The following is a 43,074-nucleotide window of genomic DNA, read 5'->3' as shown; positions in this document are numbered from 1 at the left end:
CGCAAACCCGGCCTTGTCGGCCAGCGCGGTCTTGCCGCCCAGCGAGACCAGTTTCAGGAACCCTTTCTGCGGCCGGTAGGGCCGCAGATCGCCCCCGGTCAGGACGGCGCGCAGGTTGCGGTCCAGCACCTTCGCGGCGCGCACCGCATAGACCCCGGCCTTGGGGCGCGGCGCATGGGTCATGTGGGCGCAATCGCCGACCGCGAAGAGATCGCTCCGCCCCTCGACCCGCAGGTCGGGGCCGACGCGGATGAACCCGTTCTCCAGCGGCAGGGAACTGCGCGTGATCCAGTCATGCGGCGCGGCCCCGGCGGCCCCGAGGGTGAAGCGGGCGGGCAGGGGGGCTCCCTCGTCCAGGTCGACATGGGTCGCGGTGACGCCGGTGATCCTGGCCCCGGTCCGCAGGGTCACGCCGGCGTCCGAGAGGGCGGCGCGCACCTTGCGCTCGGCCGCGTCCGACATGCCCGACAGGCCCGGCCCGGCCTCGAGCACGGCGACTTCGGGCCGCAGCCCGCGCGCCTTGAGCGCATGGTCCATGGCCAGTGCCAGCTCGACCCCAGCCACGCCGCCGCCGATCACCGCGACCTGCGGCGGCACGCGGCCAGATGCGGCGGTTTCGAGGAAATCGCGCCAGCGGGCCGCGTAGCCATCCAGCGGCTTGGCGCCGATGCCCTGTTCGGCAAAGCCGGGGATCGAGGGCAGGGCATAGTGGATGCCGATGTCGACAGAGGCGATGTCGTAGCCGATCCGCCGGTCGCCCACGGTCACGACCCGCGCCCCGGGGTCGATGCCATCCGCCGCGCCAAGGATCAGCCGCGCGCCGGCAAAGCGGGCCAGCTGCACCAGGTCGATTTCGAGCGCGTCCAGCGGGTAATGCCCCGCCACGTGCCCCGGCAGCATGCCGGAATAGGGCGCGGTGGGGCCGGGGTTGATGACGGTCAGCCGCACGCCGGGCAGGGGCCGCATCCCCCACATCCGCAGCACCAGCGCATGGGCATGGCCGCCCCCGATCAGGACGAGGTCGCGTGTCAACGGGATCTGGGTCTGCATGGCGGGCTCCGGTTTGCTGGCCCGGAGTAGCGCCTGGCGACGGGGCCGTCCATGTGACGCCTTTGCCGGGCCGGTCACGGGCGGCGGGGTGCGGATGCCTCCGGCGGGAGTTTTCGGGCACAATGAAGGGCGGATCCGTTCACCAAACATTGACCTGGTCTGGCCATCATCCGGATGCGCCGGAAGCTGGAGAGCGACCCGGCGTGCACAGTGAAGCCCCGCGACCGATATACCTGGTAGCCAATCCGGTGAGGCGGCGCGGGGCGGATCCTGCGTTCGTGTCCGCTCTTCATTGTGCCGGTAAACTCTGCGGGGGCCGCCAATGTCGCGCCATTGGTCCGAGAGACAATGGCGTGGGGGTGCAAAACCCCCACACCGCCCTCAGAGCCCTGGCGCGCCGATCAGAACGGCAGGCCGACGTAGTTCTCGGCCATGCTCTTCTGCGCCGCCTCGGACGAGAAGAGGTAGTCCAGCTCGATCTGCTGCAGGCGTTGGTCGTAGGTGCTGGTGTCCGGAAAGCTGTGCAGCAGCGAGGTCAACCACCACGAGAACCGCTGTGTCTTCCAGGCGCGGGCCAGGGCCTTTTCCGAGTAGGTGTCGATCCCGGTGTCATCGCCGCTGAGGTAATGATCCACCAGCGCGTGGTAGAGATAGTAGATGTCCGATGCGGCGGTGTTGAGCCCCTTGGCGCCGGTGGGCGGGACGATATGGGCGGCGTCGCCGGACAGGAAGAGGTTGCCGTAGCGCATCGGCTCGGCCACGAAGCCGCGCAGCGGCGCGATGCTTTTCTCGATCGTCGGGCCGGTTTCAAGCCTGGCTGCGACCTCTTCGGGCAGGCGGGCCTTGAGTTCGGCCCAGAAGGCGTCGTCGGACCACTCTTCGACCTTGTCGGTCAGCGGCACCTGCACGTAGTAGCGCGACAACACCCGGCTGCGCAGGGAACACAGCGCAAAGCCGCGCGCGCCCCGGGCATAGATCAGCTCTTCGCTGACCGGCCTGGTCTCGGACAGCACGCCGAGCCAGCCGAAGGGATAGACCTTTTCGTATTCGCGCAGCACGTCCTCGGGGATCGACTTGCGCGACACGCCGTGGAAGCCGTCGGCGCCGATCACGTAGTCGCACACGATGCGATGCGACTCGCCCTTCAGGTCATATGTGACGTGGGGCTTGTCGGTCTTGAGGTCGTGCAGCACGACGTTCTGAACCTCGTGGATGACCTTGCCGCCCATCTTGTCACGGCCTTCGTAAAGGTCGCGCGTCAGCTCGGTCTGGCCGTAGACCATCACCGACTTGCCGGTCAGGCGCTTGATGTCGATGCGGTGCATGTGGCTGTCGCTCGAGATGTAGACCCCGTCGTGCAGTTCGCCCTCGCGGTCCATGCGGTCGCCGACCTGGGCCTCGCGCATCAGCTCGGCAAAGCCGGCCTCGAGCACGCCGGCGCGGATGCGGCTGAGCACGTAGTCGCGGGTCTGGCGTTCCAGAACGATGGTGTCGATGCCCTTGAGGTGCAGAAGCTGGCTGAGCATCAGGCCCGAGGGGCCGCCGCCGATGATGCAGACTTGCGTTTCCATGGAAGTCTCCTCCGATTTCCCGTGGCGGCCATTCAAGCCGTTCCGCGCGGCGATTTGAATGGACCGGGCAGGCGGCTGCTTGTACTTTTCGAACATGGACAGCCAGGCGATCCGCAGCTTCAACCTGTTCGGCGAGACCGGAGAGATGCCCGACGTCATCCACGTGGAGACGATCGAGAAACGGTCGCGCCTGCACGACTGGGAATTCGCGCCGCATCGCCACGGGCGGCTGCACCAGGTGATCGCGATCGAGCGAGGCGGCGGCGTGGCGCGGATCGAGGGCACGGCGCATGCGCTGGCCGAGGGCGTGCTGATCAACGTGCCCGTGGGCGTGGTGCATGGCTTTACCTTCCAGCCGGGCACGGTGGGCCGTGTCGTCACCCTGCTGGCCGAGCTGCGGGACGAGCTGCTGGCCGCCGACCAGGCGCTGCCCGGGCTGCTGACCCGACCGGCCGTGGTGCCTGCGCCCGCCGCCTCCTGGCCCGTGCTGGCCGGGATCGAGACCGAGTTCGAGGGGCGCAGCTATGCCCGCGCGCAGGTGCTGCGCTCGCTGACCGGGGTGCTTCTGGGCCTGGTCGCCCGCGCCGTCGCCGGGGCCGAGGGCGCGGCGGGCGCGGCCCCGCCGCCGCAGGTGCGCCGGTTTCTCGACCTGGTCGAGAAGGGCTTTGCCAGCGGCGCCAAAGTCGCCGATTACGCGGCCCGATTGGGAGTCAGCGCCACCCATCTCAGCCGTCTCTGCCGCGAGGCGACGGGCCAGCCTGCCAGCCGCCTGATCGCGGAACGCCTGCTGCGCGAGGCGCGCCGCAACCTTGCATTTACCACGCTGCCCGTCTCGACCATCGCCTACGAGCTCGGCTACGACGACCCGGCCTATTTCAGCCGAGTTTTCCAGCGCGAGACGGGCGAAAGCCCCAGCGCCTTCCGCGCGCGGGTGGGGCGGGGGTAGGGTGCCTGTGCCTTACCAGCAACGCGCGAATATCACGGGCCTTTTCGCGTTGCATTGCGCATCGCGCCCCCCGTAGCGTCCACGGGAACACCTATGACGGAGCTCCCCCGACATGCCGATTGATCCCGCCCCGGTCCTCAAGACCCTGACCCTGGATTCGCCCCAGCTGATCTCGACCAGCCTCGGCTATCGTCTGAACGAAGACTGGTTTGCCATCGAATTGACCGAAGGCACGACCTACTGGATCGACGCGACCAACGCGGAGCGTGACAACGATGCCTCTCTGAGCCTCTACGACAGCACGGGCGCGCTGTTCAGCGTGCCGGGAAATCCATACTACCAGTTCGACCCGGCCCAGGGTGCCTTCGTGCTGCATTTCGAGCAAGTGACCCCCTCGCGCCTGATGATCACGGCGCCGACGACCGGGACATATTACCTGAAAGCCGATGTCGGGCCGGCTGGCTTCATGGTGCAGGCCATTACCGTGCCCGAACTGGTGGACGGCGAAGGCGACGCGGCCGATCCCGTCACCCTGACCTCGGGCGTGGCCACGACCGGGGTGATCGATTTCGAGGGCGACGTGGACGTCTTCACCCTGGATGTTCCCGAAGAGCACACGGTCACGGTGGTCTTTTCACGGATCGACGCCGACGGTTTCCTGGCCCCCCGGGCCCTGGAAGAGGTCACGATGCAGCGAGCCGGGGCACCCGAGACGCGGGTCGACCTGCTCCGGAACGGCCAGGAGGCGACCTTTATCGTCGAGGCGGCCGGGACCTTTCTGTTCAACGTCGTGGGACAGGACCTGAAAGGCGACGTGGAATATGCCGTGAGCCTCGGCAGCTACGTCCTGACCGCAACCATCGCGCCGATCGTGCCCATCGTCCTGGACGGGACAGAGGGTGACGACACCCTGGAGGGCAGTTTCGGACGTGACACGCTGGACGGGCTGGCGGGGAATGACCTGCTGCACGGCTATCGGAACCACGACCTGCTGATCGGCGGGCTGGGCAATGACACTCTGCTGGCCGGTGATGGCGACGACACGCTCGACGGCGGTGACGGGGACGACAGCCTGAATGGCGAGGCCTGGGCCGATCGGCTGACGGGCGGGCAGGGCGAGGATACGCTGCTTGGCGCCTATGGGGACGATACGCTGGACGGCGGCGATGGCGACGACCGGCTGGAAGGCGGGGTGCACGCGGATTCGCTGACGGGCGGGCTGGGTACCGACCTGCTGTTCGGCGGTGACGGGCGGGACACGCTGGACGGAGGCGAGGACGACGACACCCTCGACGGCGGGGAGGGGTCGGATTCGATCATCGGTGGCGCCGGACATGAGTCGATCCAGGGCGGGCTTGGACACGACACGATCCAGGGCGGCGATGGCGATGACTGGATCCAGGGTGGGCCGCTGCGCTCGAGCTCCGAAGACAATGACCAGATTTCAGGCGCAGCGGGCGATGACACCATCCTCGGCGGAGCAGGGGACGACCTGATCTTTGGCGGAGACGGGGATGACTTTCTCTACGGGTTCTCGCAAACCTCCAACATCGGCGCCGACACTATCTATGGCGGAGCTGGCGCGGACCTGATCGTCGGCAACGACGTCTGGGGGGAAAGCGGCGACGACAGACTCTACGGTACGAATGCAGCAGACGTGTTGCGCGGGGGGCAGAACAACGATTTCCTCCGTTCGGCGGGCGGAGATGACACGCTTTATGCCGGCATCGGAGATGACACTGCCTACGGCGGCCAGGGCGGGGACCTTGTCTATCTTCAGGACGGAAACGATCTTTACTTGGCGTACGAGGGTTTCGCCGTAGAATTTCTTGCCGATACGGTGTTCGGTGGCGCGGGGGACGACACCATCACAGACGACTTCGGGGCCAATCACCTCTACGGCGGTGAGGGCAGCGATTCGATCACAGGAGGCCGTGGGCGCGATTCGATCAACGGCGGGTCGCATGCCGACTGGCTGGATGGGGCTTACGGTGATGACACCATGGAGGGCGGAGCCGGGGACGACTTTGCCTACATGGGCATGGACAACGACCTGTGGATCGACGAGGTCCAGACCGAAGGCCCGGCGTCGGACACCGTCTTCGGTGGCGCGGGGGACGACACGATCCATTCCGCCACCGGCAACGACAGCTTGACCGGGGGGAGCGGGGCCGACACCTTCGTGCTGGCCGCCACGCTGGACGTGGTGATCATCAGCGATTTCGACGCCGAAGCGGATACGCTGCAGATCGAGGCGGCGCATTGGGGCGGCGCGCTCGACCAGGCGCGGCTGGATGCGCTGGCCGATACCTCGGGCCCGCGCCTCGTGCTCGATTTCGCTGAGGGCGCAGCGGTCGAGCTCAAGGGCTGGACCAGTACCGCCGGCCTGCTCGACGCCATTGAGCTGATCTAGGCGGTTTCCCGTCCGGGCCCGCACATGCGCGGCCCGGACGGGCAATCACTCCACCCGCATCACCAGCTGCGGTTGCCCGTTCGAGGTCTTGCGCGGCGACACGCCCTGCGCATCGACCGTGCCGCGGATGCGGTGGCGCCAGTTGGAAAAGCTGTCGAAAGTCACCGTGTCCACGGGCGCGTCCAGCTTGATGTCGACCTGGCGGGCGCCCTCGGGGCCGGAGATGCCGACGATCTCTCCGGCAAAGGCCTGGCCCAGGTAGGTGCCGCGCACGCGGCTTCCCAGCGCCAGCTCGGGCGGGGCGTTGCGCTGGCCCAGCCGCGCGGCCAGCGTGTTCCAGTCGCGCGCGCCCTGCTGCCGGGCGACAAGCTCCAGCGCCTGGGAATGGCTGACCTGGGTGCCTTGCGCGGCCAACGCGCTGCGCAGGGCCTTGGCCTGCGCCTTGGCGGCATCAACGGTGAGGGTCATTGAGGGCCCTCCGGTCGGGGGGCGGTATCGGGTGACATGGCTCGGTCCTTTGGGACGCATTCCGGAACGGATGGGGGCCTGCGTTACCCACCTGCGAAATGCTGCAAAGGTGAGATGTCGTCCGATCCGGGCTTCACCGTGGCCGAGGCCTGCAGGCGGCAGGTGCCCGGCACCTTGTGGCGCCTGATAGGGCAGGGGCGCATGGTTCGCAATAGAGAAAGGGCTGGCCTGCATTCAGGAAACGATGCGAGGGTGCGCGGATCGACGCAAGGAGGCGCGTGAATGAGCACGGTTGCTTTTGGAACCTTGGAAGACCTGCAACCCCGCGATGCCTGGACGAACGAGGCGCGGGATTTCACCCCATGGCTGGCCGAGAACATCGACCAGCTGTCAAAGGTGATCGGCGTGCCGCTTGAGCTGACAGGGACAGAGGTCGCCGTGCAGACCTTTGCCGCCGACATTCTGGCGCGCAACATGCAGGATGGTTCGACCGTGCTGATCGAGAACCAGCTCGAGCAAACCGACCATTCCCACCTCGGGCAGATCCTGACCTACCTGGCTGGGCTCGATGCGCAGACAGTCATCTGGATCGCGCCAAGGTTTCGCGATGCGCACAGATCGGCGATCCGTTGGCTCAATGCGCATACGGCTGACAACTTTGCCTTCTTTGCCGTACGGCTCCGGGTCGTGCGGATCGGGGACAGCCCCTTTGCCCCGGTCTTCGAAATCGTCGAGGAACCGGACGATTGGGCGCGCGAGATCAAGCATGTGGTGGCGCCCGAGGGGAGCAGATACTACGACATCAAGCAAGAATTCTGGAATGCGTTCCTTGATCGGTACCCGGAATTGGAGCAGGCCGGGTTGCGCCGGTGGCGCTACCCGAACAATTATCTCACTGCGCATGATACCCCCGGGATCGAGGTGTCGGTCTACCTGGGCAAGGAGCGATCCGGTGTCTTCATCCGAAGCGCTTGGGGCGAGCAGGTCGGTCCGGTGGTCGCGGTCCTTGAGCCGCACAAGGCTGCCCTGGAGGCCCGGCTTGGCGCGGGGTTCGGGCCGTCTGGACGGGGCGGACATATCCTGGGGCGAGACATCGACATGGGGCACGAGGCCCGCGACACCTGGCCGGAGTGCATGGCCTGGATGCATGCGAGACTGATGGAGTACAGAGCGGCGCTGAGCGAGGTTCTGACATGAGAACGGCCCGAGGGTCCCCTCGGGCCGCGCCAGCGCTGATCCCAGCAGGGATCAGAACGACTTTTCGATCTTGTCCAGCGTCTTCATCGCGCTCAGCACGTCGTGGACCGATCCGTTGGGCTCGCGGCCCTCGCGGATGGCGGCGATGAACTCGCGGTCGATCAGCTCGATCCCGTTGCCCGACACAGCGACATCGCTGAGGTCGATCGGGGTCTCGCGGCCGTCCACCAGGTCATCGTAACGGGCGATGTAGGTGCCGTTGTCGCAGATGTAGCGGAAGAAGGTGCCGAACGGGCCGTCGTTGTTGAACGACAGCGACAGGGTGCAGATCGCGCCATTGGCGGCCTTCATCCCGATGGACATGTCCATGGCGATGCCCAGTTCCGGGTGGTGCGGCCCTTCGAGGCCAAAGGCCTGAACGACTTCGCCGCCGGTCTGGTACTGGAACAGGTCGACCGTGTGGCAGGCATGGTGCCACAGCAGGTGATCGGTCCAGCTGCGCGCTTCGCCCTTGGCGTTGGTGTTCGTGCGGCGGAAGAAATACGTCTGCACGTCCATCTGCTGCAGGGTCAGCTCACCGGACTTGATCCTGTTGTGGATCCACTGGTGGCTGGGGTTGAAGCGGCGCACCTGGCCGGCCATGGCCAGCACGCCGGTTTCGGTCTGCACCTTGCAGATCGCCTCGGAATCCTCCAGCGAGTCGGCCATCGGGATCTCGATCAGCACCGGCTTGCCGGCCCTCATGCAGGCGATGGCCTGCTCGGCGTGCAACTGGGTCGGCGTGGCCAGGATCACCGCGTCGACGTCATCGCGCGCGAGACATTCGTCGAGCGATGTCGCGGCATGGCCGATCCCGCGGTCTTGCGCAAGCTTGTCGATCTTTTCCCGGGTCGGGCCCATGACCGAGGTTACGGTGACCTCTTCGATGGCTGCCAGGGCATCGAGGTGCTTGATGCCAAAGGCGCCGTAGGCGCCGGCAACACAAATACGCATGTTGTCTTCCTTCTGTCCGGTTTACTCGGCCGCCATGGCGGCGCGGCTTTCCTGGTACGACTTGTTCTCGAGGATGATGTGACCCACGGCGGTGTTCGACGCGGGCACGTGGTAGTGGCGGTGCACTTCCTCGACATCGTCATCGAGCGCGCCGCGCATGACGTGCCACATCACCATCTCGACGCCTTCCGAGCCCGCCTCGCGCAGGTAGTCGACGTGGGGCATCTGGGCCAGCTTGACCGGGTCCTCGGTCAGCATGTCGAGGAACATGGTGTCGAACTCGGCATTGATGAGGCCCGCGCGCTTGTACTGCAGCTGGTGGCTCATGCCGCCGGTGCCGAAGACCATGACGTTCAGGTCTTCCTCGTAGCTTTCGATGGCGCGGCGCACGGCCTTGCCGAGGTTGAAGCAGCGGTTGCCGGTGGGGGCCGGGTACTGCACCACGTTCACGGCCAGCGGGATCACGAGGCAGGGCCATTCGCCATCCTGCGGCACCTCGCCGAACATCACCGACAGCGGGACGGTCAGGCCGTGGTCGACCTCCATCTCGTTCATGATGGTCAGGTCGAATTCGTCGAGGATCAGCGACTGCGCGATGTGGCTTGCCAGCTTCTGGTGATTCTTGACGATCGGCACCGGGCGGGGCCCGAAGCCTTCGTCGGCGGGGGTAAAGGTCGCGGCGGCCCCCAGCGCGAAGGTCGGGATGCAGGACGCATCAAACGCGGTGCAATGGTCGTTGTAGACCAGGAAGATCACGTCGGGCTTGTTCTCTTTCATCCATTCGCGGCTGAATTCGAACCCCTTGAAGACGGGCTTCCAATAGTCTTGTTCGGTGATCCCGGTGTCCATGGCGACACCGATGGCGGGGACGTGGGACACACCCACGCCGGCAGTGATACGTGCCATTAGTCTTTTCCTTCCCATTCGCTCTTGTAGCGGTTGCCCTCGATCGGGCGGCCCCCGTGCAGCATCATGTCGCGATACTTCTCGACCCCCATGCCGGTCATCAACCCGGCGAGGTTCTGGAAGTTGATCCCGTCGAAAGCGGCCAGCTTGGAGGTGTAGTAGATGTTCCCGCCCAGCTCGAGCAGGCGGTTCCACTCGCGCTTGAGCACCGCTTCGCGCTGCTCGGGGGTCATCGGGTAGGCGTCGAGATAGGCTTCCTCGTCCGCCTTGAAGGCGTCCCGGTTCTTCTGCAGGCGCAGAGAGATGCAGAACTGGTTCAGGTGATATCCTTCACGGCTGCGGTCTGCGTCAAAGACGAAGGTGCCGGGGATGTCCTCGTAGTCCTTTTTCATGGTGCGTTCCCTGGTTTCTAGTCGGTTGTCTGGTCGGCCAGTCCCAGCGCGGCGAGGATCGCGTCGGCGCGGGCGGCGGTGTCGTCGGGGCCGGGGGCAAGGTGCAGGTCGCCCATGGCCTGTTGCCAGTCGGCGATGGCGCGGGACATATGCGGCGGCAGGCCCAGCCCCTCCACGGTCTTGGCGACCTCGCGCATCTCGGCGGCGCGGCGGATGCCGTGGGTGGTGGTCCGTTCGATATTGTAGGCCGTTTTGGCCGGCCAGTCGATGCCCGGGTAGGTGACGCCGAGCGATTGCAGCACGTTGTCCTCGACCCCGGCGCGGCGGGCGGCGAGCATGCATTCAAGCGTCAGCGCCTCGATCCCCTTGATCATCACGCTGCGTACCATCTTGCGCATGGACGCGGTGCCGACGGGGCCCGCCGCCTCGGTCACGTTCATGCCAAGGGCGGTGAGCGTTTCGACCGCCTCGGCCGCGTGAGGGCCCGAGAGCTGGCAGGCGGTGCGGTGCAGGGCAGGGTGCACGGGCTGCATCACGGCCATGTCGACATAGCGCCCGCCCGCGCCCTCGATCACCTGCGCGTTCGCCTGCTTGGTCTGCGGCGCGCAGGAATTGGCATCGAGGAATAGCGCGCCAGCTAGGTCCGTGCGGGCCAGCGACAGCGCCGCCGGTGCGGCCTGGTCGGCGGTCACCAGCGAAAAGATGATCGGCGCGCCGGCAAGGGCAGGGGCCGTGGCCGCTTCGGAGACCTCGAGCGCGTCGTACTCGGCCCGCTTGGCGGCAGCCTGGTCGCCCAGGGTCTTGAGGTCGAAGGCGCGCGCATCCACGGGCTGGTCGCCGCGCAGGCCGGTCAGAAAGGCCTGCGCGGCCTCACCAAAGCCAAGCCAGGCGATATGCGCCATGTTGCCGTGCATTGTGGGTGGGTCCTCCGCGTTCGGGGCAAAACCTAGCACCGGGGGGCTGGCACGCCCAATTCATTTCCAAGGATACTTATTGAAAATTTCTATTGTCGGTCTTCGGCGGCAGCGCTTGCCCCGTCCGCCGTCCCGGTTTGCATGCGCAGAAACTCAATGAATCGCGCCTGGCTTTCCGTGGGTCGCCAGTCGCGGCGGAAGGTGAGCCCGATGGCGCGGGCGTTGTTCTCGAGCGGGATGGGAAGCGGGACGAGGTGGCCATCGGCCTCTTCGACGCTGATCTGGTGGCGCGAGATGATCGACACGCAATCGCCGTGCGCAAGCAGCCCGCGCAGGAACACGAGGGACGAGGCGACGACGCGCACCGGCGTTTCGGGCCGGTCCTGGATGCGCAGGGTCTCGTAGAGATACTGGCCCGCCGGCGTCTCCTTGGGCGGGGCAACCCAGGGGTAGGCGAGCGTGTCCTCGACCGTGACATGACAGCGCTGCGCCAGCGGGTGGCTGGGATGCGCGACGATGCACAGCGGGTCGTCGAACAGCTTTTCCTGCACCACGTCATCGGCCGGCACCGGGTTGCGCAGCGCGCCGATCATGCAGTCAAGATCGCCTTCGCGCAGCGAGCGGAGCAGTTCGGAATACCGCCCCTCGACCACGCGGATCTGCATGCCGGGCGCGTCCGTCACCATGCGGTGCACGGCATCCGGCACGATCCGCGTGCGGGCCAGGGGAAGCGAGCCGATGACGAAGCTGGCGCTTTCCTGCCCGCGCAACTGCGTCAGCTCGGCCAGGCCCTGCCGGATCTCGGCCTGGGCCAGCTTGACCCCCTGCACGAACACCTGCGCCGCGGCCGTCAGCCCGACCCCTGCGGCCGTGGCCGTAAAGAGCGGCACGCCCGCGATGGCCTCGAGGTTGCGGGCGGTGCGGTGCACGGTAGGCTGGCTGAGGTCGAGCGCCCGGGCGGCCACGGTAAAGCTGCCGGTCTCGGCGATGGCCACCAGCGCGCGCAGCTGTGCCGCCGTGACCTGCGTGTCGAAGGCACCGCGCGATCCGCCCCCCAGCCGCCGCGCCGCGCGGCTGGCGCTGGCGAGCCGGTCGAGCGCGGTGGCGACACGCGCGGCGAACACCTGCCCCTCGGCCGTGGCCGTCAATTCGCGCGTGCGGCGCAGCAGCAGCGGGGCGCCCAGCGTGTCCTCGAGCTTGGCGATGGCCTGCGTCGCGGCCGGCTGGCTGAGGTTGCAACGCGCCGCCGCCTCGCTGACCGACCCGGCGCGGGTCGCCTCGAGGAAAACGCGCATGTGGCGCAGGTTCGGGAAGTCGGCCGTCATTTCCTAACCGGTATAGAGAAAACTTATCCTAGGGAAGTCATTCGAAATAGGCAATCAGGGTCGGGCAGGTCTATGGTCCGCGCGACCGGGACCGATGCGTCCCGAGGGAACAGCGGGGCCCACGCGCCCCGGCAATGCGAGGAGACACCCCACATGTCCGGCAAGAAAACCGCCCTTGTCATTTCCGCCCACTCGGCCGACTTCGTCTGGCGCGGGGGCGGCGCGATCGCCCTGCACCAGGAGCTGGGCTACGAGGTGACGGTGGTCTGCCTCAGCTACGGCGAGCGCGGCGAAAGCGCCAAACTGTGGAAGCAGGAGGGCATGACCCTCGAGACCGTCAAGGCCGAGCGCCGGAAGGAGGCCGAGAACGCCGCCGCCGCGCTGGGTGTCAATGACATCCGCTTCTTCGACGTGGGCGACTACCCGCTCGACCTGGGTGCCGAGACGCGCGATCGCATGGTCGACGTGATCCGCGAAGTGCAGCCCAAGTGGATGATGTCGCATTCCAAGTGGGATCCGTACAACACGGACCACATGAACACGACGCAATTCGCTCTGGAATGCCGGATGGTCGCGCAGGCCTGGGGCCACAACCCCGGCCAGAAGGTTCTGGGCGCGCCGCAGCTCTACCTCTTCGAGCCGCACCAGAGCGAGCAGATGGAATGGAAGCCCTCGACCTTCCTCGACATCACGCCGGTCTGGGACAAGAAATGGGCCGCGATCCAGTGCATGCAGGGGCAGGAGCACCTGTGGACCTTCTACAAGAACGTGGCCGAGAACCGTGCCAACCACTTCCGCCGCAATTCGGGCGGGATGGCCGGGGGCCGCGCGGCGAAATATGCCGAAGGGTTCCAGACCATCTTCCCGCGCACGGTGGACGAGCTGGAATAAAGCGCCGGAAAACGGCGGGACGCGCGTATGGTGATCGAAGGCATCTGACAAACGGAGATCCAGATGAGCGCCGCACGTCCCACCCCCGACAGCTTCAGCACCACGCAAAAGGCCCTGCACTGGGCCGTCGTGGTGCTGATCGCGTTGCAGTACACCCTGCTGGAAGGCATGGGCCGCCCCTATGACCAACTGGTTGAGACCGGGATCGCACGCTATCCGCTGACCGTGATCCTGCATATCGGCGTCGGGGCGACGGTCCTGCTGCTGGCGATCTGGCGGCTGGTGCTGCGCGCGCGGCACGGCGTGCCGGCCGAGCCCGAGGCAGAGCCGGAGCTGTTCCGCAAGCTGGGCAGGCTGGCCCATGGCGCGATCTACGTGCTGCTTTTCGCCTTCCCGATCAGCGGGGCGGTGGCCTGGTTCGGCGGCGTCGGCGCTGCGGCCGAGGCGCATGAAATCATCAAGGCGCTGCTGATGGCGCTGGTCGTGCTCCATGTCGGGGCCGTGCTGGTGCATCAGTTCGTCTGGAAAACCAACATCGCGCGCCGCATGACCTGAGCGCGCGGGAAGGAGAGAGAATGGGCGGAGTCGTCGTACAGAACATCGAGCGGGCCGATAAGTCGGTGATCGAGGCGCTTGGCAAATGTGGCGTGGCCACGGTGCACGAGGCGCAGGGCCGCAAGGGGCTGCTGGCCAGCTACATGCGTCCGATCTATCGCGGCACCCGGCTGGCGGCCTCGGCCGTGACGATCTCTTCCCCTCCGGGTGACAACTGGATGGTCCATGTCTGCATCGAGCAGTGCCAGTCCGGCGACATCATGGTGCTGGCGCCGACCTCGCCCTGCGAGGACGGCTATTTTGGCGACCTGCTGGCGACCTCGGCCCAGGCGCGGGGCGTCAAGGGGCTGATCATCGACGCCGGCGTGCGCGACGTGATGGACCTCGAGGAAATGGCCTTCCCGGTCTGGTCCAAGGCGATCTTTGCCGCCGGCACGGTCAAAGAGACGGTGGGGTCGGTGAACATCCCCCTCGTCTGCGCGGGCGAGCTGGTGAACCCGGGCGACGTGATCGTGGCCGATGACGACGGTGTCTGCGTCGTGCGCCGCGAGGAGGCCGAAGACGTGCTGGTCAAGGCGCAAAAGCGCGAGGCCGCCGAGGTCGCCAAGCGCGAGCGGCTGGCCAAGGGCGAGCTGGGCTTGGACATTTACGACATGCGGGCCCGTCTGGCCGAGAAGGGTCTGAAGTATATCTGAGCGGGGCTTGAGCGGTTTCGGATCGCTTTTGGCGATCCGACCGAAGCGGGGGGCCAGCCCCCCGCGCCCCCCGGAGTTTAATGGCAAGATGAAGAGGGATCGGGTGTGCCGGTCCGAGAGGGAGCGCGGATGACCGAGGCGGTGCGGTGCATGTGGATGCGGGGGGGGACCTCCAAGGGTGGATACTTCCTGGCCGATGAGCTGGGGGCGGTTGCGGATCGCGATGCCTTTCTCTTGCGGATCATGGGGTCGCCCGATCTGCGGCAGATCGACGGGATGGGGGGGACGGACCCTCTGACCTCGAAGGTCGCGGTGGTGAAGCGGTCCGAGAGGGAGGGGGTCGATGTCGATTACCTCTTCCTGCAGGTTTTCGTGGACAAGCCGATCGTGACGGATGCGCAGAATTGCGGGAACATCCTGGCCGGGATCGGGCCCTTTGCCATCGAGCGGGGGCTGGTCGCGGCGCAGGACGGCGAGACGCCGGTGACGATCTACATGGAGAACACCGGGCAGGTCGCCGTTGCGCGGGTGAAGACACCCGGCGGCAAGGTCAGCTATGCGGGCGAGTCGAAGATCGACGGCGTGCCGGGGACGTCGGCGCCGGTGCCCATCGCCTTCAAGGACACGGCCGGGTCGAGCTGTGGCGCGCTGCTGCCGACCGGCAATGCGGTGGACGTGGTCGAAGGTGTCGAGGTCACGATGATCGACAACGGCATGCCCTGCGTGGTCATGCGGGCGTCGGACATGGGGATCACGGGCGAGGAGACGCCGGAAGAGCTGGAGGGCAACGCGGGCTTGCGCGAGAAGCTCGAGGCGATCCGGCTGTCCTGCGGGCCGATGATGAACCTTGGCGATGTCTCGGAAAAATCGGTGCCCAAGATGACCATGGTCAGCGCGCCCCGGGACGGTGGCGCGATTGGCACGCGCACCTTCATCCCGCATCGCTGCCACAAGACCATCGGCGTGCTGGGCGCGGTCAGCGTCGCCACCGCCTGCCTGCTCGAAGGCTCGCCTGCTTACGCGCTCGCCGAACGGGGCGAGGGGCGCGAGCGCAGCCTGTCGATCGAACATCCCACGGGCGAGATGACCGTGGTGGCCACGCTGGACGGCGATGGCCAGGTGGCCGAGGCCGCGATCCTGCGGACGGCCCGAAAACTCATGGACGGAGAGGTATTCGCATGACCGAAGTGCAGGTAATGGACGCCGATTGGCTGGAATTCCACCCCAGCCCGAAAAAGCCGGACTTTGTCCTGCCCAAGGGCGCGGTGGATGCCCATTGCCATGTCTTCGGGCCCAGCCCCGAGTTCCCCTTTGCGCCCGAGCGCAAGTACACGCCCTGCAACGCCGGCAAGGACAAGCTGTTCGAGCTGCGCGATTACCTGGGGTTCGCGCGCAACGTGATCGTGCAGGCGACCTGCCACGGCAAGGACAACCGCGCCATGGTGGATGCCTGCCGCGCGGCGGGCGACAAGGCGCGGGGCATTGCCAGCGTCGGGCCCGACATCACGATGGACGAGCTGCGCGAGATGGACGCGGCCGGTGTGCGCGGCGTCCGCTTCAACTTCGTCAAGCGCCTGGTGGATGCCACGCCCAAGGAGGTCTTCATCGGCATCGCCGAGAAGATCGCCAAGCTCGACTGGCACATCGTCGTTTATTTCGAGGCGTCGGACCTCGAGGACCTCGTGCCCTTCCTCGAGAGCCTGCCGACCGTTCTGGTGGTCGATCACATGGGCCGGCCGGACGTGTCCAAGGGGGTGGATCACCCGGACTTCCAGCGTTTCATCGACCTGATGGCGCGGAACGACAACATCTGGTCCAAGGTGACCTGCCCCGAGCGGCTGACCAAGGCCGGCCCGCCCTATGACGACGTCGTGCCCTTCTACCAGGCGATCGTTGACCGGTTCGAGGACCGCGTGCTCTGGGGCACCGACTGGCCGCATCCGAACATGAAATCGCATATGCCGGACGATGGCGCGCTGGTGGATTACATCCCGCGCATCGCCCGCACGGCCGAGCAGCAGCAGAAGCTGCTGGTCGACAACCCGATGCGGCTGTACTGGGCGCGCTGAACGCGGCCGATCAACGAATGACAAGGGCGGGCCCGGCGGGCTTGAACCGGCTGGGCCAGCTATGCATCCGTGGTCCGGGGCACTTCGGACATGTCGCGAGGCTGACAAGACCGGCCGCCGTCCGATCCCCCCGACATGCCGGTCGCGTCCCCCCGCCTTTCACGCAGTCCCGCTCCGGCACGCTCCTTGCGTCGATGCGCGCGGCCCCGGGCGCGAATTCCGGGCGTGGGGATCGCGAAAGGGATTGATCGGCGGGGCGTTTGGCTGTCGGGTAAACTAGGCTCCAACGACCGCAGGAGCTTCGTGAAAAGCGACGACCCCATGACCGAAGACACCGACATCGCCGCCCCCCGCCTGCGGGACGTGCCGAACTGGCTTTACCTTTTGCGCGAGTTCGAGGCGCTCTACCGTCATGGCTCGCCCGGAGGCAGCAAGCTGATCCGCGCCCATCGCAAGAAGGTGCGTGATGCGCTGTCGCGGCTGCTGGCCTGCGATCCGGCGATCGCGATGCGCGCCCCGGCGTCCAAGCCGGTCGTGGCGCATATGTCCCGCGCGCTTGACATGGGCGAGCGGGGCGCGATGCAGGGCATGGCCCGGGCGCTGCGCGAGGTGCGGGCCGACCTGACCTGGGAATACGGCTACGAGAAGGTGCCCAAGGCACTCGGCCAGAAATACGCCTATTGCGAGGTGGCCGGCCCGTTGGGGCCGGTGAAATCGGCCGACCTGATCCTTGGCTTCGTGCTGTTCGCGCCGAACACGACCTACCCGCAGCATTCCCACAAAGAGATCGAGGAAAGCTACATCTCGGTCGCCGGCGCCTGGTCCGAGAACGACGCGGCGGTCTATGCGCCCGGCTCGCTGATCCTGAACAAGCCGGGCGACGAGCACCGGATCACCACGGGCGAGTTCGACCCCTGCCTCTTGGCCTATGCCTGGGTCGGATCACATGAAAAGCTGGCCGCGCCGGGGATGAAGCTGACGGCGACCCGCAAGGCGAGGCGCGAACAGGGGATCTGACGCGGCGCATTGGTTTCATGCCGCAATTATTCGTTCTGCGTCCCCGCACCCGCGCACTTGATCCATGTCAAGATCGGCAGCCGGGGTGCCATGCGACAAGATCCTCCAGACTTCAGGAGGAAATCCCATGGCTGATGTACCCGGACATCACTACCACATCGACATTCCCGGCACGACGGTCTTTGACGGCAAGATGGCCATGAAGGGCTATGCGCTGAACAAGATGTGCTACGACTTCAACAAGGCCGAGAACCGAGACGGCTTCAAGGCCGACGAGGAAGCCTGGATGGCCAAGTATGGCCTGAACGAGGGCCAGAAGCAGGCGGTCCGTGACCGCGACATCCTCGGCATGATCCAGCAGGGCGGCAACATCTACTACCTGGCCAAGCTGGCCGGCATCTTCAGTCTCAGCGTGCAGGACGTGGGCGGGCTGCAGACCGGCCGCACCACCGAGGAATTCCAGGAATTCCTGCACAGCCAGGCGTAAGGAGGACATCTCATGGCAAAGATTCTCGGCGGCATCACCACGTCGCATATCCCCGCGGTCGGCAACGCGATCCAGAAGGAACTCTATGACGATCCGTACTGGAAGCCCTTTTTCGACGGCTATCCCAAGGTCCATGCCTGGATCAAAGAACATAAACCCGATTACGTGATCAACATCTACAACGACCACGGGCTGGGCTTCTTCCTTGACCGGATGCCAACCTTTGCCATCGGCGCGGCGCATGAATACCGCAACGAGGACGAGGGCTGGGGCCTGCCGTCGCTGCCGCCCTTCCCCGGCGCGCCCGAGCTGAGCTGGCACATCATCGAGAGCATGGTGGCCGATCACTTCGACATCACCTCGTGCCAGGAGCTGGCGGTGGACCATGGCTTTGTCGTGCCGATGCAGCTGTTTTGGCCGGGCGCGCCGAACAATCCCGACATGCCGCGCGCCGTGCCGATTTCCGCCAACACGGTGCAGCATCCGATCCCGACACTGGCGCGGGCGCTGGATTTCGGCAAGGCGCTTGGCAAGGCACTGCGGTCCTTCCCCGAGGACGCCAAGATCGTCATCCTCGGCACCGGCGGGCTGTCGCACCAGCTCGATGGCGAACGGGCGGGCTTCATCAACAAGGAGTTCGACCAGTACTGCCTCGAGAATATCGTGTCGAACCCCGAGGAGCTGACCAAGATCAGCCGGCTCGAGCTGGTTGAGAAGGCCGGCGCGCAGGGCACCGAGTTCCTGATGTGGATGATGATGCGCGGCGCGCTTGGCGACGACGTGACCGAGATCACGCGCAATTACCACATCCCGATCTCGAACACCGCCGCCGGCACGCTGTTGCTGGAATGCGCGGCCTGACCTGAGGCCGCAGGGTGGGATATCCGGGGCCTTTCGGCCCCGGGTTGACCGGGTTGATCCACTCCCCGTCAGGCGGTCGTCTTCGCCCAGCGACCGGATCGTGTCGCCACCCTATGCGCGCTGATCCTCGTCCAGCCACCTATGGTGGCCATCCCCCAAATCGGCCGCATCGACGTAGCGCCAGGCCTGTGCAGGGGGGCAACCGCGTGACGGCGATTGTCACGCGGTCCGGGGGCGCGACCCGTCAGCGGGTGGCGATGCCGCCGGCGTAGATCTCTTTCTTCTCGGTGCCGCCGTGGAAGGCGCCCAGCACGTCGCCGCTTGACACGTGGCCCTTGAGCTCTCCGTTGGTGTTGCCGGGCGCCGGGCCGTCCGAGCTGAAGGCGACCTCGCCCGTCAGTCGACCCGAGCGTGTGAAATCGCCCTCGATCCGCAGCTGCTGGTCGTTCGAGGTGCCCCGCAGCCGGCCATTTTCATAATCCGCGATCAGCGTGATCGCGCCGCTGTCGCGGAAGCGGTAGCCCTCGACCCGGTTGTAGTTGCCGTCGAGATCCGTGATCCCGATGACCTCGTAATCGGCGGCCAGGTTGACGGTGCCGGTATCGGGCGGCGGCGCGTAGCTGGCGCTGTTCAGGTTGATCTCGGAATAGGCTCTCAGGCCGACGTCCCGTTCGTTCCCTGCAGCGGCCCTGTAGTTGCCCAAGGGGTTGGAATCGCGCACTTCTTCGCCGTTGTAGATGTCCGAGACATCGGCGAACCCGCTGGCCGCGATCGAACCGAAACCGACACCGCGGTCTCCGTTTCCGCAGGCGGCAAGGGTCAACAGGGTCAAGGTGGCGAACAAGGGCCGCGAAATCAATGACATGGAACGTCTCCAGCTATGTGTCCCGTGCATCTGGACTGGCATTCTTGACAGGCGCAAGGCCCACCGGCACCTCCCCGCCGGGGGTGCTGCCGATGGGCCACGGTTTGCCTTGGGTCAACCGAGCTCGAGCAGGCCCAGCAGCCCGGAGGTGTCGGTCCAGCCCCGCAACGTGATCGAGCTGTCGGCGTCGAACTCCAGCACCAGCTCGGGGCCCGAGGTGTCCGCCACGGCGTCCAGCCGGGCCTGGTCGAGCGCCCCGCCCCAGAGCGCGGCATCGAGGATCAGCGTGTCCAGCGCCGTCAGGTCCCGGATCTGCACATGGCCGATGCCGGCCCGCATCACGAAGGTGTCGGGCGCGTGGCCGCCGTAGATCGTGTCGTTGCCGGCCTGCGATTCGATGGTGTCGGCATGGCCGCCGCCGCGCACATAGTCGTGGCCTGCGCTGTCCTCATCGTCGTACCAGGTGTCATAGCCACTGCCGAGCACGGCAAAGTCGCTGCCCGTGCCGCCCCGGACGACATCGTCGCCGTTGTTGCCCGAGATGCTGTCGTCATGGGCGCCGCCAAAGATCGTGTCGTTGCCCCGGCCGCCGTAGATGACGTCGTTGCCGTTGCCGCCTTCGAAATGGTCAAAGCCGCGCGATCCGTGGATGGTGTCGTTGCCATTCTCGCCGTAGACCGTGTCGCGACCCGCAAAGCCGGCCTCGGCGCTGTCGCGGAAGATGTCGGAGCCGACGCCCAGGTACGCGTAATCCGCACCAAGCCCCCCGGTGACGTGGTCGTTGCCGTCGCCCGCGATGATCCTGTCGCCCCCGTCGCCGCCGCGGATCGTGTCATCGCCGGCGTCGCCGTAGAGGGAATCCCCCCCGGCCCCGCCGTAGAGCGTGTCGGCCTCGAGACCGCCGGCGAGCACGTCGTCGCCCTCTCCGCCCAGGATGTAGTCCCGGCCGTCCTGGCCGTACAGCGTGTCCCGCCCGTATCCGCCGAACAGCGCGTCGCCGCCCACTCCGCCGGTCATGGAATCGTTGCCCGGCCCGCCGACGAGCCGGTCGTTGAACTGGAACCCGACCAGGGTATCGTTGCCGGGTCCGGCCTCGACCAGGTTCGGGCCCCAGGTGGCGTAGAGCAGGTCGTCGCCATCGGTGCCGTAGCGGCGCCAGATGGCGGTCTCGTCGGCCTCGAGCGCGTAGCTGGTGCCCGCCCCGGTCTTTTCGGTCACCGCCAGGATCAACCGGCCGTCGTCGAAATCGTCGCCTTCGCCGTCCCGGGTAATCAGATGGGACTCGAGGCTGCCCACGATGTCGTCCTGCCCGGCCCGGACCAGCTGTCCGCTGTCCGGATCGTAAAGACCCAGGATCTGCGCGTCAGCGCCGTCCGCCAGGGCTTTCATGCTGAATTCATAGAACAAGGCCGTCGCCAGGCTGATCGACCAGAATTGCACCTCGTCCACCGCGGTAAAGGTCCCGGTCACGGGTCCGCCGCCCAGTGGCAGCGGGGTGATGGTGACGCCATCCGTGTAATCGGCGTAACCGGTCAGAAAGTCTTGTACGATCATGTCGCGCTCCCAAAAATCAACAATGGGTTGATAGGGTGCGCAAATTTGCACTTGGTCAACGGTTTATCGCCGGTCCGGGACGCCTTTGCCGTGCGGCGACCCGGCCCGGCATTTGATCACGCCGCTGGCAGCAAGACCCCGTCGAAAAACGCGCTGAGGTCGGCGCGGGCCTCCAGCGGCAGCACCTCGGCGATGTACTGGTCGGGGCGGACGACGATCACGCAGCCCTGCGCCCGGTCGATCCCACGCATGTCGTAGATGTCGCCGAGGCCCTTGTGATCGGTGCAGAAGATCTTTTCGTGGTCCTGCAGGTCCAGCGGGCCCTTCCTGGGCTTCAGCAGCGCGGGCATGGCGCCGTAGTCGAGCTGGTCGAAGGTCGGCTGGAACACCGCGCGCAGGTCGATCACCGCGTCGATATCCTCGCCCGCCCGGGTGTGGTGCAGGATGGGCGAGGCCGGGTCACTGGCCAGCCAGTCGCAGAGCTGCGCAATGGCGCCATCCGGCTGGCCCGTGTCCCCGGCCCCGGCAAAGGCATAGAGCCGCCAGCGCGCGTCCGCCTCGGCCACGTGGCCCAGCTGCATCTGCATCGCGTCGGCCAGCCGCACCACGGGGGCGGAATGGAACCGGCGGCCCAGCTCTTGCCCCGTCGCAAGCGCCTGGTGGGCGCCGTCGCCGACAAGTTTCGAGGGCATGTATTTCACCGCGAGGCCGCCGGTGAACTCGAGGTTCTCGATGAACTGCGCCTGCATCCGGGGCATCCCCTGGCCGTCCAGCTCGGATTCGCCCGGCGGGGCGGACATGATCCGCGCCCATTTGTGGTCGGTCTCGACCAGCCGCTTGGCCTCGAGCCAGCGCTCGGCCGAGTAGCTTTGCAGAAGCGACGGATCGGCCCGGCCGGTCAGCACGTGGATCAGCTTCCAGCCAAGGTTGAACGTGTCCTGCATCGACACGTTCATTCCCTGCCCCGCCTTGGGGCTATGGGTGTGGCAGGCGTCCCCGGCGGTGAAGACACGCGGGTTGCGGCTGCCGGCCTCCTCCTGCGGGACATCGTCGAACCGGTCGGTCATGCGGTGCCCGATCTCGTAGATCGACCACCAGACGACCTCTTTCACGTCGATCGTATAGGGCGCCATGATGCGGTTGGCGGCGGCGATCATGTCATCGGCGGAGAAGTTGCGCTGCGACACCCGCTCGTCCGGGTTCAGCTTGTCGAGCTCCACGTACATGCGGAAGAGATACCCGCCCTCGCGCGGGAGGATCAGGATGTTGCCTTCGCTCTGCGAGGCGATCAGGCATTTCTGCCGCACGTCCGGGAAATCGGTATTGGCGAGAATGTCCATCACGCCCCAGGCCTGGTGCGCCGCGTCGCCATGCAGCGTGCCGCCGATGGCTTTGCGCACGTTGGACCGCGCGCCGTCGCAGCCGACCACGTAATTGGCGCGGATGGCCTTGGTGGTCCCCGCATTCACACCGGTGTTCTCCAGCGTCACGGTGCAGGGGTGATCGTCGGTCGCCGGGTCGATCTCGACATCCACGACCTTCCACGAATAGTCCGGCTCCAGCCGCGAGGGCGAATTCTTCATCACGTCCATGAAGAGGTCGTGAATCCGCGCCTGGTTGATCAGCGTATGCGGCATTTCCGAGCTGTCGTCGGCCACGTCCTGCACCCGGCCCACGCGGCGGATCGCCTTGGGGTTGGCGGGGTCGGGCTGCCAGAAGGTGGTCTGGTTGACCCAGTAGCTCTCGCGCTTGACCTTCTCGCCGAAACCGAAGGCCTGGAACATCTCCATCGTGCGGGTGTTCACGCCGTCGGCCTGGCCCTTCTCCATCGGGCCGGGCTTGGGTTCGACCAGAATGGTCTCGATCTGCGGGAACTGCGCCAGCTGCGCGGCAAGACAAAGGCCAGCGGGCCCGCTGCCGGCGATCAGCACGTCGACCTTTTCAGGCAGCGGCGCATGGGGCGCGCGGTCGCGCCGCCCGGGGGCTGCGTTCTTGATGTCGGGGTCGCCCCCGCGAAAGCCGGTTCCGTAGAATTGCATCTGCTCATCCTCCCGCTGCGTTGCTGGACGGATTAATAGCTACACATATCATTGGGAGTCAATACTGATATGTGTGCTTATTATATTGAGCCGGGAGGGGCCGCTGCCTAAGGGCTACCTGGACTCTGGCCAAAGTGACCCTCTCGCACATGTGCCGAAGCATGAAATGCGGCGGCCGGTCCGAGGCGGTCGGCACGCGCTGTTCCCCGGCGACCAGAAGCATGTTCGTGCGTTCGAGCGCCGGTTTCCGTTGAGCCCATTGGTGCAGAATGATCGTATGGCCGCCGGTCACGCGCCGCACCGTGGTCATCCCTGCTTGATCACAACCGGCCACATGTTGACTAATTCGTTCGAACGAATTACAAATGCCACATGGCCCTCTCAGCACGCGAAACCCCAAGCACACGACAGTCGATCATCGACGCTGCACGTCATGTGCTGATGAGAGACGGTTTTTCCGGCCTGTCGACTCGGGCCGTCGCCGAGGCGGCGAAGACGCAGATGAGCCAGATCCGCTATCACTTCGGCTCGAAGGACGGCATGATCCTGGCCCTGTTCGCCGACATGACGGAACGCCTGATCCTGCGACAAACTTCGGTGTTCGAGGATCCGGAGATCCCGCTGTCAGAAAAATGGGCCCTGTCCTGCGACTTCCTCGATCAGGATCTCGACAGCGGCTATGTCAGGGTGCTGCAGGAACTGATCGCGGTCGGATGGTCCAATCCGGCCGTGGGTGACGCGGTGCGCGCGTCTTTCGGCCAGTTGCGGGACCTTCATGTCGCGCTCGCGAAGGACTTCGCGGACCGGATCGGCGGGCTTGGTCCCTTCACGCCCGAGGATGTCGCGGCGCTCGTCGGCAGCGCGTTCATCGGCGCCGAGACGTACCTGCTGCTGGGACTGGAAAGCGACGCCCTGCCCGTGCGTCGGGCCCTGCGGCGGATCGGTGACCTGATCGCACAACACGAACCCCCGAATTCAGCGAAGGATTGAGCCATGCGCGCCGCCACCCCGACCAGCGACGGAACGATTGTGCGGGACGGGGTCAAGGTGCACTACGCCATTCACGGCGAGGGTCCGCGAACCCTGATGTTCCTGCCCGCGTGGCCGATTGTCCATTCGCGCGTCTACAAGGCACAGATCCCCTATTTCGCCGACCACTTCCGGGTCATCTCGTTCGACCCGCGCGGCAACGGCCTGTCGGACCGTCCCGAGGATCCCGACGCCTATGCGCCGTCCCAGACCGTGGCCGATGCGCTGGCGATCCTCGACGCGACCGACACCGCCAAGGCCAGCCTGATCGGGCTGTCGCTGGGCGGTCTCTACGCGGCCCTGATCGCAGCCCATGCGCCCGAGCGGGTCACGGCGCTGGTCGGCTGCGGCGCCGTCGTGCCCTTCGTGCCCCCGCACCCCCACAAGAGCGCCGACGTCATCCGCGCGACGCCTGAGGCCCCGGAGGGTTGGGACAAGTTCAATGCCAGCTACTGGCAGACCGACTACGCCGATTTCTGCGCGTTCTTCTTCAGCCGGATGTTCTGCGAGCCGCATTCCACCAAGCAGATCGAGGACGCGCTCGGCTGGGCGGCCGACGGCAGCGGCGAGGTTCTGGCGCGCATGTCGCTGGCCGAAGACCGGGGCCCCTATCCTGCGACCGAAGAGGCCTATCGCGGCATCCGGTGCCCCTCGCTCTGGATACATGGCGACAGCGACGAGGTGACCCCCTGGCAGATGTCCGAGGCCGCGGCGCGCGCCACAGGGGGCGAATTCCAGCTCTGGGCCGGTGTCGGCCACGGTGCCAACGCCCGGTATCCGGCGCGGTTCAACACGGTGGTGCGCGATTTCCTCGCCCGCCAACCGGACGCAAACCCACCGGCAAAGCGGACGCGCAGCCAGCGCCCCAAACGCGCGCTCTACCTGTCGTCGCCGATCGGACTGGGCCACGCCCGCCGTGACCTCGCCGTCACGCGAGAGCTGCGCGTCCTGCATCCCGATCTCGAGGTGCACTGGCTCGCGCAGGATCCGGTGACCCGCTTTCTGTCGGCCAATGACGAGATCCTGCATCCGGCCAGCGCGCGACTGGCCAATGAATCCGCCCATATTGAGGCGGAATCCGGCGAACACGACCTGAACGCCTTCCAGGCTATCCGCGACATGGACGAGATCCTGATCAAGAACTTCATGGTGTTCCAGGAAACGGTCGAAGACGGCGACTACGACCTCGTCATCGCGGACGAGGCCTGGGACGTCGATCACTACTGGCATGAACATCCCGATCTGAAGCGCGCCCCGGTCGCCTGGTTCACCGACTTCGTCGGCTGGGTGCCCATCCCGGAGAATGGCGCGCGTGAGGCCTTCCTGACCGCCGATTACAATGCCGAGATGATCGGCCATGTCGAAGCCAACCCCGATGTCAGGGACCGGGCCATCTTTGTCGGCGGGCCAGAGGACATCATTCCGATGAGTTTTGGCCCGGACCTGCCGCAGATGCGCGACTGGGTGCCCGCGCATTACGACTTCTCAGGGTACATCATCGGCCAGCATCCCGTGTCCTTCGGCAGTCGCGCGGAGCTTCGCGACCGATTTGGCTATCGCGACGGCGAAAAGGTCTGTATCGTGACCGTTGGCGGCTCGGGCGTCGGGGCCAGCCTGATCCGACGAATCCTGAACGCCTATCCGATCGCCCGGGCGCGCATCCCCGAGCTTCGGATGATCCTGGTCACCGGACCCCGCCTCGATCCGAGCGCCTTCGTGCTTCCGAAAGGGGTCGAGGCGCGCGCCTTCGTCCCCGACCTCGACCGGCATCTGGCCGCCTGCGATCTGGCGCTGGTGCAGGGCGGGCTGACCACCACGATGGAACTGACGGCGGCGGGAACGCCCTTTCTCTACTTTCCGCTGAAGAACCATTTCGAACAGAACTTCCATGTGGCCCAGCGGCTTGATCGCTACAACGCCGGGCGGCGGATGATCTACGACCAGAGCGACCCTGAGCGGATCGCACAGGCGATGGTCGAGGAACTGGCCGCTACTCGGGCCATGCGCCCGGTCGAAGCCGACGGCGCCCGCCGGGCCGCACACATGCTGTCCGACCTTCTTTAGACCCCGGAATTTCACAAGCGAAGGATCCTGTTGCGTCCCTTTCACCCCTTGACCGGAGAAACCCGATGACCCCCTGGGAAATCCACGGAACCGAACTCACCAACTGCAACTGCGCCTATGGCTGCCCCTGCCAGTTCAACGCGCTGCCCACCAACGGCACCTGCGAGGCGGCGATCTGCTTTCATGTCGACAAGGGCCACCACGGAGAGGTCTCGCTGGACGGGCTGAACTTCGCGGCCGTCGTCAAATGGCCCGGGGCGATCCATCTCGGCGAGGGCCGCATGCAGATCGTCATCGACGAGACGGCATCCCCGGACCAGCGCAAGGCTCTGGAACGGATCATGCGGGGTGAGGATACCGATGAGATGGCCACGATGTGGTGGGTCTATTCGATGATGTCGCCGCACAAGGAGCAGACCATTTTCAGGAAGTTCGACTATTCCTGCGATGTCGAGGCCCGGACCGGCGCAGTGCGGATCGACGGGGTCCTCGATCTGGACGCCGGCCCGATCATCAATCCCGTCACGGGCCAGCCGCATAGGGTGCGAATCGATATGGTCGGCGGGTTCGGATACGAGATCGCAGAGATGGGCAGCGCCACGACGCGGACCCATGGGCTGATCGACCTGCCCAACAACACCGACACCTACGCGCAGTTCAACGAGCTGCACTTCAACAACCACGGGTACATCAGGGCGGCTGCCTGACATGACCGAGGCCCTGACGCCGATCGAACGGCTGGTTGCGCGCGACAGACTGGTCGCGAGCGCCGCACTGGCCGCCGTCATCCTTGCGAGCTGGGGCTACCTGTGGATCGGCGCGGGCATGGAGATGCCGGCGTCGATGTCCGACATGGCCATGCCGGTGTCACCCGCGACATGGACGCCGGGCCTCGCGGCGACCATGTTCCTGATGTGGTGCGTCATGATGGCTGCCATGATGCTCCCCAGTGCCGCCCCGATGATCCTGCTCTATGCCGCCCTCGCCCGCCGGTCCGGCCGGCACGGGTCGACGCTTCTGCTGGCGTCGGGCTATGTGGTTGTCTGGTGCGGATTCAGCCTGCTCGCTGTCTTGGCCCAGTGGATCCTGGTGCGGCAGGGACTGCTTGAAGGGATGCGCAGCACCTCGGTTTCCTTCTCCGGCGTGCTGCTGCTCATGGCCGGCATCTATCAACTCACGCCCGCCAAGTCGGTCTGTTTGAAATACTGCCGATCCCCTGCGCAGGTCCTGACCCAAGGCTGGCGTCCCGGCCCCGGCGGTGCCTGGCACATGGGACTAAGCCATGGGCTCTACTGCGTGGGTTGCTGCTGGGCAATCATGCTCTTGCTGTTCTGGGGCGGTGTCATGAACATCGCCTGGATCGCCGCTTTGGCGGGATTTGTCCTCTTTGAAAAGCTGGTACGCCCCCGACCCGCCCTTGATCGCCTGATCGCCTGGGTGATGATCGGCGCCGGAGGGGCCCTGATCCTTGTCGGCCTGCGCTGACCACCCCGTCCGCGCTGCCACGGCCTGAGGGCGGGAGTAGAGGCCCGATCCAGCCTTCGGAGAACGAAGGAAGGGCGGGAGCGCATCCGCCAGCCGATCGAGGGCGGCGCGCCCTATGCGTCGCTCAAGCCGCGCGCCGAGGCGGCGGGAACGGAACGCGAATCCTGTCCGGCTGAAGGCGATGGAGGAGAAGGCGTCCACGACCGCGGTGCAGGTGTCCGTCGCGAACGTCCTCTTCGCGCGGGCCATCAACATGTTGGAGCCTCTGCTTGGCGACCCGGACAACGTGATCACACCACAATCTGCTCAGGTTCATCCATCGCAACGTTTCGCGCCCGATCCGGCGGCAGGCCACGGTGTCGCAGTGAGGCCGGAGGCCAACTTCGCGGCGCTGTTCGGGGCCGGTTGGGGCGCCGCTCCCGGCGATGCGCATGATCAACTGATCTGTTAAAGCATTGAAATCAAGTCGCGCCGGGGGGAGCGGACACCGCCGAAGTATTTTTGGAATAATGAAAGGGTTAGCGGACCGCTTTCTGGACCACGCCGAGACAGAGCTTGACCGCGACCTCCATGTCCTGGACCGAGATCCATTCGAGCGGGCCGTGGATGTTCTGCATGCCGGTGAAGAGGTTCGGACAGGGCGTGCCGAATTCCGTCAGGCGCGACCCGTCCGTACCGCCGCGTATGGGAACCGAGACCGGCTCGAGCCCCAGCGCGCGGCAGGCGTCCTGCGCCAGTTCGACCGGGGTCATGTCCTTTTCGAGCCAGTAGCGCATGTTGCGGTACTGGTGCGCGATGGTGCAGGTGATCTCGGCCCGCGGTTCGGTGGCCTGCACGGCATCGCAGATCTTGCGCACCAGGTCGCCCTTGGCCTCGAGGCCCGCCATCTCGAAATCGCGCAGGATCAGGGTGATCCGCATCTCGGTCGAGCCGCCCTCCATCCCCGTGACGTGGACAAAGCCCTCGCGGCCCTTTGTGGTCTCGGGCGCCATGGTGGCATGGGGCAGCATCTCGACGATCTTCGCGGCGACGGTCGTGGCGTTGACCATCTTGCCGGTGGCATAGCCGGGGTGGATCGACACGCCCTTGACGTTGATCTCGCAGCCATCGGCCGAGAAGCTCTCGAATTCGATCTCGCCCGGCAGCGCGCCGTCGAAGGTATAGGCCCAGTCGGCCTTGAGGTCAGCTGGCAGGTCCGGGGTGACGCCGCGCCCGATCTCTTCGTCCGGGGTGAAAGCCAGCCGGATCGGGCCGCGCTGGATCTCGGGGTGGGCCAGCAGATGCCGCGCGGCGGTCATCAGGATCGCCACGCCCGCCTTGTCGTCGGCGCCCAAGAGCGTGGTGCCCGAGGCGGTGATGATGTCGTGGCCCTGCTTGGTGGCGAGCTTGGGGAAAGCCTCGGGCGACAGGACGAGGTCGGGCGCGTCGGGAAAGGTGATGTCGCCGCCATTGTAGCCGCGTACCACGCGGGGCTTGACCCCGGTCGCGTTGAACTGCGGCGCGGTATCGACATGGGCGAGAAAGCCGATGGTGGGCCCGGGCGCCGTGCCGGGGATGGTCGCCAGCACCACGCCGTAATCGGTGAGGGTCACGTCCTCGGCGCCCATCTCCTCCAGCTCGGATTTCAGCAGGTTCAGCATGTCGAATTGGCAGGCGGTGCTGGGCACCGTGGGACTGTCGGCATCGCTTTGGCTGTCGATGGCGGCGTAGCGGGTGAGGCGGTCTTCCAGCTCGGGACAAAAGCTCATGGGTCACTCCTGTGGTTGCGCGCAGGAGGCCGCGCGGGGCGGCCAGTGTCAACCCGGCCGGCGGGTCAGAACGGCGTGATGTCGTCCAGCAGGCCGGTGGTGGAGGCGATGCCTTGCAGGCGCAGCGAGCTGTCCGCGGCGAAGGTCAGCAGCAGATCGCCACCGTCGACGGCTGCAATGGAGTCGAGGTAGGCCTGTGTCAGCTCTCCGCCCCAGAGCGCGTTTGCGACCTGAAGCGCGTCCTCGCCCAGGGTGTAATCCGTGATCACCATGTCGCCGATGGTCGCCGCGAAGACAAAGGTATCGTCGCCGAAACCGCCGGTCATCTTGTCGTCTCCGCCGGCCGCGTTCAGCGTGTCGCGGCCCGCGCCGGCATAGACCCGATCTGCGCCAAACGCGCCGGCTTGGGTATCGTCCAGCCACAGGTCGGCATAGGTCCCAAGCACCGCCGTATCGCGGCCCAGCCCGCCGATCACTGTGTCATTGCCGGCCCCGCCACGCACCAGGTCAGCCTCGTCGCCACCGTCCACGTGATCGTTGCCAGTCCCGCCGAACAGGGAGTCGCGTCCCTGCTGCCCTCGCAGGACATCGTTGCCGGACTGACCGTGAAACCGGTCGTCAAAACTGATCGAGTATCGCGAGTTGGCACTGAGGGTGTCGTTGCCGGACATGCCCCAGACCCGAGGCGTGAAAGTCGACGGACGCAGCCTTGAGCGCGTCGTCTCCTGCGCCAAGCCATACATGGGCGCGCGTTTCCATCACCACGACGTCGTTCCCGTCGCCCGCGTACACGACGGAATCTTGAGCGGCCTTGATGCTGTCGTCCCCGAGGCCGCCAAAGATTTCGGCGCCAGCGCCGATATCCCCCGTGACGGTGTCGTTGCCTGTGCCGCAGAATACGCGGCCCTCGATCGGGTTCCGCAGCACAAGTTCATCATCGCCAGAGCCCGCGTGAAGCTCGAGCCGAAGGACTGCGGACGCAGCATAGGCGCGGTAATCGACCTCGTCGTTGCCGTCGCCTAGCCAGATCATCGCCTCTCGTGTCGCCTCGAGGAAGACCCGGTCATGTCCTTGTCCGGCATAGACCGTGTCGCCGGGTACACTTACCTGAAAATTGTCATCTCCGGCATTTCCGTGCATCGTTGCATTGCCGCCGAAGCTGTAGAACCGGTCGTTCCCGCTCCCTCCGATCAAGGTATCGGCGCCTTCGGAGGCGAAGAGGACATCGTCACCCGCTTCGCCGTAGAGCAGGTCATCGCCCAGGCCACCGTCGAGGGAATCGTTGCCGTCTCCGCCGAACAGGGTGTCCATGCCATGCGCACCCGAAAGACTGTCGTCCATCAGCCCGCCGAACAGCAGGTCGTCGCCAAAGCCGCCGCCAAGGTAGTCCGAGCCGTTGCGTCCGAACAGGCGGTCGGCCCCGTCGCGGCCGAAAAGCGAATCCGCGCCCGACCCGCCGTCCAGCACATCGTCGTCATCGCCGCCGTCCAGGGTATCCCGGCCGGCTCCGCTCAGGATCGTGTCGGTCCCGGCATTGCCGAGAACCGAGTCCGCCCCGAGCCCCCCGACAAAGCTGTCGTCACCTGCGAGCAGGTCCACGACGTTGCCCAGGTCGTCTCCGGTTATGGTGTCATCGCCGGTGGTCGGCTCCGCTGAAATCGCCATGTCGTAATCGCCCCCTGTCAAATTCGGCCCGGCGGGGCCACGCCCCGCCATTCACCTGGTCAGCTGTCAAAGAAAATCCCGATATCCGCCAGCAAACCGGCGGTCGAGGTCACCCCCTCCAGCGTCAGGCTTGCATCCCCCGCAAGCGCCAGCACCAGGTCGGTGCCGTCGTCCACCGTGGCGATGCTGTCGAGGTAGGCCTGCGTGACCTCTCCGCCCCAGAGGGTGTTTTCAAAGCGCAGCACATCGGTGCCGACCTCGTAATCGGTGATCACCATCTGGCCGATGGTGGCGGCAAAGATGAAGGTGTCGGCCCCTGCCCCGCCGGTCAGCGTGTCATTGCCGCCCGCGCTGAGCATGGTGTCCCAGCCGCCGCCGCCAAAGACCACGTCGTCGCCGAAGGCGCCCTGCGTCTCGTCCGTCCAGTCGTCGAAGCCGGTGCCGAGGATCACGTAATCCGACCCCAGGCCCCCGCGCACCACGTCGTTGCCGTCGTTGCCATAGATCGTGTCGGCCTGGTCACCGCCCAGCACGGTGTCGGCGCCCTTGCCGGCGCGGATCCAGTCCGCACCCGCGCCGCCGTCGAACAGATCGAAGCCGTTGCCGCCCAGGATCGTGTCGTCGCCCGCCTCGCCGTAGACGCTGTCGTCGTTCAGCGGGCTGGCTTGCGTGTTGTCGAGGTACAGGTCATTCCCCGCCCCCATCCAGGCCGTATCCCGCCCGTTGCCTCCGTCGACGGTATCGTCACCGGCACCGGCAAAGATGCTGTCATGGCCCTTCTGTCCCTCAAGCCGGTCGCCGTGGTTTCCTCCGCTCAGCGTATCGACCCCCTGGCCGCCGCGCAGGATGCCGTTGCCGTTCGCCTCCGGGCTCGCGCTGCTTCCCAGTTGCAGGCGGTTGTCCTGTCCGTCCCCCTGCACCTCTGCATATCCGGCCCACCAGACGATATCCTCGATCCCGGCAAAGGTGACCCCGGTCGCCGCATCCTCGCCCAGCTCGTTGCGGACAAAGGCGCGGCCCTGGGTCATGTCGATGACGGCCGTGCCTTCGATCACGATCGGGATATCCGCGGTCTGGAACATCAGCGCATCCGTTCCGGCATTGCCATAGAACGTGTCCTGCTGATCGACGCCACCCAGCAGGCCCGTGGTGACGATCAGGTCATCCCCGGCGCCGCCGCGCACAAGGTCCTCTCCGAAATCGTAGCTGGTGCCGATGATGGGCAAGTCCTCGGCGTAAAGCGTGTCATTCCCGTCACCGCCGTCCAGCGTGTCGCTGCCGGATCCGCCGCGCAGGTCGTCGTCTCCACCGAGGCCTTCGATGCTGTCGCCGCCGCCCAGCCCGTTGATATCGTCGTCGCCCTCGGTGCCCAGCAGCACATCCGGCCCCTCGGTCGGCTCGGCCGGCGCGAGGCCGGTCTGGAACACCTGGCCGAAGACACCGAAGCCGTCGCCGTCCTGCCCCATCGAGACCCAGGCCGCCACGATGTTGCCATCGGCAAGGGTCGTCACGCTGGGAAACTCCTGCCGGTCGGTGGTGGTCGTGTTGACCCTGAACTCGGTCCCCACCTTGGTGGCGCTGGCGTCAAAGCGCTGGCCGAAGATGCCGGTGCCGCTCCCGTCGGCCGCCTCGTCTTCCCACGTCACGACGAACCCGCCGTCGGGCAAGGCCGTCACCTCGGGCTGCCACTGGCTTTCGATCAGCGTGGTGTTGATGCGGAAATCGCTGCCGATGGGCACGCCGTCGCTGCCCACGAGCCGGCCGTAGACGCCGCTTTCGGGATCGCCGCCGGAAAACTCGTCGGCAAAGCTTTCCCATACGGCCACGTATCCACCCGAGGCAAGCGCGGCCACCCCGACCTCGACCTGGTTGTTGTTGATGATTGTGTTCAGCTGGAGCTGGCCGCCAACCGCCGCACCCGTGGAACCGTAACGCTGGGCGAAGATGCCGGCGCGGTCGCCGTCCGACCCGGCGCCGGCGCCAAAGAAGACGCCGCTTTCCCAGGTGACGACCCAGCCGCCATCCAGCAATGGCGTGATCGCCGGGTCCTGCTGGAAGCCCGCCGTGACCGTGTTGACCAGCAGCTCGGGCGTCAGCGTGGCGCCGGCGGAATCGTAGCGGCGCATGTAGACGCCGTAGTCGTCGCCGTCCTGGAACCGCGAATGCCAGGCGATGACCCAGCCGCCATCCGGCAGCCCGGCGACCACGGGGAAGGATTGGCTGCCGCTGGTGGTGCCGTTGACCTGGAACATGGGTCCGGTCGCCACGCCCGAGGCGTCGAAGCGCCGGGCAAAGACGCCTTCCTGGTCGCCGTCATAGGTGTGGAAGGTGACGATGAACCCGCCATCGGCCAGCGCCGCGCCCTGCGGGCGGTTCATGTCGAGATCGGGCGAGAAGCCGGCAAAGAGGTTCAACTCGACCGACGCCTCAGCGCCGCCGGCGGTAAAGAGCTTGCCCGCGATGCCGTTGAAAAAGCCCGTCTCGAGGATCGGGTCGTCGCTTTCGAACAGCGCGACAAAGCCACCGCCCGCGAGCGGGACGAGATCGACCATGTCCTGGTCGCCCTGAATGGAAGAATGGATCTGGAATTCGGTACCGAGCGGAGTCATGAAATGCCCTCTTGATATGCGCGTGCCTTGCGCGGCAAGTGTTGCGGAGGCGTGCCGCCCCGGTCAACCCAAGGCAGAGACATGACGGCACCTGTCACCCTTGCCGCGGCCATCGCGCCCCCCTACCCTGCCCCGCAGTCCTGCCGGAGATCCCATGTTCGACATCCTGTCCGGGCCGCTTGCCCCGCCCTTGCTGGCGGGTCTCGCCGCGGCCAGCTTTGCCGGGTCCTTCATGACCGCGGCGCTTGGCCTGGGCGGCGGGCTGTTCCTGCTGGCGGTGATGGCCGCGATCCTGCCGCCCGCCGCACTGATCCCGGTGCACGGGGTGGTACAGCTTGGCTCGAACCTCGGGCGCGCCACCGTGCTGCGCGCCCATGTCTTCTGGGCGCCCGTCCCGGCCTTTGCCGGCGGCGCGGTGATCGGCGTGCTGCTGGGCGGGCTGGTCGCGGTCTCGATCCCGCCGGAACTTGGCCGGCTCGGGATCGGGCTGTTCGTGCTGTGGTCGACGCTGGCGACACCGCCGCGCTGGCTCAAGGGGATGCCGGCGCTGACCGGGGCCGTGACGTCCGGCCTGACGATGCTGTTCGGCGCCACGGGGCCCTTCGTCGCCAGCTACGTCCGCGCGCTGGCGCTGCCGCGCCACGGCTACGTCGCCACGCACGCGACGCTGATGGTGCTGCAACACGTGCTGAAGACGCTCGCCTTCGGCACGCTCGGGTTCGCCTTTGCCCCCTGGATCGGCCCCATCGCGCTGCTGATCGGCTGCGGGCTGCTGGGCACGCTGGCCGGCAAGCAGGTGCTTGACCGGGTGACGGACCATGGCTTCGACCGGGTGTTGAAATGGTTGCTGGTGGGGCTCGCGCTGTGGCTGATCTGGCAGGGCGTGTCGGGGTTGGCCTCATCGCGGCAATAGGAATTTCCAATGGTTTCCGGGTGAATTTGATGTGGTTTTCCTTGGCCGGGGGACGCTAACCTCGACCCGACGACAAGGGGGGAGCGCCGATGACGGCAAAGAAACCGGCTGGGGCACGGGCTGCGCTGATTGCCACGCTGGCCAGTGCCATGGTCGTGGCCTGCATCCTGTGGAACCTCAGCGTGCCCACGCGGATCGGCATGGCCATCCTGACGCAGCAATACATGGCCTTCCAGCTGGGGCTGGCGCTGACGCTCGCCTATCTCCTCTACGGCTGGGGCGGGCAGGAAAAGACCCGCACCGGCTGGATTGACGCCGGGATAGCGCTGCTGGCCTTCGGTACGCTGATGTATTGTGCCTATGACTTCGTCTGGCTCCTGCGCGAACAGCCCTACCGGCCCTGGCAGATCACCTTTGTCGGCGCCGTGGTCACATTGACGGTGATGGAGGGCATCCGCCGCCGCGCCGGCTGGATGCTGTTTTCCATCGTCGGCGTCTTCCTCGTCTACGCCCTGTTCGCCGATCTCGTGCCGGGGCGACTGATCGGCAAGGCGCTGAGCGTCGAGCGGCTGGTGGGCTACGTCGGCTTCGACCCCAACGCGGTGTTCTCGACACCCCTCGCGGTCGGCACGATCATCGTCCTGCTCTTCGTCTTCTTCGGCCAGCTGCTGTTCGCGGCGGGCGGCGGCTCCTTCTTCACCGACCTCGCCATGGCTGCGACGGGCCGTTCGCGCGGGGGCTCGGCCAAGATCTCGGTCGTCGGATCGGCCTTGTTCGGGTCTATTTCCGGCTCGGCCGTGTCGAACGTGGTGACCACGGGCGTCGTCACGATCCCGCTGATGAACCGCTCGGGCTATACCAAGCGCGACGCCGGCGCGATCGAGGCCGTCGCCTCGACCGGTGGCCAGCTGACGCCGCCGATCATGGGCGCGGCCGCTTTCCTGATGGCCGAGTTCCTCGACATCCCCTACCTGCAGGTCGCGGGCGCGGCGCTGCTGCCCGCGCTGCTGTACTACCTGTCGGTCTTTGCCCAGGTCGACCTGATCGCCGGGCGCGACGACATCCAGAACACCGATCACGATGCGCTGACCACCCGCCAGGTGCTGGCCGAGGGCTGGCATTTCGCCCTGCCCTTCGGCCTCTTGCTCGCGGCGCTCTTCTGGTGGCGCATGGACCCTGAGGAAAGCGCCCTGCTCGCCTCGGTCGCCATCGTCGCCGTGGGGATGCTGCGCGGCTATCGTGGAGAGCGGCTGACCCTGAAGCGGCTGGGCGAAGTGTTCGTCGAAACCGGCACCTCGATGGTCAACCTGATCCTCGTGGTGGCGGCGGCGGGCTTTGTCATCGGCATCCTCAACATCACCGGGCTCGGCTTTGCGCTGACGCTGGTGCTGGTGGATGCGGTGGGCTCGAATGTGGCTCTGTTGCTGGGCATTTCGGCGATCATCTGCATCGTGCTGGGCATGGGCATGCCCACCTCGGGCGTCTACGTCCTGCTGGCCGCGCTCGTCGCGCCCAGCCTGGTCGAGGCCGGGATCGACCAGATCGCTGCCCATCTCTTCATCCTCTATTTCGGGATGCTGTCGATGATCACGCCGCCCGTGGCGCTTGCCGCCTATGCCGCGGCGACGATCACCCGCGATGACCCGCTGGCCACCGGCGTGGCGGCAATGCGGGTGGGCTGGGCGTCCTTCCTGATCCCGTTCCTGTTCGTGGCAACCCCGGCCCTGCTGGGCAACGGCAGCTGGGGCCAGATCGCCTTTGCGCTGGTCCTGTCGGGTATCGGCATCCTCGCCGTCACCGCCGGTATCGTCGGCTTCTGGGGCCGCCGCCTTGGCCCTGCCCTGCGCACGGTGATGACGCTGGCAGGACTCGTCGCCATGCCGCTCGGTTTCTGGGACACCGGGCCGATCATCCATTCCGCGGCCGCCGCCCTGGCGGCCCTACTCGCCCTGTGGCTCACGCTGCAGGGACGCTCCACCAAACCAACCGGGAGGGTTGAACCATGAAGACCATGAAACTCGGGCTGGCCGCGCTTGGCCTTGCCCTGGCCGCAGGCACTGCCAGCGCCCAGGTCGTGACCGTCGCCAGCGGCGCGCAGGGCTCGCTGGCCTACAACACCGGCCAGGCCGTCGCCAAGGTCGCCAACGACGCCGGCATCACCGCGCGCACCCAACCGCTGGTCGGCTACCTGCCCCTGATCAACTCGGGCGAGGTCGATTTCGGCTTTTCCAACGGGGTCGAGGCGGAATATGCCGTTGCCGGCACCGGCAATTACGACCGCGCGCACCCGAACCTGCGCCTGGTCGGCACCATGTTCAACCTGACGACTGGCATCATGGCGCCCTGCGACCTCGGCCTCGACACCGTGGCCGAGTTGAAGGAGAAGGCCGCCGACCTGCGGATCGCATCCGAATACACCTCGTCCACCATCATTCCCTTCTACATCATGGGCGGGCTGGCCAATGCCGGGCTGACCTATGACGATTTCCAGCAGGTCCCGGTGGCCAGCTTCGTCGCGGGCATCGACGCGCTTGGCGACGGGCTGGTGGACGTGGCGCTGGTGTCGCTGAACGCGGGCGCGGGGCAGCAGGCCTCGGTCAAGCTGCAATCGCGCGGCGGGCTGTGCTACATCTCGCTCGATGACAGCGACGCGGGCCGCGCCGCGTTCAAAGAGTTCCTGCCCGCCGGCAAGATCGTCAGCCTGCCACAGAACGAGAACGTCAACGGGCTGCAGGCCCATGGCGCGAACCTGATGGCGATCCCGTGGATGATGCTGACCAATGCCGATGTCAGCGATGACCTTGTCTACCAGATGACCCGGACTGTGGCCGAGAACAAGGACGCGCTCAAGGCGTCCTTTGGCGCCTTCGGCCAGTTCGACGCCCAGGCGATGGCCCCGGCGAACAGCGCCGAGTACCATCCCGGTGCGCTGCGCTATTTCGAAGAGGCCGGCATTCCCGTCGGCGAGTGATCCCCGGCGCAAACAGGTCACCGGGGCGTGCGGCGAGGCCGCGCGCCCCTTTTTCATGACCCGGCCGCATGCCCGATTCGGCTGAATGACGGCTTGACCTGCCCTCCTGCCCCGCACAAGATGTAGCGAAGGCATCGGGAGCAGCCACTATGGCTGCGTCATACCTCCAATGTTTTCAAGAGCTTGCCGGATATCATCGCACGACCAGTCTGTCACCGCCCAGACCCTATGTCAGGAAGTTCTGGAAATCTCGCCCATTGGTGATATAGAGACTGAAAACAAACAATAAACCAAACGGGCAGTCTCACCATGGCCAGCGGGCTTCTTGCGTCCGAGCAATTGATGGAGTTCTCCTCCATCGTCGACACCGCGCTGACGCAGCAGCGCGAATTGCTCCACGCCCCCGACAAGCGCAAGTCGGACAAGCCGATGCGCTCTTTCTCCGTGCGCGAGGTCTCGACCGCGCTGCGGATTAAGTACAATTCCCTGCGCCAGTACCTCAACACGCTGCCCGACATGCCGCAAGGCACGCTCGAAGCCGGGAACCGCAAGTTCTTTACCTCGGAAGAGATCAACCAGATCCTGTCGGTGCTCTACCGCGAGGGCAAGATCGACGACAACCGCTTCCCCCGGCGGCTGGAGGGCGACAGCCAGGCGCGGCTGGTGGTCTACAACCTCAAGGGCGGGGTGTCGAAGACCTCGCTCTCGGTGAACCTCGCCCAGTTCCTGGCGCTCAGGGGCTATCGCATCCTGGCCGTCGACCTCGACCCGCAGGCCAGCTTTTCCGACATGTTCGACGTGCAGGCCGATCTGGATCGGCTGCCCTCGATCTACGACGTGCTGCGCTATGCCGACCCCGAGACCGGCGAGGGGCCGATCCCGATCACGCAGGCGATCCATCCGACCTATGTGCCCAATATCGACCTCGTGCCGGGGTCGATGTCGATGACCGAGTTCGAATACGAGACCTCGGCCTCGTTCCGCGGCGGGGCCGATGGCACGCCCTTCCACCGCCGCATCGCCGACGCGCTTGAGGCGGTGGACGACGCCTATGACCTCGTCATCTTCGACACGCCGCCGCACATGTCCTTTGCGGTCATCGCGGCGGTCTTTGCCGCGACCGGCATGCTGATCCCGCTGTCGGCGGGCATGCTCGACGTCGTCTCGCTGGCCAAGTTCCTCGAGCTTGCCGCCGGCACGATGCAGGTGGTCGAACAGCACCAGGACAAGCGCTACGATTTCATCCGCTTCTGCCTCACCCGCTACTCGGCCTCGGACCCGGCGCAGCTGCAGCTGTCGTCCTTCCTGCGCTCGCATCTGGGCGGCGCCATGCTGCGGCACGATTTCGTCAGCTCGACCGCGATCGCCGATGCCGGGAACACGATGAACCCGCTGCTGGAGCTCGACCCGTCGAGCTTCCACCGCAAGACCTACGACCGCATTTTCGAAAGCCTGCAGGGCATCGCCGACGAGGTGGATGCCGAGATCATGCGCGCCTGGGGCCGTACCCCTGTCGCGCGGGAGGAGAGCTGATGGCACGCAAGACCCGGCAGGCCTTTCCGTCCGGCCCCGACGGCCCCACGCCCAGCCCGGCGCTTGACGCGGACGACACCCGCCCCATGGCCACCCGCCGTGCGCCGATGTTCGCCAAGGGCGCGGCCAGCCTAGAGACGGCGGCGCGGTCTGCCGCGGCCGAGGAGCGGATGTATCGCAACATCGCGGTCGAGCTGATCGACCCCTCGCCCATCCGCGACCGGATCGACCTGACCGAGGATCTCGAGACGCTGAAGACCAGCCTGCGCGAGGACGGCCAGCAGATCCCGATCCTGTTGCGCCCGGGCAAGGTCACGGGCCGCTACGAGATCGTCACCGGCCGCCGCCGGTTGCAGGCCACGCGCGAGCTGGGGCTGCCGACGATCCAGGCCTTTGTGCGGCCGCTGTCGGATGCCGATGCCTTCGTGGCCCAGGGGGTCGAGAACAACGCAAGGCTCGAGACCTCCTTTATCGAACGCGCCCGCACCATCGTCTCGGCGCTGGACGCGGGGTTCAAGCAGACCGAGGTGGAACGCTTTCTTGGTGTCGACCAGACCATGATCTCGCGGATGAAGACGATCTACGAGGGCCTGGGCGAAACGCTCGTGCTGGCCATCGGTCCCGCGCGCGGGGTCGGCCGGCGCAAGTGGGACCGGCTGCAGAAACTGGTCTCCGAGGGCGGCCATGATCGCACGGCGCTGGCGGGCGCCCTGCCCCGGGATCAACCCAGCGTCGAGCGGTTCGAGGCCCTGCTGGCCCGGCTCGAGGCGACCCCGGCGCCCGCGCGCAAGCCCGTGCCGCGCAAACCGGTCCCCAGGGGCAAGCTGGCGGACGGGCGTCTGTCGGCCCGGCGCAGCGGGCGCAAGCTGGTGCTCGAGGCGGACAAAACCCTGCCAACCGGGTTCTTCGACTACCTGGAGAAGGCGCTGCCAGATTTGCTGGAGGCGTTTGATAAGGAAGGGAAAAAGGATGATTGAGTCGCCCTGTATGACCGCGGTCATAGGTCCCTGCCCCAGCCCGGCCATGTGGCCCTGATTTTCACCGCGCTCCAGGTCCCGGAACAAGGGGCCAGGCGCAAACGCAACCCAGAGGAACGGAGCAGACACGAGGCAAAAGAAAACCCCCCAAAGCCGGAGCCTTGAAGGGTTTCCCAAGATGTGTAGCAATTTCTTGGTACTCCCGCAGGTCTTAAAATTCAACACCGAACTTCGGTGGCCGGTCGGATTTTGCCGTCTGAAATGTGAGATGAGCTATCAAGACCCGACGCTTTGCGGCGTCCGGGGCGGGGATCCTTTGCGCCCTGCCCCCCGTCCCGGCAGGTTTGTCGTGGACCGCTGGCAGGTATTGCAACTGGTCAAGGACACCGCCCGCGACACCGGGATCGGAGAGCGCGAAATCGCCGTGCTGTCGGCCCACCTGAGTGTGCTGGCCAAGGGGCCCGTGCGGGCGGACCAGCTGCTGGTCTCCTATGCGCAGGTTAGCGGCATCCTCGACCGGGCCAATTGCATGGACGAACGCCGCTTTCGGCGTGGCGAGGCGCGGCTGGAAGAGCTGGGCTTCGTCATCCGCAAGCTGTCGGCCAACGGGCGGCGCTACCCGGTGAGGGACGGCAAGGGCCAGGTGGTGGACGCCTATGGCATCGACCTGCGCCCCCTCTTCCTGCGGCTTGACGAGCTGGAGGCGACGCGCGCCAGCCGTCACGAAGAGCAGCAGCGCCGCGCCGCCCTGCGCAGCCGGATCAGCGCCCGTGTGTCCGCGGTCAAGCGCCTGGCCGAGGCGCACCTGGGCCACGTTCCCGAGGCCCTGATCGCCCTTGGGCAGGAGATCCGCAACCTCCTGCGCCGGGCCACGGCCAGCCTCGCGGACATGGCCCGGGCCGAGACCGCGCTCGAGGCCGCTGCAGCGCAATGGGACAGTGCAGACGCGCCGGAACGCCCTGCCCCCGACATGCCGGTGCCGGACACATCGGCCGTCGATGCCGGACAGAATGCCCGGCATACAGACTCCCCAATGAAAAGAAATACAAGAGCTGTGGCGCGTGCAGAGGCCGTCTCGGTTCCCGATGTCTGGCGTCGCTGCCCGGAAGTGTCGGCCTGTTTTCCCTCTCCGCCCACCGGCCCGAGAGAGGCCAACGAGAGGCTTGTCATTTTTTCAAGTTTTCTTGGACTGGGACAGCAAGCGGTGACCTCGGCGCTTGAACTGATGGGCTGGGCGCGCGTGCTGATCGCGCTGGATTACATGGCCGGTCGGATCGAGACCATCAAGAACCCGGATGGGTACCTCGCCCACATGGCCCGCGCCTACAAGTCCGGACAGGTCATTGCCGGCGGCAGGCTCAGGATCGGGCAGGACATATGACCGCGGTCATAAGTGCCGCGAAGAGAATAGGAACGATGCGATCAGATTACCGGCGGGCCAGTTCGATGGCATCCGGCTGGCTGTCCTGCCAGGCCCCCAGCGGAAACGCCAAGAGCTGGACGATCAATCCGGCGACCAGGAATATCGGTCCGGCATGTTTGCGCATGTATCACCTGCATTCAAAATCATTTCCGACCTAGCAGGAATGATTGCGCCGCCCTAGTGCGGCATTCCTTACCTTTCTGTGAACCAAGGCCAGAGTCCAAGGGGAATTCAGGGCATGTCACTTCAGCCGCAGGCTTGGCGGTCCGGCTTCGACATCGCCGATATGCACCGCCATCTCTCCGGCCGCGTGCAGTGCGTGCAGCAGGTCCGAGAGCGCGGTTTCGGGCACGGCAGCCAGCAGCCCGCCAGCGGTCTGCGGGTCCCAGAGCAGCCGGGCCCGGGGATCCTCGGGATCGGCGCCAAAAACGGGCGCATTCAGTGCATTGGGCCGAAACAGGGTCGAATGCTGGCCGGCCCCGGACATCTCGAGCGCGCCGTCGTAAAGCGGGATCGCCTCGAGATCCAGCGCGATGGCGACACCGCTTTCCAGGGCGATGGCCAGCGCGTGACCGGCCAGGCCAAAGCCCGTCACATCGGTCATCGCATGGGCCACGGGGCCCAGTTCGCGCGCCGCCGCGCCCTGCGGGCGGGCCATTTCCGCCCAGAGCGTCGCGATGTCGCGCCCGCGTGCCTTGCCCAACATTTCAGCAGCCAGCAGGGTGCCAGAGCCGATCGGACGGGTCAACACCAGCGCATCGCCGGGCTGCGCGCCGGCCACGGTGAGCGCCGGGCCATCGCAAAGGCCGGTCAGGGTGAACCCGATGGTCAGCTCGGCCCCCATGGTGGAATGGCCGCCGACCAGCGCCGCACCCTCGGGATCAAGGACGGCGCGGGTGGCGGTCATGATCTCGTCCATGGTGCGGCGTTGCAGCGCCGGGGACATGCGCGGCAGGATGATCTGCGCCAGCGCCGCCTGGGGCCGGGCGCCCATGGCCCAGATGTCCCCCAGCGCGTGCAGGGCGGTGATGCGGGCCATCAGGGCCGGGTCCTCGACGAAGCTGCGCAGGTGGTCCGTGGTCATGACCTGCACCGCGCCGCCGGTCTGCAGCACGGCTGCGTCGTCGCCGGGGCCCGACAGGATATCCGGGCGGCTGAGCGGCGGAAGGTCGGCCAGCGCCGCGGTGAGCACGTCGCCGCCGATCTTGGCGCCGCAACCGCCGCAGAGCGGCTTGTCGGCGAGGATCTCGCTGACGCCCTCGGCCAGCGTGTCCGGCAGGGCAGGGGGCGCCATCTGGGGCAGGTCCTGCAGCATCGCCATGAAGCGCCGGTCGATCCGGTCCTTCCAGCGCCAGAGCAGCGGCCCGGCGGGCGCAAACCCGGCCTTGTCGGCCAGCGCGGTCTTGCCGCCCAGCGAGACCAGTTTCAGGAACCCTTTCTGCGGCCGGT

The 43,074-nt window shown here is 66.5% G+C and carries 38 protein-coding genes; 22 read left to right on the top strand and 16 right to left on the bottom strand.

What is annotated here, in order from left to right; all coding sequences use genetic code 11:
* On the bottom strand, window positions 1-1,050 hold a 1,050-nt coding region (locus MF270_RS26945; protein WP_238368721.1), incomplete at its 3' end, for an FAD-dependent oxidoreductase.
* A 401-nt stretch (window positions 1,051-1,451) separates the two neighbouring features.
* The gene (gene pobA / locus MF270_RS26940; protein ID WP_238368720.1) at window positions 1,452-2,621 is read right to left on the bottom strand and encodes a 4-hydroxybenzoate 3-monooxygenase; all 1,170 of its coding nucleotides are present in this window, start codon (window positions 2,619-2,621) and stop codon (window positions 1,452-1,454) included.
* 94 nt (window positions 2,622-2,715) lie between these two features.
* Here pobA and MF270_RS26935 point away from each other — a divergent pair, with 94 nt between their 5' ends.
* Both MF270_RS26935 and MF270_RS26930 read left to right on the top strand, forming a co-directional pair.
* Window positions 2,716-3,567, top strand: a complete 852-nt coding sequence (locus MF270_RS26935) for a helix-turn-helix domain-containing protein (RefSeq protein WP_238368719.1) — start codon at window positions 2,716-2,718, stop codon at window positions 3,565-3,567.
* A gap of 112 nt (window positions 3,568-3,679) precedes the next feature.
* Complete coding sequence (locus MF270_RS26930; protein ID WP_238368718.1) at window positions 3,680-5,980, top strand: pre-peptidase C-terminal domain-containing protein; 2,301 nt, start codon at window positions 3,680-3,682, stop codon at window positions 5,978-5,980.
* A gap of 45 nt (window positions 5,981-6,025) precedes the next feature.
* Here MF270_RS26930 and MF270_RS26925 read toward each other — a convergent pair whose 3' ends face one another.
* Complete coding sequence (locus MF270_RS26925) at window positions 6,026-6,448, bottom strand: glyoxalase superfamily protein (RefSeq protein ID WP_238368717.1); 423 nt, start codon at window positions 6,446-6,448, stop codon at window positions 6,026-6,028.
* Between the two features lie 282 nt (window positions 6,449-6,730).
* Here MF270_RS26925 and MF270_RS26920 point away from each other — a divergent pair, with 282 nt between their 5' ends.
* Window positions 6,731-7,645 carry a DUF4268 domain-containing protein gene (locus MF270_RS26920; RefSeq protein WP_238368716.1) on the top strand — a complete coding sequence of 305 codons (915 nt, stop codon included), beginning with the start codon at window positions 6,731-6,733 and terminating at the stop codon, window positions 7,643-7,645.
* Window positions 7,646-7,696: 51 nt separating this feature from the next.
* Here the strand turns inward: MF270_RS26920 and MF270_RS26915 are convergent, their stop codons facing one another.
* The 5 genes from MF270_RS26915 to MF270_RS26895 form a co-directional block, all read right to left on the bottom strand.
* Window positions 7,697-8,638, bottom strand: a complete 942-nt coding sequence (locus MF270_RS26915) for a Gfo/Idh/MocA family oxidoreductase (RefSeq protein WP_238368715.1) — start codon at window positions 8,636-8,638, stop codon at window positions 7,697-7,699.
* Window positions 8,639-8,659: 21 nt separating this feature from the next.
* Window positions 8,660-9,544 carry a class III extradiol dioxygenase subunit beta gene (locus MF270_RS26910; protein WP_238368714.1) on the bottom strand — a complete coding sequence of 295 codons (885 nt, stop codon included), beginning with the start codon at window positions 9,542-9,544 and terminating at the stop codon, window positions 8,660-8,662.
* Window positions 9,544-9,936, bottom strand: coding sequence for a protocatechuate 4,5-dioxygenase subunit alpha (gene ligA / locus MF270_RS26905; RefSeq protein ID WP_238368713.1), 393 nt, complete (start codon window positions 9,934-9,936; stop codon window positions 9,544-9,546). The genes MF270_RS26910 and ligA overlap by 1 nt, the downstream gene beginning before the upstream one ends.
* A 17-nt stretch (window positions 9,937-9,953) precedes the next feature.
* A complete protein-coding gene (locus MF270_RS26900) occupies window positions 9,954-10,850 on the bottom strand; it encodes a DUF1932 domain-containing protein (protein WP_238368712.1) in 897 nt (298 codons plus the stop codon).
* A gap of 89 nt (window positions 10,851-10,939) precedes the next feature.
* On the bottom strand, window positions 10,940-12,175 hold the full coding sequence (locus tag MF270_RS26895) for a LysR family transcriptional regulator (RefSeq protein ID WP_238368711.1): 1,236 nt from the start codon (window positions 12,173-12,175) through the stop codon (window positions 10,940-10,942).
* A 153-nt stretch (window positions 12,176-12,328) separates the two neighbouring features.
* On the opposite strand from MF270_RS26895, the gene MF270_RS26890 reads away from it, so the two are divergent.
* The 8 genes from MF270_RS26890 (at window position 12,329) to MF270_RS26855 (ending at window position 18,750) form a co-directional block, all read left to right on the top strand.
* Window positions 12,329-13,066 carry a PIG-L deacetylase family protein gene (locus tag MF270_RS26890; RefSeq protein WP_238368710.1) on the top strand — a complete coding sequence of 246 codons (738 nt, stop codon included), beginning with the start codon at window positions 12,329-12,331 and terminating at the stop codon, window positions 13,064-13,066.
* Between the two features lie 63 nt (window positions 13,067-13,129).
* Window positions 13,130-13,621: a cytochrome b gene (locus MF270_RS26885; RefSeq protein WP_238368709.1), complete on the top strand. Its 492-nt coding sequence runs from the start codon at window positions 13,130-13,132 to the stop codon at window positions 13,619-13,621.
* A gap of 20 nt (window positions 13,622-13,641) precedes the next feature.
* Window positions 13,642-14,316, top strand: a complete 675-nt coding sequence (locus MF270_RS26880) for a 4-carboxy-4-hydroxy-2-oxoadipate aldolase/oxaloacetate decarboxylase (RefSeq protein WP_238368708.1) — start codon at window positions 13,642-13,644, stop codon at window positions 14,314-14,316.
* 129 nt (window positions 14,317-14,445) lie between these two features.
* On the top strand, window positions 14,446-15,498 hold the full coding sequence (locus MF270_RS26875) for a 4-oxalomesaconate tautomerase (RefSeq protein WP_238368707.1): 1,053 nt from the start codon (window positions 14,446-14,448) through the stop codon (window positions 15,496-15,498).
* Complete coding sequence (locus MF270_RS26870) at window positions 15,495-16,385, top strand: amidohydrolase family protein (protein ID WP_238368706.1); 891 nt, start codon at window positions 15,495-15,497, stop codon at window positions 16,383-16,385. Before MF270_RS26875 ends, MF270_RS26870 begins: the two co-directional genes overlap by 4 nt.
* Before the next feature lie 321 nt (window positions 16,386-16,706).
* Entirely contained in the window at window positions 16,707-17,402 is a 696-nt protein-coding gene (locus tag MF270_RS26865; RefSeq protein WP_238368705.1) for a dimethylsulfonioproprionate lyase family protein, read from the top strand.
* A 127-nt stretch (window positions 17,403-17,529) separates the two neighbouring features.
* Window positions 17,530-17,889, top strand: a complete 360-nt coding sequence (locus tag MF270_RS26860; protein WP_238368704.1) for a protocatechuate 4,5-dioxygenase subunit alpha — start codon at window positions 17,530-17,532, stop codon at window positions 17,887-17,889.
* A gap of 12 nt (window positions 17,890-17,901) precedes the next feature.
* Window positions 17,902-18,750 carry a class III extradiol dioxygenase family protein gene (locus MF270_RS26855; protein WP_238368703.1) on the top strand — a complete coding sequence of 283 codons (849 nt, stop codon included), beginning with the start codon at window positions 17,902-17,904 and terminating at the stop codon, window positions 18,748-18,750.
* A gap of 244 nt (window positions 18,751-18,994) precedes the next feature.
* Here MF270_RS26855 and MF270_RS26850 read toward each other — a convergent pair whose 3' ends face one another.
* The 3 genes from MF270_RS26850 to MF270_RS26840 form a co-directional block, all read right to left on the bottom strand.
* Window positions 18,995-19,615: a hypothetical protein gene (locus MF270_RS26850; RefSeq protein ID WP_238368702.1), complete on the bottom strand. Its 621-nt coding sequence runs from the start codon at window positions 19,613-19,615 to the stop codon at window positions 18,995-18,997.
* A 114-nt stretch (window positions 19,616-19,729) separates the two neighbouring features.
* Window positions 19,730-21,169: a calcium-binding protein gene (locus MF270_RS26845; RefSeq protein WP_238368701.1), complete on the bottom strand. Its 1,440-nt coding sequence runs from the start codon at window positions 21,167-21,169 to the stop codon at window positions 19,730-19,732.
* Window positions 21,170-21,285: 116 nt separating this feature from the next.
* Window positions 21,286-23,208 carry an FAD-dependent monooxygenase gene (locus MF270_RS26840; protein WP_238368700.1) on the bottom strand — a complete coding sequence of 641 codons (1,923 nt, stop codon included), beginning with the start codon at window positions 23,206-23,208 and terminating at the stop codon, window positions 21,286-21,288.
* 372 nt (window positions 23,209-23,580) lie between these two features.
* Here MF270_RS26840 and MF270_RS26835 point away from each other — a divergent pair, with 372 nt between their 5' ends.
* The 5 genes from MF270_RS26835 to MF270_RS26815 all read left to right on the top strand — a co-directional run bounded on the left by MF270_RS26835 (window position 23,581) and on the right by MF270_RS26815 (window position 28,237).
* Window positions 23,581-24,198 (top strand): TetR/AcrR family transcriptional regulator, encoded by a 618-nt coding sequence (locus tag MF270_RS26835; RefSeq protein WP_238368699.1) that lies wholly within the window; start codon window positions 23,581-23,583, stop codon window positions 24,196-24,198.
* Window positions 24,199-24,201: 3 nt separating this feature from the next.
* Entirely contained in the window at window positions 24,202-26,301 is a 2,100-nt protein-coding gene (locus tag MF270_RS26830) for an alpha/beta hydrolase (protein ID WP_238368698.1), read from the top strand.
* 65 nt (window positions 26,302-26,366) lie between these two features.
* Complete coding sequence (locus tag MF270_RS26825; protein ID WP_238368697.1) at window positions 26,367-27,008, top strand: DUF1326 domain-containing protein; 642 nt, start codon at window positions 26,367-26,369, stop codon at window positions 27,006-27,008.
* 1 nt (window position 27,009) lies between these two features.
* Complete coding sequence (locus MF270_RS26820) at window positions 27,010-27,786, top strand: DUF2182 domain-containing protein (protein ID WP_238368696.1); 777 nt, start codon at window positions 27,010-27,012, stop codon at window positions 27,784-27,786.
* A 181-nt stretch (window positions 27,787-27,967) separates the two neighbouring features.
* On the top strand, window positions 27,968-28,237 hold the full coding sequence (locus MF270_RS26815; protein ID WP_238368695.1) for a hypothetical protein: 270 nt from the start codon (window positions 27,968-27,970) through the stop codon (window positions 28,235-28,237).
* Window positions 28,238-28,304: 67 nt separating this feature from the next.
* Here MF270_RS26815 and pepT read toward each other — a convergent pair whose 3' ends face one another.
* The 4 genes from pepT to MF270_RS26795 all read right to left on the bottom strand — a co-directional run bounded on the left by pepT (window position 28,305) and on the right by MF270_RS26795 (window position 33,808).
* Entirely contained in the window at window positions 28,305-29,534 is a 1,230-nt protein-coding gene (pepT, locus tag MF270_RS26810; protein ID WP_238368694.1) for a peptidase T, read from the bottom strand.
* A 65-nt stretch (window positions 29,535-29,599) separates the two neighbouring features.
* Window positions 29,600-30,205 (bottom strand): calcium-binding protein, encoded by a 606-nt coding sequence (locus MF270_RS26805; RefSeq protein ID WP_238368693.1) that lies wholly within the window; start codon window positions 30,203-30,205, stop codon window positions 29,600-29,602.
* Window positions 30,153-31,199, bottom strand: a complete 1,047-nt coding sequence (locus MF270_RS26800; RefSeq protein WP_238368692.1) for a calcium-binding protein — start codon at window positions 31,197-31,199, stop codon at window positions 30,153-30,155. The genes MF270_RS26805 and MF270_RS26800 overlap by 53 nt, the downstream gene beginning before the upstream one ends.
* Before the next feature lie 59 nt (window positions 31,200-31,258).
* Entirely contained in the window at window positions 31,259-33,808 is a 2,550-nt protein-coding gene (locus MF270_RS26795) for a calcium-binding protein (protein WP_238368691.1), read from the bottom strand.
* A 154-nt stretch (window positions 33,809-33,962) separates the two neighbouring features.
* On the opposite strand from MF270_RS26795, the gene MF270_RS26790 reads away from it, so the two are divergent.
* From MF270_RS26790 to MF270_RS26765, 6 genes are all read left to right on the top strand, one after another.
* The gene (locus tag MF270_RS26790; RefSeq protein ID WP_238368690.1) at window positions 33,963-34,721 is read left to right on the top strand and encodes a TSUP family transporter; all 759 of its coding nucleotides are present in this window, start codon (window positions 33,963-33,965) and stop codon (window positions 34,719-34,721) included.
* Window positions 34,722-34,810: 89 nt separating this feature from the next.
* Window positions 34,811-36,727, top strand: coding sequence for a TRAP transporter permease (locus MF270_RS26785; protein ID WP_238368689.1), 1,917 nt, complete (start codon window positions 34,811-34,813; stop codon window positions 36,725-36,727).
* Entirely contained in the window at window positions 36,724-37,692 is a 969-nt protein-coding gene (locus MF270_RS26780) for a TAXI family TRAP transporter solute-binding subunit (RefSeq protein ID WP_238368688.1), read from the top strand. The genes MF270_RS26785 and MF270_RS26780 overlap by 4 nt, the downstream gene beginning before the upstream one ends.
* A gap of 309 nt (window positions 37,693-38,001) precedes the next feature.
* Window positions 38,002-39,225, top strand: coding sequence for an AAA family ATPase (locus MF270_RS26775; RefSeq protein WP_238368687.1), 1,224 nt, complete (start codon window positions 38,002-38,004; stop codon window positions 39,223-39,225).
* Entirely contained in the window at window positions 39,225-40,202 is a 978-nt protein-coding gene (locus tag MF270_RS26770; protein ID WP_238368686.1) for a ParB/RepB/Spo0J family partition protein, read from the top strand. Before MF270_RS26775 ends, MF270_RS26770 begins: the two co-directional genes overlap by 1 nt.
* A 268-nt stretch (window positions 40,203-40,470) precedes the next feature.
* The gene (locus MF270_RS26765) at window positions 40,471-41,583 is read left to right on the top strand and encodes a helix-turn-helix domain-containing protein (RefSeq protein WP_238368685.1); all 1,113 of its coding nucleotides are present in this window, start codon (window positions 40,471-40,473) and stop codon (window positions 41,581-41,583) included.
* Between the two features lie 283 nt (window positions 41,584-41,866).
* On the opposite strand, the gene selD is transcribed toward MF270_RS26765, so the two are convergent.
* On the bottom strand, window positions 41,867-43,074 hold a 1,208-nt coding region (selD, locus tag MF270_RS26760; protein ID WP_238368684.1), incomplete at its 5' end, for a selenide, water dikinase SelD.

This window comes from Mesobacterium pallidum, assembly GCF_019966535.1.
In the GTDB taxonomy this organism is placed as follows: domain Bacteria; phylum Pseudomonadota; class Alphaproteobacteria; order Rhodobacterales; family Rhodobacteraceae; genus Mesobacterium; species Mesobacterium pallidum.
This window is presented reverse-complemented; position numbering and strand designations above follow the sequence as displayed.

Coding starts and splice junctions, on each gene's coding strand:
- MF270_RS26890 (WP_238368710.1), top strand. CDS start 12,329: ATGTCCGGCAAGAAAACCGCCCTTGTCATTTCCGCCCACTCGGCCGAC.
- MF270_RS26885 (WP_238368709.1), top strand. CDS start 13,130: ATGAGCGCCGCACGTCCCACCCCCGACAGCTTCAGCACCACGCAAAAG.
- MF270_RS26795 (WP_238368691.1), bottom strand. CDS start 33,808: ATGACTCCGCTCGGTACCGAATTCCAGATCCATTCTTCCATTCAGGGC.
- MF270_RS26835 (WP_238368699.1), top strand. CDS start 23,581: ATGGCCCTCTCAGCACGCGAAACCCCAAGCACACGACAGTCGATCATC.
- pobA (WP_238368720.1), bottom strand. CDS start 2,621: ATGGAAACGCAAGTCTGCATCATCGGCGGCGGCCCCTCGGGCCTGATG.
- MF270_RS26930 (WP_238368718.1), top strand. CDS start 3,680: ATGCCGATTGATCCCGCCCCGGTCCTCAAGACCCTGACCCTGGATTCG.
- MF270_RS26860 (WP_238368704.1), top strand. CDS start 17,530: ATGGCTGATGTACCCGGACATCACTACCACATCGACATTCCCGGCACG.
- MF270_RS26850 (WP_238368702.1), bottom strand. CDS start 19,615: ATGTCATTGATTTCGCGGCCCTTGTTCGCCACCTTGACCCTGTTGACC.
- MF270_RS26825 (WP_238368697.1), top strand. CDS start 26,367: ATGACCCCCTGGGAAATCCACGGAACCGAACTCACCAACTGCAACTGC.
- MF270_RS26765 (WP_238368685.1), top strand. CDS start 40,471: ATGAGCTATCAAGACCCGACGCTTTGCGGCGTCCGGGGCGGGGATCCT.
- MF270_RS26840 (WP_238368700.1), bottom strand. CDS start 23,208: ATGCAATTCTACGGAACCGGCTTTCGCGGGGGCGACCCCGACATCAAG.
- MF270_RS26915 (WP_238368715.1), bottom strand. CDS start 8,638: ATGCGTATTTGTGTTGCCGGCGCCTACGGCGCCTTTGGCATCAAGCAC.
- MF270_RS26780 (WP_238368688.1), top strand. CDS start 36,724: ATGAAGACCATGAAACTCGGGCTGGCCGCGCTTGGCCTTGCCCTGGCC.
- pepT (WP_238368694.1), bottom strand. CDS start 29,534: ATGAGCTTTTGTCCCGAGCTGGAAGACCGCCTCACCCGCTACGCCGCC.
- MF270_RS26785 (WP_238368689.1), top strand. CDS start 34,811: ATGACGGCAAAGAAACCGGCTGGGGCACGGGCTGCGCTGATTGCCACG.
- MF270_RS26820 (WP_238368696.1), top strand. CDS start 27,010: ATGACCGAGGCCCTGACGCCGATCGAACGGCTGGTTGCGCGCGACAGA.
- MF270_RS26865 (WP_238368705.1), top strand. CDS start 16,707: ATGACCGAAGACACCGACATCGCCGCCCCCCGCCTGCGGGACGTGCCG.
- MF270_RS26910 (WP_238368714.1), bottom strand. CDS start 9,544: ATGGCACGTATCACTGCCGGCGTGGGTGTGTCCCACGTCCCCGCCATC.
- MF270_RS26815 (WP_238368695.1), top strand. CDS start 27,968: ATGGAGGAGAAGGCGTCCACGACCGCGGTGCAGGTGTCCGTCGCGAAC.
- MF270_RS26830 (WP_238368698.1), top strand. CDS start 24,202: ATGCGCGCCGCCACCCCGACCAGCGACGGAACGATTGTGCGGGACGGG.
- MF270_RS26805 (WP_238368693.1), bottom strand. CDS start 30,205: ATGTCCGGCAACGACACCCTCAGTGCCAACTCGCGATACTCGATCAGT.
- MF270_RS26775 (WP_238368687.1), top strand. CDS start 38,002: ATGGCCAGCGGGCTTCTTGCGTCCGAGCAATTGATGGAGTTCTCCTCC.
- MF270_RS26880 (WP_238368708.1), top strand. CDS start 13,642: ATGGGCGGAGTCGTCGTACAGAACATCGAGCGGGCCGATAAGTCGGTG.
- ligA (WP_238368713.1), bottom strand. CDS start 9,936: ATGAAAAAGGACTACGAGGACATCCCCGGCACCTTCGTCTTTGACGCA.
- MF270_RS26900 (WP_238368712.1), bottom strand. CDS start 10,850: ATGCACGGCAACATGGCGCATATCGCCTGGCTTGGCTTTGGTGAGGCC.
- MF270_RS26800 (WP_238368692.1), bottom strand. CDS start 31,199: ATGGCGATTTCAGCGGAGCCGACCACCGGCGATGACACCATAACCGGA.
- MF270_RS26870 (WP_238368706.1), top strand. CDS start 15,495: ATGACCGAAGTGCAGGTAATGGACGCCGATTGGCTGGAATTCCACCCC.
- MF270_RS26855 (WP_238368703.1), top strand. CDS start 17,902: ATGGCAAAGATTCTCGGCGGCATCACCACGTCGCATATCCCCGCGGTC.
- MF270_RS26925 (WP_238368717.1), bottom strand. CDS start 6,448: ATGACCCTCACCGTTGATGCCGCCAAGGCGCAGGCCAAGGCCCTGCGC.
- MF270_RS26845 (WP_238368701.1), bottom strand. CDS start 21,169: ATGATCGTACAAGACTTTCTGACCGGTTACGCCGATTACACGGATGGC.
- MF270_RS26770 (WP_238368686.1), top strand. CDS start 39,225: ATGGCACGCAAGACCCGGCAGGCCTTTCCGTCCGGCCCCGACGGCCCC.
- MF270_RS26790 (WP_238368690.1), top strand. CDS start 33,963: ATGTTCGACATCCTGTCCGGGCCGCTTGCCCCGCCCTTGCTGGCGGGT.
- MF270_RS26895 (WP_238368711.1), bottom strand. CDS start 12,175: ATGACGGCCGACTTCCCGAACCTGCGCCACATGCGCGTTTTCCTCGAG.
- MF270_RS26875 (WP_238368707.1), top strand. CDS start 14,446: ATGACCGAGGCGGTGCGGTGCATGTGGATGCGGGGGGGGACCTCCAAG.
- MF270_RS26920 (WP_238368716.1), top strand. CDS start 6,731: ATGAGCACGGTTGCTTTTGGAACCTTGGAAGACCTGCAACCCCGCGAT.
- MF270_RS26935 (WP_238368719.1), top strand. CDS start 2,716: ATGGACAGCCAGGCGATCCGCAGCTTCAACCTGTTCGGCGAGACCGGA.